At 46.5% G+C, this 56,865-nt stretch carries 60 protein-coding genes, 2 tRNA genes and 1 pseudogene (2 of these 63 only partly in view); 43 read left to right on the plus strand and 20 right to left on the minus strand.

The features are described 5' to 3' along the window. The 14 genes from C2740_RS02130 to nagZ form a co-directional block, all read left to right on the plus strand. Positions 1-977, plus strand: partial view of a beta-ketoacyl-ACP synthase III gene (locus tag C2740_RS02130; RefSeq protein ID WP_215293781.1) — the 3' portion only. 10 nt of this gene lie to the left of the window's left edge; only the last 977 of its 987 coding nucleotides appear in the window; its start codon lies off the left edge, out of view; it ends in the stop codon at positions 975-977. A gap of 72 nt (positions 978-1,049) precedes the next feature. Next, a complete protein-coding gene (gene fabD / locus C2740_RS02135; RefSeq protein WP_215293782.1) occupies positions 1,050-1,985 on the plus strand; it encodes an ACP S-malonyltransferase in 936 nt (311 codons plus the stop codon). A gap of 40 nt (positions 1,986-2,025) precedes the next feature. Next, complete coding sequence (gene fabG / locus C2740_RS02140) at positions 2,026-2,769, plus strand: 3-oxoacyl-ACP reductase FabG (RefSeq protein WP_215293783.1); 744 nt, start codon at positions 2,026-2,028, stop codon at positions 2,767-2,769. A 102-nt stretch (positions 2,770-2,871) separates the two neighbouring features. After that, on the plus strand, positions 2,872-3,111 hold the full coding sequence (gene acpP / locus C2740_RS02145; RefSeq protein ID WP_028819177.1) for an acyl carrier protein: 240 nt from the start codon (positions 2,872-2,874) through the stop codon (positions 3,109-3,111). A 21-nt stretch (positions 3,112-3,132) separates the two neighbouring features. Further along, positions 3,133-4,380 carry a beta-ketoacyl-ACP synthase II gene (gene fabF, locus C2740_RS02150; protein WP_215293784.1) on the plus strand — a complete coding sequence of 416 codons (1,248 nt, stop codon included), beginning with the start codon at positions 3,133-3,135 and terminating at the stop codon, positions 4,378-4,380. A gap of 50 nt (positions 4,381-4,430) precedes the next feature. After that, the gene (locus C2740_RS02155) at positions 4,431-5,879 is read left to right on the plus strand and encodes a DegQ family serine endoprotease (RefSeq protein WP_215293785.1); all 1,449 of its coding nucleotides are present in this window, start codon (positions 4,431-4,433) and stop codon (positions 5,877-5,879) included. A 136-nt stretch (positions 5,880-6,015) separates the two neighbouring features. After that, positions 6,016-7,821, plus strand: coding sequence for a translation elongation factor 4 (gene lepA, locus C2740_RS02160; protein ID WP_215293786.1), 1,806 nt, complete (start codon positions 6,016-6,018; stop codon positions 7,819-7,821). Then, complete coding sequence (lepB, locus tag C2740_RS02165; protein ID WP_215293787.1) at positions 7,821-8,627, plus strand: signal peptidase I; 807 nt, start codon at positions 7,821-7,823, stop codon at positions 8,625-8,627. The genes lepA and lepB overlap by 1 nt, the downstream gene beginning before the upstream one ends. 6 nt (positions 8,628-8,633) lie before the next feature. Next, the gene (gene rnc, locus C2740_RS02170; RefSeq protein WP_215293788.1) at positions 8,634-9,425 is read left to right on the plus strand and encodes a ribonuclease III; all 792 of its coding nucleotides are present in this window, start codon (positions 8,634-8,636) and stop codon (positions 9,423-9,425) included. Positions 9,426-9,469: 44 nt separating this feature from the next. Next, a complete protein-coding gene (era, locus tag C2740_RS02175; protein WP_251369708.1) occupies positions 9,470-10,363 on the plus strand; it encodes a GTPase Era in 894 nt (297 codons plus the stop codon). 6 nt (positions 10,364-10,369) lie between these two features. Continuing rightward, the gene (gene recO / locus C2740_RS02180) at positions 10,370-11,104 is read left to right on the plus strand and encodes a DNA repair protein RecO (protein ID WP_215293790.1); all 735 of its coding nucleotides are present in this window, start codon (positions 10,370-10,372) and stop codon (positions 11,102-11,104) included. Positions 11,105-11,116: 12 nt separating this feature from the next. Continuing rightward, the gene (pdxJ, locus tag C2740_RS02185; protein WP_215293791.1) at positions 11,117-11,854 is read left to right on the plus strand and encodes a pyridoxine 5'-phosphate synthase; all 738 of its coding nucleotides are present in this window, start codon (positions 11,117-11,119) and stop codon (positions 11,852-11,854) included. Between the two features lie 5 nt (positions 11,855-11,859). Next, positions 11,860-12,252: a holo-ACP synthase gene (acpS, locus tag C2740_RS02190; RefSeq protein WP_215293792.1), complete on the plus strand. Its 393-nt coding sequence runs from the start codon at positions 11,860-11,862 to the stop codon at positions 12,250-12,252. A gap of 18 nt (positions 12,253-12,270) precedes the next feature. After that, on the plus strand, positions 12,271-13,347 hold the full coding sequence (nagZ, locus tag C2740_RS02195) for a beta-N-acetylhexosaminidase (protein WP_215293793.1): 1,077 nt from the start codon (positions 12,271-12,273) through the stop codon (positions 13,345-13,347). Positions 13,348-13,425: 78 nt separating this feature from the next. Here nagZ and efp read toward each other — a convergent pair whose 3' ends face one another. Together efp and earP are read right to left on the minus strand one after the other, a co-directional pair. Further along, a complete protein-coding gene (gene efp / locus C2740_RS02200) occupies positions 13,426-13,986 on the minus strand; it encodes an elongation factor P (RefSeq protein WP_215293794.1) in 561 nt (186 codons plus the stop codon). Positions 13,987-14,071: 85 nt separating this feature from the next. Further along, complete coding sequence (earP, locus tag C2740_RS02205; protein WP_215293795.1) at positions 14,072-15,142, minus strand: elongation factor P maturation arginine rhamnosyltransferase EarP; 1,071 nt, start codon at positions 15,140-15,142, stop codon at positions 14,072-14,074. Here earP and uvrC point away from each other — a divergent pair. From uvrC to C2740_RS02230, 5 genes are all read left to right on the plus strand, one after another. Continuing rightward, entirely contained in the window at positions 15,141-17,063 is a 1,923-nt protein-coding gene (gene uvrC / locus C2740_RS02210; protein ID WP_215293796.1) for an excinuclease ABC subunit UvrC, read from the plus strand. The genes earP and uvrC overlap by 2 nt on opposite strands. Before the next feature lie 34 nt (positions 17,064-17,097). Further along, positions 17,098-17,673: a CDP-diacylglycerol--glycerol-3-phosphate 3-phosphatidyltransferase gene (gene pgsA / locus C2740_RS02215; protein ID WP_215293797.1), complete on the plus strand. Its 576-nt coding sequence runs from the start codon at positions 17,098-17,100 to the stop codon at positions 17,671-17,673. A 116-nt stretch (positions 17,674-17,789) separates the two neighbouring features. Further along, positions 17,790-17,865, plus strand: a tRNA-Gly gene (locus tag C2740_RS02220). A gap of 49 nt (positions 17,866-17,914) precedes the next feature. Then, positions 17,915-17,988: transfer RNA gene (locus tag C2740_RS02225), tRNA-Cys, on the plus strand. A gap of 86 nt (positions 17,989-18,074) precedes the next feature. Further along, positions 18,075-18,536 (plus strand): hypothetical protein, encoded by a 462-nt coding sequence (locus tag C2740_RS02230; protein WP_215293798.1) that lies wholly within the window; start codon positions 18,075-18,077, stop codon positions 18,534-18,536. 59 nt (positions 18,537-18,595) lie between these two features. Here C2740_RS02230 and lexA read toward each other — a convergent pair whose 3' ends face one another. Then, on the minus strand, positions 18,596-19,315 hold the full coding sequence (lexA, locus tag C2740_RS02235) for a transcriptional repressor LexA (protein ID WP_215293799.1): 720 nt from the start codon (positions 19,313-19,315) through the stop codon (positions 18,596-18,598). Between the two features lie 63 nt (positions 19,316-19,378). Between lexA and C2740_RS02240 the strand changes: the two genes are divergently transcribed. From C2740_RS02240 to dnaB, 6 genes are all read left to right on the plus strand, one after another. Next, complete coding sequence (locus tag C2740_RS02240; RefSeq protein WP_215293800.1) at positions 19,379-20,455, plus strand: asparaginase; 1,077 nt, start codon at positions 19,379-19,381, stop codon at positions 20,453-20,455. A 123-nt stretch (positions 20,456-20,578) separates the two neighbouring features. Beyond that, positions 20,579-20,953 carry a 30S ribosomal protein S6 gene (gene rpsF, locus C2740_RS02245; RefSeq protein ID WP_215293801.1) on the plus strand — a complete coding sequence of 125 codons (375 nt, stop codon included), beginning with the start codon at positions 20,579-20,581 and terminating at the stop codon, positions 20,951-20,953. A 53-nt stretch (positions 20,954-21,006) separates the two neighbouring features. After that, the gene (priB, locus tag C2740_RS02250; protein WP_251369670.1) at positions 21,007-21,306 is read left to right on the plus strand and encodes a primosomal replication protein N; all 300 of its coding nucleotides are present in this window, start codon (positions 21,007-21,009) and stop codon (positions 21,304-21,306) included. A 13-nt stretch (positions 21,307-21,319) separates the two neighbouring features. Next, entirely contained in the window at positions 21,320-21,592 is a 273-nt protein-coding gene (gene rpsR / locus C2740_RS02255) for a 30S ribosomal protein S18 (protein ID WP_028819198.1), read from the plus strand. A gap of 13 nt (positions 21,593-21,605) precedes the next feature. After that, positions 21,606-22,058, plus strand: a complete 453-nt coding sequence (rplI, locus tag C2740_RS02260) for a 50S ribosomal protein L9 (protein WP_215293802.1) — start codon at positions 21,606-21,608, stop codon at positions 22,056-22,058. A 37-nt stretch (positions 22,059-22,095) separates the two neighbouring features. Continuing rightward, a complete protein-coding gene (gene dnaB / locus C2740_RS02265; RefSeq protein ID WP_371816722.1) occupies positions 22,096-23,535 on the plus strand; it encodes a replicative DNA helicase in 1,440 nt (479 codons plus the stop codon). A gap of 88 nt (positions 23,536-23,623) precedes the next feature. Here dnaB and C2740_RS02270 read toward each other — a convergent pair whose 3' ends face one another. From C2740_RS02270 to C2740_RS02320, 11 genes and pseudogenes are all read right to left on the minus strand, one after another. Then, positions 23,624-23,890, minus strand: coding sequence for a hypothetical protein (locus C2740_RS02270; RefSeq protein ID WP_215293803.1), 267 nt, complete (start codon positions 23,888-23,890; stop codon positions 23,624-23,626). Positions 23,891-24,010: 120 nt separating this feature from the next. Further along, a pseudogene (locus tag C2740_RS02275) lies at positions 24,011-24,394 on the minus strand (C40 family peptidase); the annotation flags it as partial. A 121-nt stretch (positions 24,395-24,515) separates the two neighbouring features. Beyond that, a complete protein-coding gene (locus C2740_RS02280) occupies positions 24,516-26,162 on the minus strand; it encodes a PhoH family protein (RefSeq protein WP_215293805.1) in 1,647 nt (548 codons plus the stop codon). A gap of 233 nt (positions 26,163-26,395) precedes the next feature. Beyond that, positions 26,396-26,863, minus strand: coding sequence for a peroxiredoxin (locus C2740_RS02285; protein WP_215293806.1), 468 nt, complete (start codon positions 26,861-26,863; stop codon positions 26,396-26,398). A gap of 31 nt (positions 26,864-26,894) precedes the next feature. Continuing rightward, on the minus strand, positions 26,895-27,812 hold the full coding sequence (locus C2740_RS02290; RefSeq protein ID WP_215293807.1) for a polysaccharide deacetylase family protein: 918 nt from the start codon (positions 27,810-27,812) through the stop codon (positions 26,895-26,897). 20 nt (positions 27,813-27,832) lie between these two features. Beyond that, positions 27,833-28,879 (minus strand): bifunctional UDP-4-keto-pentose/UDP-xylose synthase, encoded by a 1,047-nt coding sequence (locus C2740_RS02295; RefSeq protein ID WP_215293808.1) that lies wholly within the window; start codon positions 28,877-28,879, stop codon positions 27,833-27,835. A gap of 47 nt (positions 28,880-28,926) precedes the next feature. Further along, positions 28,927-29,796, minus strand: a complete 870-nt coding sequence (locus C2740_RS02300; RefSeq protein ID WP_215293809.1) for a formyltransferase — start codon at positions 29,794-29,796, stop codon at positions 28,927-28,929. Further along, the gene (locus C2740_RS02305; protein ID WP_215293810.1) at positions 29,797-30,759 is read right to left on the minus strand and encodes a glycosyltransferase; all 963 of its coding nucleotides are present in this window, start codon (positions 30,757-30,759) and stop codon (positions 29,797-29,799) included. 41 nt (positions 30,760-30,800) lie between these two features. Next, the gene (locus C2740_RS02310; RefSeq protein ID WP_215293811.1) at positions 30,801-31,964 is read right to left on the minus strand and encodes a DegT/DnrJ/EryC1/StrS aminotransferase family protein; all 1,164 of its coding nucleotides are present in this window, start codon (positions 31,962-31,964) and stop codon (positions 30,801-30,803) included. A 24-nt stretch (positions 31,965-31,988) separates the two neighbouring features. Next, the gene (locus C2740_RS02315; RefSeq protein ID WP_215293812.1) at positions 31,989-33,680 is read right to left on the minus strand and encodes a glycosyltransferase family 39 protein; all 1,692 of its coding nucleotides are present in this window, start codon (positions 33,678-33,680) and stop codon (positions 31,989-31,991) included. Then, a complete protein-coding gene (locus C2740_RS02320) occupies positions 33,680-34,057 on the minus strand; it encodes an Mth938-like domain-containing protein (protein WP_215293813.1) in 378 nt (125 codons plus the stop codon). Before C2740_RS02320 ends, C2740_RS02315 begins: the two co-directional genes overlap by 1 nt. Before the next feature lie 79 nt (positions 34,058-34,136). On the opposite strand from C2740_RS02320, the gene C2740_RS02325 reads away from it, so the two are divergent. From C2740_RS02325 to moaE, 6 genes are read left to right on the plus strand one after another with little or no spacing between them, the layout of a single operon-like run. Beyond that, a complete protein-coding gene (locus tag C2740_RS02325) occupies positions 34,137-35,393 on the plus strand; it encodes a pyridoxal phosphate-dependent aminotransferase (protein WP_215293814.1) in 1,257 nt (418 codons plus the stop codon). Then, the gene (locus C2740_RS02330; RefSeq protein ID WP_215293815.1) at positions 35,390-36,700 is read left to right on the plus strand and encodes a homoserine dehydrogenase; all 1,311 of its coding nucleotides are present in this window, start codon (positions 35,390-35,392) and stop codon (positions 36,698-36,700) included. The genes C2740_RS02325 and C2740_RS02330 overlap by 4 nt, the downstream gene beginning before the upstream one ends. Positions 36,701-36,708: 8 nt before the next feature. After that, on the plus strand, positions 36,709-38,151 hold the full coding sequence (thrC, locus tag C2740_RS02335; RefSeq protein WP_215293816.1) for a threonine synthase: 1,443 nt from the start codon (positions 36,709-36,711) through the stop codon (positions 38,149-38,151). Between the two features lie 32 nt (positions 38,152-38,183). Further along, positions 38,184-39,410 carry a gephyrin-like molybdotransferase Glp gene (glp, locus tag C2740_RS02340; protein WP_215294272.1) on the plus strand — a complete coding sequence of 409 codons (1,227 nt, stop codon included), beginning with the start codon at positions 38,184-38,186 and terminating at the stop codon, positions 39,408-39,410. Between the two features lie 18 nt (positions 39,411-39,428). After that, entirely contained in the window at positions 39,429-39,686 is a 258-nt protein-coding gene (moaD, locus tag C2740_RS02345; protein WP_215293817.1) for a molybdopterin converting factor subunit 1, read from the plus strand. A 1-nt stretch (position 39,687) separates the two neighbouring features. Further along, positions 39,688-40,143, plus strand: coding sequence for a molybdopterin synthase catalytic subunit MoaE (moaE, locus tag C2740_RS02350; protein WP_215293818.1), 456 nt, complete (start codon positions 39,688-39,690; stop codon positions 40,141-40,143). 2 nt (positions 40,144-40,145) lie between these two features. On the opposite strand, the gene C2740_RS02355 is transcribed toward moaE, so the two are convergent. Further along, on the minus strand, positions 40,146-40,391 hold the full coding sequence (locus tag C2740_RS02355) for a GIY-YIG nuclease family protein (RefSeq protein WP_215293819.1): 246 nt from the start codon (positions 40,389-40,391) through the stop codon (positions 40,146-40,148). Positions 40,392-40,485: 94 nt separating this feature from the next. Here C2740_RS02355 and clpB point away from each other — a divergent pair, with 94 nt between their 5' ends. The 6 genes from clpB (at position 40,486) to C2740_RS02385 (ending at position 47,290) form a co-directional block, all read left to right on the plus strand. Continuing rightward, a complete protein-coding gene (gene clpB / locus C2740_RS02360) occupies positions 40,486-43,089 on the plus strand; it encodes an ATP-dependent chaperone ClpB (protein WP_215293820.1) in 2,604 nt (867 codons plus the stop codon). Positions 43,090-43,154: 65 nt separating this feature from the next. Further along, positions 43,155-44,393, plus strand: a complete 1,239-nt coding sequence (locus C2740_RS02365) for an MFS transporter (protein ID WP_215293821.1) — start codon at positions 43,155-43,157, stop codon at positions 44,391-44,393. Between the two features lie 278 nt (positions 44,394-44,671). Beyond that, entirely contained in the window at positions 44,672-45,970 is a 1,299-nt protein-coding gene (aceA, locus tag C2740_RS02370; protein ID WP_215293822.1) for an isocitrate lyase, read from the plus strand. A gap of 112 nt (positions 45,971-46,082) precedes the next feature. Further along, positions 46,083-46,523, plus strand: coding sequence for an HIT family protein (locus C2740_RS02375; RefSeq protein ID WP_215293823.1), 441 nt, complete (start codon positions 46,083-46,085; stop codon positions 46,521-46,523). Between the two features lie 120 nt (positions 46,524-46,643). Beyond that, positions 46,644-46,985: a hypothetical protein gene (locus C2740_RS02380; RefSeq protein WP_215293824.1), complete on the plus strand. Its 342-nt coding sequence runs from the start codon at positions 46,644-46,646 to the stop codon at positions 46,983-46,985. Further along, positions 46,982-47,290 carry a hypothetical protein gene (locus C2740_RS02385; RefSeq protein WP_215293825.1) on the plus strand — a complete coding sequence of 103 codons (309 nt, stop codon included), beginning with the start codon at positions 46,982-46,984 and terminating at the stop codon, positions 47,288-47,290. The genes C2740_RS02380 and C2740_RS02385 overlap by 4 nt, the downstream gene beginning before the upstream one ends. On the opposite strand, the gene C2740_RS02390 is transcribed toward C2740_RS02385, so the two are convergent. Genes C2740_RS02390 through C2740_RS02410 form a run of 5 tightly spaced genes read right to left on the minus strand, consistent with a single transcriptional unit; the run spans position 47,282 to position 51,633 of the window. Beyond that, positions 47,282-47,707: a DUF1841 family protein gene (locus tag C2740_RS02390; RefSeq protein ID WP_215294274.1), complete on the minus strand. Its 426-nt coding sequence runs from the start codon at positions 47,705-47,707 to the stop codon at positions 47,282-47,284. The genes C2740_RS02385 and C2740_RS02390 overlap by 9 nt on opposite strands. After that, positions 47,700-48,356, minus strand: a complete 657-nt coding sequence (nth, locus tag C2740_RS02395; protein ID WP_215294273.1) for an endonuclease III — start codon at positions 48,354-48,356, stop codon at positions 47,700-47,702. Before nth ends, C2740_RS02390 begins: the two co-directional genes overlap by 8 nt. Then, positions 48,356-49,048 (minus strand): electron transport complex subunit RsxB, encoded by a 693-nt coding sequence (rsxB, locus tag C2740_RS02400; RefSeq protein ID WP_215293826.1) that lies wholly within the window; start codon positions 49,046-49,048, stop codon positions 48,356-48,358. The genes nth and rsxB overlap by 1 nt, the downstream gene beginning before the upstream one ends. 52 nt (positions 49,049-49,100) lie before the next feature. Then, entirely contained in the window at positions 49,101-50,393 is a 1,293-nt protein-coding gene (locus tag C2740_RS02405; RefSeq protein WP_215293827.1) for a polyhydroxyalkanoate depolymerase, read from the minus strand. A gap of 40 nt (positions 50,394-50,433) precedes the next feature. Then, the gene (locus C2740_RS02410; RefSeq protein WP_215293828.1) at positions 50,434-51,633 is read right to left on the minus strand and encodes an amino acid aminotransferase; all 1,200 of its coding nucleotides are present in this window, start codon (positions 51,631-51,633) and stop codon (positions 50,434-50,436) included. A 159-nt stretch (positions 51,634-51,792) separates the two neighbouring features. Here C2740_RS02410 and uvrB point away from each other — a divergent pair, with 159 nt between their 5' ends. The 6 genes from uvrB to hscB all read left to right on the plus strand — a co-directional run. Then, complete coding sequence (gene uvrB, locus C2740_RS02415; RefSeq protein ID WP_251369672.1) at positions 51,793-53,949, plus strand: excinuclease ABC subunit UvrB; 2,157 nt, start codon at positions 51,793-51,795, stop codon at positions 53,947-53,949. Between the two features lie 138 nt (positions 53,950-54,087). Then, positions 54,088-54,657 carry a Fe-S cluster assembly transcription factor gene (locus C2740_RS02420; protein ID WP_215293829.1) on the plus strand — a complete coding sequence of 190 codons (570 nt, stop codon included), beginning with the start codon at positions 54,088-54,090 and terminating at the stop codon, positions 54,655-54,657. A 27-nt stretch (positions 54,658-54,684) separates the two neighbouring features. Beyond that, entirely contained in the window at positions 54,685-55,944 is a 1,260-nt protein-coding gene (locus C2740_RS02425) for an IscS subfamily cysteine desulfurase (RefSeq protein ID WP_371818577.1), read from the plus strand. A 28-nt stretch (positions 55,945-55,972) separates the two neighbouring features. Beyond that, entirely contained in the window at positions 55,973-56,359 is a 387-nt protein-coding gene (gene iscU / locus C2740_RS02430) for a Fe-S cluster assembly scaffold IscU (RefSeq protein ID WP_215293830.1), read from the plus strand. Between the two features lie 13 nt (positions 56,360-56,372). Further along, entirely contained in the window at positions 56,373-56,696 is a 324-nt protein-coding gene (iscA, locus tag C2740_RS02435; protein ID WP_072583082.1) for an iron-sulfur cluster assembly protein IscA, read from the plus strand. Beyond that, on the plus strand, positions 56,674-56,865 hold the 5' portion of the coding sequence (gene hscB / locus C2740_RS02440; RefSeq protein WP_371818578.1) for a Fe-S protein assembly co-chaperone HscB. Its footprint extends 336 nt past the window's final position; the window shows 192 of its 528 coding nt (coding positions 1-192); the start codon lies at positions 56,674-56,676; the stop codon falls past the right edge of the window. The genes iscA and hscB overlap by 23 nt, the downstream gene beginning before the upstream one ends.

Genomic DNA, 56,865 nt, shown 5'->3' on the forward strand with positions numbered 1-56,865 from the left:
TTGCAAGAGTGGCTGGAACTGGAAGCTACCTTCCTGAGCAACGTTTAACCAATCAGGATTTGGTGGAGCGCTTGGCAAAGACGGGCCTAGAGACTAGTGATGAGTGGATTAGGACTCGTAGCGGAATTTCTGCACGCCACTTTGCTGCTGAAAATGAGTTAACGAGTGACTTAGCAGTAAAGGCTGCTCAAGCTGCATTAATAAGTGCTGGCATGACTTCAGAAGATTTGGACCTCATCATCTTGGCTACCTCAACGCCGGATCATCTGGGCGGTTTCCCAAGTACAGCTTGCGTAGTGCAAGATAAATTAGGCGCTCATACAGCCTGTGCTGCTTTTGATGTACAAGCAGTCTGCGCTGGCTTTACTTACGCCCTAGCAATTGCAGATGCCTTTATTCGTTCTGGTTCATACAAGAAAGTATTGGTGATTGGTGCTGAAACTTTTTCGCGTATTCTGAATTTCCAAGATCGTGGTACTTGCGTCTTGTTTGGGGATGGCGCTGGTGCAGTTGTGCTAGAGGCTTCCAAAGAGCCTGGCATTCTCTCAACAGCTTTGCATGCTGACGGTAGCCAACGCGATATTTTGTGTGTGCCGGGCCGATCTGGTAATGGCGAGGTGCAGGGCTCTCCATTTATGACGATGGATGGTCCAGCAGTATTTAAATTGGCAGTGAAGGTTTTGGAGCAAGTTGCTCATGAGGCTCTTGAGAAAGCCAACCTTAAACCAGAACAAATCGACTGGCTAGTGCCGCACCAAGCCAATATCCGCATCATGGAGGGTACCGCTAAGAAGATGGGTATGTCTATGGATAAAGTGATTGTGACCGTGCATGAGCACGGCAATACTTCTGCTGCATCAATTCCTTTGGCATTAGATAGTGGTGTGCGCTCTGGTCAAATTCAACGAGGCCAATATCTTTTGTTAGAGGGTGTTGGGGGTGGTTTTGCTTGGGGCGCTGTCGCCCTGAAGTATTAATTCACTGTGATTCAATGTTCATGCGCGTTAATCCGTATTCACTCTCTTTTCATTATTTTATAAATTAAGCTCATGACATTTGCATTTGTATTCCCTGGCCAAGGCTCCCAATCAGTTGGGATGCTAAATTCAATTTCTGAGCGTCCTGAAGTACGGGCAATATTGCAAGAAGCTTCAGAAGCTTTGGGCGAAGACATTGCAAAGTTAATTGCTGAAGGCCCTGCGGAGGCCCTGTCCTTAACCACCAATACTCAACCGGTGATGTTGACTGCTGGTGTGGCTTTTTATCGCGCATGGCAAGCTGCTGGCGGTGCTGTGCCTAGAGTGATGGCTGGTCATAGTCTGGGCGAATATTCAGCTTTAGTAGCTGCCGGTGTAATTTCCTTTAAGGATGCAGTGCCCTTAGTGCGCTTTCGTGCAGAAGCTATGCAAACTGCAGTGCCAGTTGGCACGGGTGGGATGGCTGCCATTCTTGGCCTCGACGATGCTAGCGTAATTAAAGTGTGCGCTGAAGCAAGTGCTGCAGCTGGGGGTGTAGTTGAGGCCGTGAATTTCAATGCGCCTGGTCAAGTGGTCATCGCGGGTGCAAGTGATGCTGTCACTAAAGCTTGCGAGTTATTAAAAGCCGCTGGCGCTAAACGGGCATTACCTTTGCCTGTCTCTGCCCCCTTTCATTCTTCTTTATTACAACCCGCTTCTGAAAAGCTCAAAGCTTATCTTGCGAATATTGAATTCAAGGCGCCAACAATTGCTGTAATTAATAACGTCGATGTTGAAATCCTGAGTGACCCAGCAGCAATCAAAGATGCCCTAGTGCGCCAAGCTGCTAAGCCAGTTCGTTGGGCGGAAACTATCCAAGCAATGGCTGGACAAGGAATTACCCAAGTAGTGGAGTGTGGCCCTGGCAAGGTATTGGCAGGTTTAAGCAAGCGAATTAACGATCAGCTTACTGGTGTGCCAGTATTTGATGAAGCTAGCTTGAATGAAGTGCTAGCCACTCTAAAATAAACGCCAATAGATAAATTAAAAAATATAGCGGAAGACATATATGAATCTCGATCTCAGTGGACAAATTGCCTTAGTAACTGGTGCATCGCGTGGCATTGGTCAAGCGATTGCAGAAGAGCTAGCTAGGTGTGGCGCTAAAGTCATTGGTACCGCTACATCGAGCGATGGCGCCAAAGCAATTGATGCGCGCTTAAAGCCCTCAGGCGGTTGCGGTTTGGTATTGAATGTCACCGCACCCAATGCCTGCGAAGAAATGATTGATCAAATTGTCAAGGATCATGGGGGCATCAATATTTTAGTGAATAACGCTGGGATCACACGCGATAACCTAGCAATGCGTATGAAATCTGAGGAATGGACTGATGTGATCGATACCAATTTAAGTTCGGTATTTCGTTTATCTCAGGCCGTTTTGCGTCCGATGATGAAAGCGCGCGGTGGTCGCATTATTAACATAACCTCTATCGTTGGCCACATGGGTAATGCAGGCCAGGCAAATTACGCCGCTGCAAAAGCAGGGGTTTCTGGTATGACTCGTGCCCTGGCCCGTGAAATTGGCAGTCGAAATATCACTGTCAATTGCGTCGCCCCTGGATTTATCGATACCGATATGACCCGGGCCCTGAGCGAAGAACAACAAAATGCCCTAAAAGTGAACATTCCTTTGGCCCGTTTAGGTAGCCCCGAGGATGTGGCTCAGGCAGTGGCATTTTTAGCCTCTCCAGCGGCTGGGTACATTACGGGTAATACCCTACACGTCAATGGCGGCCTATATCTAGCCTAAGGGCAAATCAAGGATTTAGTCATTTTTGGGCGAATTTGCTAATTCGGTCCGCCAAACTGATAAAATCCTTTTCATCGTTTTTTACAACCCCTGGGGAAATTAATGGACAACATCGAACAACGCGTTAAGAAAATCGTCGCTGAGCAATTGGGCGTCGCTGAAGGAGACATCAAAAATGAATCTTCTTTTGTGAATGACCTGGGCGCTGACTCTCTTGACACTGTTGAGCTGGTAATGGCTTTGGAAGATGAATTTGGTATCGAAATTCCTGATGAGGAAGCCGAAAAAATCACCACAGTTCAGCTCGCGATCGACTTCGCTAAATCAAAAGCTCAGGGTTAATTCCCGAGCCTAGGTATTACTGTGTCAGCATCAAATGGCCGACGCCGGGTAGTAGTTACCGGCCTTGGCCTCATCTCACCTGTTGGTAATTCAGTTGATGTAGCTTGGCCTAATTTGCTTGCGGGCAAATCAGGCATCGCTACCATCACCAAATTTGACCACGCTCCACTTAGTGTTCATTTCGCTGGAGAGGTAAAAGATTTTAATGTCGAAGAATATGTTTCCGCTAAAGAAGCGCGCCACATGGATACCTTTATCCATTACGGCATTGCTGCGGGTACGCAAGCGATTCGCGACAGCGGTCTAGAGATTAATGAGCAAAACGCCGAGCGCGTAGGCGTCATGGTGGGCTCGGGTATTGGTGGTTTGCCAATGATTGAGGAAACTGGGGCTGAGTTGTTAGCCCGCGGCCCTCGTCGCATCTCACCATTCTTTGTTCCTGGCTCAATCATTAATATGATTTCTGGCCACCTCAGTATTTTGTTTGGCCTCAAAGGTCCAAACGTTGCTGCGGTGACTGCATGTACTACTGGTTTGCACAGTATCGGGTTGGCTACACGTTTAATTCAGTATGGTGATGCCGATGTGATGGTAGCCGGTGGTGCTGAGTCCACTATTTCTGCATTAGGTGTAGGTGGCTTTGCTTCAGCAAGGGCGCTTTCAACACGCAACGATGATCCAGCAACTGCTTCACGTCCTTGGGATAAAGACCGTGATGGTTTTGTTCTTGGCGAAGGGGCTGGCGTGATAGTGCTGGAAGAATATGAGCATGCAAAAGCACGCGGCGCCAAAATCTATTGTGAACTACTTGGCTTTGGTATGAGTGGCGATGCATATCACATGACTGCGCCAAATATGGATGGTCCACGTCGTTGTATGGTGAACGCCATGCGTGATGCAAAACTCAATCCGGATCAAATTCAGTATCTTAATGCGCACGGTACTTCTACGCCGCTGGGTGATAAGAATGAAACTGAGGCAATCAAAGCCGCGTTGGGCGACCACGCTAAAAAGACTTTAATTAATTCAACCAAATCGATGACTGGCCACCTTTTGGGCGGCGCAGGTGGTTTAGAGTCTGTTTTCACCATTCTGGCGCTTCATCACCAGAAATCCCCTCCCACCATCAATATCTTTAATCAAGACCCTGAGTGCGACTTGGACTACTGCGCTAATACCGCCAGGGATGTGAAGATTGAGCACGCAGTTAAAAACAACTTTGGCTTTGGTGGTACTAACGGCACCTTGATTTTTGGTAAGCTGACCTAATATTCCTTTTATCTCCATTTTTGGTTTTTACCAAGTAGGTCCATAGCATTATGAAAAAGTATTTAATTGCGTTCTCGGCTTTTTTGAGTCTTGGGCAAACTGCATTCATTCCGATTGCCTCTGCAGAAAACCCTCGAGTAGCGATCCCGGATTTTGCAGATTTAGTTGAGCGCGCAAGTCCAGCAGTTGTGAATATTCGGACCACAGAAAAAGTGCTAACTCAGCAAACTCCAGGTGGCATTCCTGGTATGCCAGAAGATCAGGCAGAGTTCTTTCGTCGTTTCTTTGGTGTCCCTATTCCCGGTATTCCGAATGGATCAAAACAAGCGCAACCAAATCCAAGCAAACCTCAAGAAGCGGATCGTGGAGTTGGCTCAGGTTTCATTATTGAATCTAATGGTTTGATTTTGACTAATGCGCATGTTGTTGAGGGCGCAACAACGATTTATGTGACCTTAACTGACAAACGTGAGTTCAAAGCCAAGTTATTAGGGATGGATAAACGTACTGATGTCGCGGTTGTGAAAATCGAAGCACGTGACTTACCGAGATTGCCACTAGGGGATTCCTCTAAAGTGAGAGTGGGCGAGTGGGTTCTGGCGATTGGCTCACCCTTTGGGCTTGAGAATACGGTCACGGCGGGTATCGTTTCAGCAAAGAGCCGCGATACTGGGGACTACTTACCTTTTATTCAGACTGATGTTGCAGTCAACCCCGGTAACTCTGGCGGCCCACTGTTAAACACTGCTGGCCAGGTCATCGGCATTAACTCCCAAATCTTTAGTCGCTCTGGCGGCTACATGGGCATTTCATTTGCGATTCCAATTGATGAAGCGATGCGTGTAGCAGATCAATTGCGCACTAATGGCAAGATGACTCGTGGTCGCATTGGTGTTGCCTTGGGTGAGATGACAAAAGAAGTGGCTGAGAGTTTAGGTTTGGGTAAACCTCGGGGTGCTTATGTTCGTAATGTAGAGCCTAACGGCCCTGCAGCAGCGGGTGGCATTGAAGCGGGGGATGTGATCCTGACTTTTAATGGACGTGAGATTAATAAGTCGACAGATTTGCCGCGCGTCGTTGGCGAAGCTAAGCCGGGAACTTCAGCTACTGTGCAAGTTTGGCGTAAGGGTAGCGCTCGTGATTTAAGTGTCACCGTTGCGGATACTGATTCTGCGCAAACGGCTACTAAAAAGCCGGATACTCCCGCTAGCAATGGCAATAGCGTGAATGCATTCGGAGTGGCGGTGACAGATCTGTCAGATGCCAAAAAGAAGGATTTGAATATCAAGGGTGGGGTTGAAGTTACTGGCCTAGGTGATGGCCCCTTGGCAAGGGCGGGGGTACGCCCTGGCGATGTGATTATTCGGATTGCTGATGCTGATGTTAGCGGAGTGAAACAGTTTGAAGTCTTGCTTAAAAGCCTTGATGTCAATAAGGCTGTTCCGGTCTTTATTCGCCGTTCTGATAGCACTTTGGTTATCCCCGTAAGGCCAAAATAAGCCCTTTTTAGGCTAGAAAATGGGGTTTGCTGCCTTTTAGGCGCCACCCATTACAATCCCCTTAAGACGACTTTTTGCAGCGCATCATTGTGGTGCGTTCTGACAAGGCGTTTTTTGAATGACCTATTAAGACGCTATGGATTTAATCCGCAATTTTTCTATCATCGCCCACATTGATCACGGCAAATCCACGCTCGCGGATCGCATTATTCAGCTGTGTGGTGGTCTTTCTGATCGCGAAATGGAAGCCCAAGTTCTCGATTCGATGGATATCGAACGTGAGCGCGGCATCACTATTAAAGCCCAAACTGCTGCACTCAATTACAAAGCCAAAGATGGGAAGATTTATAACCTTAACCTGATCGATACCCCGGGGCATGTGGATTTCTCTTATGAGGTCAGTCGCTCTTTATCCGCTTGTGAGGGTGCATTGTTGGTGGTGGATGCAAGCCAAGGGGTTGAGGCTCAAACGGTTGCTAACTGTTACATGGCTCTTGAGTTGGGCGTTGAAGTTGTACCAGTACTCAATAAGATTGATTTACCCCAAGCCGATCCTGAGCGTGCCAAAAAAGAAATTGAAGACGTCATTGGCATTGATGCCTCCGACGCTGTCACATGCTCAGCTAAAACGGGCTTAGGTGTTGCGGATGTCATCGAGGAAATGATTGCCAGGGTACCTTCGCCAAAAGGAAGCGCAGCAGATCCATTGCAGGCCTTGATTATTGATTCCTGGTTTGATAACTACGTAGGTGTTGTCATGTTGGTGCGTGTTGTGAACGGCACCTTAAAACCAAAAGAAAAAATTACCTTAATGGCCAATGGATCAAGCCATTTGGTCGAGCACGTAGGTGTTTTTAGTCCGAAGTCAGTAGACCGCCCAGAGTTATCTGCCGGTCAGGTGGGTTTTGTGATTGCCGGCATTAAAGAATTAAAAGCTGCCAAGGTTGGAGATACCGTTACGCATTCTCCAGGGCAGCAAGGTCGAGTTCCCGCTGCTGAACCATTGCCTGGTTTTAAAGAGGTGAAACCTCAAGTGTTTGCTGGTTTATATCCAGTTGAAGCGAGTGAGTACGATCAATTGCGTGAGTCACTTGAGAAGTTAAAGCTCAATGACGCATCTCTATTATATGAGCCAGAGGTATCTCAAGCTTTAGGTTTTGGATTTCGCTGTGGCTTCCTAGGCTTGCTCCATATGGAGATCGTGCAGGAACGTTTAGAGCGCCAGTACGGCATGAATCTTATTACCACCGCTCCAACAGTAGTGTATCAAGTGCAGCAATCAGATGGCACGATCTTAATGGTAGATAACCCATCCAAGATGCCGGAGACCAGTAAGGTCGATATCATCATGGAGCCAATTGTGACGGTCAATCTCTATATGCCGCAAGAGTATGTGGGCTCAGTGATTACATTATGTGTTGGTAAGAGAGGTATTCAGACGGGGATGAACTATTTGGGTCGCCAAGTACAGCTCACCTATGAATTGCCGATGGCTGAAATTGTGTTGGATTTCTTTGACAGACTGAAATCCATCTCTCGTGGATACGCCTCCATGGATTATGAATTTAAGGAATATCGCCCAGCAGACGTCGTTAAAGTAGACATCTTGATCAACGGTGATCGGGTTGATGCCCTGTCGGTTATTGTCCACAGAAGTAATAGTCAGCACCGTGGCCGTGAGGTGGTCTCTAAGATGCGTGGGATTATTCCGCGTCAAATGTTTGATGTAGCTATTCAGGCTGCAATCGGTAGCAATATCGTTGCGCGTGAAAACGTCAAAGCTTTACGTAAAAACGTATTGGCTAAATGTTACGGCGGTGATATCTCTCGTAAGCGTAAACTTTTAGAAAAGCAAAAAGAAGGTAAGAAACGCATGAAACAAGTGGGGAATGTGGAAATTCCACAGGAAGCTTTCTTGGCCATTTTGCAGGTGGAGGATTAATGAACTTCGCTTTCATTCTTTTGATCTTGGTGGTTCTTACAGGCATTGCCTGGGTTGCTGACAAGATTTACTTTGCACCCCAAAGGCGTTTAGCTGGTAGCGATCGTATGCCTTTGTGGTTGGAATACACTGCCGGCTTTTTCCCGGTGATTTGCGCAGTATTTGTTTTGCGTTCTTTCATTGTTGAGCCCTTCAAGATTCCTTCGGGCTCCATGATCCCAACCTTACAAATCGGTGATTTCATTTTGGTAAATAAATTTACCTACGGAATTCGTTTGCCAGTGATCAATCAAAAAGTAATTGATCTTAACTCTCCAAAGCGTGGGGATGTAGTGGTGTTTCGTTATCCGCGTGATGAGTCGGTTGATTACATCAAGCGCATAGTCGCCTTGCCTGGTGATGTTATTTCTTATCAAGATAAGCGTCTGACGATTAATGGCCAACCGTTGCAATACAGTGGTGGCGAGTCTTATCTTGATCCTGAAAATATGCGCTATGCCAAGCGCTACGCTGAAACTTTTCCTGCAGACCTAGGTGGTAATCGCCACGAGATCTTGAACGACCCGGATCGTCCTGCAACGATGTTCCCAACGGAGCGCTTCCCAGGGGCAGAATTTTGTCAATATCAGCAATCTGGCTTGACCTGTAAAGTCCCACCCGGTCATTATTTTGCGATGGGTGATAACCGGGATAACAGTGCCGATTCTCGTTATTGGGGCTTTGTGCCCGATAAAAATATTGTAGGTAAAGCCTTCTTTGTATGGCTAAACCTGGGTAATTTAGGTCGCATTGGCGGCTTTGAGTAATAGATCATGAACGCGCGCGCTGTTATCGAAACTGGACCCTTACAAGAGCGTCTTGGCTATGTCTTTAAGAAGCCTGAGCTCTTAAATCAAGCTTTAACTCACCGCAGTCATAGCAAGAAAAATAATGAGCGCTTAGAGTTCTTAGGTGACTCTATTCTCAATTGTGTGGTCGCTGATTTGCTTTATGAGCGTTATTCAGACTTGGATGAGGGCGATCTCTCACGTGTACGCGCGAATTTAGTGAAGCAACAGGCTTTGTATGAGATTGCACAAACTTTATCCCTATCCGACTATCTTCGTTTGGGTGAGGGTGAGCTGAAGAGCGGTGGATTTCGTCGTCCTTCAATTTTGGCAGATACTTTAGAGGCGGTTACTGGCGCAATCTTCTTGGATGGCGGCTTTGATGCTGCTAAAGGGTGCTTGCGTAAACTGTATTCTGTGATCCTGGCTCAGGTGGACCCTAAGACCTTGGGTAAGGATGACAAAACCCTTTTGCAAGAATGCTTACAAAGCTATCAATTACCGTTACCAGCCTACAACGTGACTGGCACTACTGGCGCTGCTCATAACCAACAATTTGAAGTGGAATGTTTAATTCCGAGCCTGAAGGTAGCAGTAAAAGGTGATGGAGCTTCACGCCGAGCCGCTGAACAGTCAGCCGCTAAGACTGCTTTGTTAGCAGTTCTCAAAGCATTGCCACAGGAGTCTCGAAAACCCAAGAAAACTCGGTCGGCTAAGAAAAAAGCAGCCAAAAAAGAAGTGGCCGAAGAGCAGTTAAATCTTAAGCTGAAGGGCTAATCGTGTTTAGATGCGGCACTATCGCCATTGTTGGGCGTCCCAATATGGGCAAATCAACACTCCTAAATGCATTGGTTGGTCAAAAGATCAGCATTACCTCGCGCAAGGCTCAAACGACGCGTCATCGTATTTTGGGCATTCAAAATAGAGAAGAGGCGCAGTTTATCTTTATTGATACACCAGGCTTTCAGACGCGTCTGATGAATACCCTCAACAAGGCATTGAACCGCACCGTAACAACTGCTCTGCAAGATGTGAACGTTGCTTGTTTTGTAGTTGAGGCGGGTTACTTTGGCGAAGATGACAAGAAAGTTTTAAAGCTTCTGCCTGAGGATTTGCCGGTAGTGTTAGTTCTGAATAAGCTTGATCTTTTCAATAGTCGTTTTCAGACGCCTTCTGAACGCGATCAAGCTTTGTTGAACTTTATGAAAGAGATGTCTAAGCCTTGGTCTGAATTGGGTGGTCACGAAGATCAAAAGTGTGAGTTTTCAGAAATTGTGCCGATGAGTGCTAAAAGTCCCGGTGATATTGAGAGACTCTTAGACGTGTTGGAGGGATACCTTCCAGAGGCTGAAGCTGTATACGATGGCGACACCATTACTGATCGTAGCGAACGCTTCCTAGCTGCTGAAATTCTGCGTGAGAAAGTCTTCCGTTTTACGGGCGAAGAGTTGCCGTACACCTCTACAGTAGTGATCGATCAATTCAAGATGGATGGCAAGATGCGTCGCATTGCTGCTACCATTTTGGTCGATCGCGATAGTCATAAAGCTATGATCATTGGGCAAAAGGGCGAACGTTTGAAAAAGATCTCAACTGACGCACGCATCGATATGGAAAAACTTTTTGATGGCAAGGTTTTTTTGGAGACTTGGGTCAAAGTGAAACGTGGTTGGGCTGATGATCGCGCTGAATTACGGGCACAGGGCCTGGAATAAGTCCACATGGCCTCGATTCGCGTTGCTGACGAGCCTGCTTTTGTATTGCATAGCATTCCCTATAAAGAAACCAGCTTAATTCTTGATGTCTTTACAAGACAGTATGGCCGAATGGCTTTGATTGCCAAAGGGGCAAAGCGTCCTCACTCCACGCTGCGTCCTGTATTGCAACGCTTTCAACCGCTACTCGTATCTTGGAGCGGTAAGTCGGAGCTTCGAACCCTAACCAAGTCTGAGTGGGTGGGCGGTACGCCCTCATTGGTCGGTGATGCTCTGCTTTGCGGCTTCTATCTCAATGAGCTGCTCGTCAAGTTCTTGGCCCGTGAAGACGACTATGAAAAACTCTACGATCGCTATACAGAAACCATTAATGCTTTATCTAATCTCGAGTTTGAGTCTAAGGGTCTAGAAGAAATTCTGCGCCCATTTGAGTTGTCACTCTTGCAAGAGACTGGTTATGCAGCAGCCTTAGATCGCTGCGTAGAAACCAATGACTTACCAGATGCCAAGACCCAGTATGTCTATCAGCCGGAGCGCGGTGTTCGTCCAGTTCAAGGTGATGATCCTGGACATTGGCCGGTATTGACTGGCAAGTCCTTGCTGGCAATTGCAGTTGGGGATTTCTCTGATCCAGAAACTCTGTCTGAAAGTAAGCAGCTGATGCGTTTCTTGCTTGGCTTGCACCTACAGGATCAGGTATTGACTACTCGCCAGATTTTGATTGATTTAAAGAAAATCTAGTAATCTACAGTCATGACAACCCAAGCCTTAGAACTCGGCATCAATATCGATCACGTAGCTACGCTACGCAATGCTCGAGGGACAGTTTATCCGGACCCTATTCAGGCAGCGCAACTGGCTGAAGAGGCTGGCGCAGATTTAATTACCCTGCATTTACGGGAAGATCGACGTCACATTAAGGATGCTGATTTGCTGGCATTGCGCCCACTCATCAAGACGCGTATGAACCTTGAATGTGCGGTGACCCCTGAAATGCTGAGCATTGCTTGTAAAGTAAAGCCACACGATGTGTGCTTAGTGCCTGAGAAGCGTGAAGAGGTGACGACTGAAGGCGGTTTAGATGTTCTTGGCCATTTCGAATCAGTGAAAGCAGCGACCAAGCAATTACAAGATGCAGGTATTCGGGTGTCATTGTTTATTGATCCAGAAGAAAGGCAAATCCAGGCCGCTAAAGATCTTGGTGCCACCGTAGTGGAATTGCATACTGGTCGTTATGCAGATTTATCAGGTGTAGGGCAAGCGACGGAATTGGAGCGTATTCGCAAAGCAGCACAGTTTGGTAAAAGCATTGGTTTGAGAGTTAATGCTGGCCATGGTCTCCATGAAGGCAATGTCGTATCGATAGCCGCCATTGCAGAGCTTTCCGAGCTCAATATTGGCCATGCGATTGTGGCTGAAGCATTATTTAAAGGTTGGCAAAAAGCGATCAAAGATATGAAGGTCTTGATGCTTCAAGGTAGAAAAAAGTAATTCAAATGGTCATCGGCATCGGCACGGACATCCTTCAGATCGAGCGCTTACAAGCTGCTTACGATCGCACCAATGGTCGTTTGGCAGAGAGAATTTTGGGTCCTGATGAGATGTTGGTCTTCAAGCACCGCCTTGCTAGAAATCACAAGCGAGGGATTGCCTTCTTGGCGACTCGCTTTGCTGCTAAAGAAGCATTCTCCAAAGCCATTGGTTTAGGTATGCGAATGCCCATGACATGGCGCTCATTACAAACCTTAAATGAGCCTAGCGGAAAGCCGGTCACTTCGTATCTAGGTGCGCTAGCTAAATTTATGGAAGAAAAGAATTGGGAAGCTCATGTGACTGTGAGTGATGAGCAAGATATGGCGATTGCCCATGTCATTGTTACGCAGAAGTAAAAATTGGAAGAGGAAGAGATGAGTGTATTCACTATGAACCCAGGTCCAGTGACCTTAGACGTAGTTGGTCAGGAATTAAATGCCGAAGACCGCCGCCGCATCTTGCATCCCTTGACCGGTGGAGTGATTTTATTTGGTAGAAATTTTGTCAACCGTCAGCAGCTCACTAAACTCACCTCCGAAATTAAAAAGTTGCGCCCCGATGCATTAATTTCAATTGATCACGAAGGTGGCAGAGTGCAGCGCTGCAAAACGGATGGTTTTACCCATCTTCCAGCAATGCGGAAACTTGGTGAGCTTTGGGGCGCGCAAAGTAAATCAAGCCACACTGCCGAGTCAGCGGTGCTTGCTATGGCAGCAGCTACTGCTTGCGGCTATGTTTTAGCTGCTGAGTTACGCGCTTGCGGTGTGGACTTCAGCTTTACACCTGTTCTGGATTTAGATTTTGGTCGAAGTGGTGTGATCGGGGACCGTTCCTTTAGTCGTGATCCACAAATTGTGTTTGCCTTGGCAAAGAGCCTCAATGAAGGGTTGCGTTTAGGTGGCATGGCGAACTGCGGCAAACATTTTCCGGGGCATGGTTGGGCAGAGGCGGATTCGCATGTAGCTATTCCAGTGGATGAGCGTTCCTTGCCAGAGATTTTGAATGACGATGCAAAGCCCTACGAATGGTTAGATCTAAGCTTGGCAGCAGTAATGCCAGCGCATGTGATTTATCCTAAAGTTGATAAACATCCAGCAGGATTTTCTAAGATTTGGTTGCACTCTATCTTGCGTCAAGAATTAGGCTTTGAAGGAGTGATCTTCAGTGATGATCTATCAATGGAGGGTGCGAGTGTTGCGGGTTCGGTAGTGCACGGTGCTGAAATGGCGCTAGATGCAGGTTGTGATGCAGTCTTAATCTGCAATCGACCAGACCTAGCTGACCAATTGCTTGCAAAGTTGAAAGTCAAGAAAGCCAAGCAGTCTGAATCTGCTACTCGCCTTAATCGCCTTATGCCAAAAACTACTACCTTATCCTGGGATGAGTTGCAAAAAGAAGCGGAGTATCAGCATGCTAAAGGTTTGCTAAAGCAAATGAAGTTGATTGTTTAAGACTTCACTGACTTTGGAGGTAAGAAAAAGCCCGGCAAGCCGGGCTTTTGAACAACAGTAGTTTGCTACTTTTTTTACTTAGTTAGCGCGGCTACGGTATTCACCAGTACGAGTATCGATCTCAATCTTGTCACCAGTATTGCAGAACAAAGGTACTTGCAATTCATAGCCAGTAGCCAATTTTGCATTCTTCAATACCTTGCCTGAGCTAGTGTCGCCTTTAACAGCTGGCTCGGTGTAGATGATTTCGCGAACAAGTGAGTTAGGCATTGCTACGGAGAGTGCCTTACCTTCGTAGAACACTACTTCACATGGCATGCTTTCTTCGAGGTAGTTCAATGCATCACCCATGAACTCGGCTTCAACTTCATATTGGTTGTAATCACTATCCATAAAGACATACATTGGATCTGCGAAATAAGAGTAAGTGCACTCTTTCTTGTCGAGGATTACAACATCAAACTTATCATCGGCTTTGTAAACACCTTCATTTGGTGCACCAGTTAATAAATTCTTAAATTTCATTTTCACAACTGAGGAGTTGCGACCGGAGCGGCTATATTCGGCCTTTAAAACGACCTGGGCATCAGTGCCAATCATAACTACGTTACCAACGCGGAGTTCTTGTGCTGTTTTCATCTTGCTATTCCTGGGTGCAGAGCTAATTTTCTGCGGTTTTTATCAAAAACAAGATTGTAACCGCCCGCAAGTCTTTATTGCAGGCCTAGGCTATAAAGCGCACTAGGCGTGCTGCTAGACCGCCATCCCCTTGCTTTTTGAGTAAGTGGGTGCGCCAGGCTTTTGAGTGGGCGCTCCAGGCATCTAAGGATTTAAGCCACTCACTGGGCATGGCCCAGGTCATCGCAGCAATGGCGGCTAATCTCAGTTCTTGACTGGCATTTTCTAGGTACAAGTCTAAGAAGGCGGCTAATTTCACCTCATGAGCGCGATCTTCTTGAGGGTAGATGTGCCAAATAAATGGCTTGCCAGCCAATTGAGCGCGGATGAATGAATCCTCGCCTCGAACAATGTTGAAGTCACATTGTGAAAGCACCCAGTCATATTCATCTTGCGATACGAATGGCATTGATAGTAGCTGTATATTTTCAGGCAAAGCAATTGCTTTGCCACCATAGTGATTTAACAGCTCGGCATGACCAGGGGTTAGCAGTACATCGATATTCTCTCCATGGGTGGCCAAGTCTTCAAGCCATTTGCGCAAGGGCGCTCCGGGGTAGCAAAAAATACTGATGCGTTTTGCTCCAGGTCGAAGTTTTAACCAAATGGATTTCAACCTGATAGGAGTGAGATGGCTAACTTGCTCCCCTTCTGTGGGGATAGGGTCGAGAAGTAGGCCGCCAACATCATCTTGAAACCCTGGGAAGAAAAAATACTTCGGAATACCGTGAGATTGTGGCGATGCCTTCCTATGAAATTCAGCAATCCATGGTTCAGCACTGAGATACTCTAAATTGATGATGATTGGCTTTGCGGGAGCGATGAAGAGTCCCGCAAGATAGCGTTCTGGCAAATGACAGCCAAAGGCTTCAATCACCACATCTGGGGTTTGTACGGTATGGCGTGCGTTGCTATGGCTGGCTTCCCATGGTTGGATATCAATTTGATGGGTCAAAGCTTCATCACTTCCAGAAGCGAGTAAATTAAGGGTTGGCAGGTCATCGCAGAATATGCGTACTTCCTGACCATGAATACTTGATAAGCTGCGGGCTAGACGCCAGCAAATACCGGCATCACCATAGTTATCTACGATTTGGCAGAAAATATCCCAACGCATGAGCAATTCTTCTTTTGAAAACCTTCAGCAGGACGTTAAACGGCTACCCGGATTGCCGGGGGTATATCGCTTCTTTGATGAAGCGGGGCAGATTTTATATGTGGGCAAAGCTCGCAACCTTAAAAAACGCGTTTCTAGTTATTTTCAAAGTAAACAACTGTCACCGCGCATAGCGCTGATGGTGGGCAAAATTTCCCGCTACGAAACAACAGTAACACGGACCGAAACTGAAGCCCTCATTCTAGAGAACAACCTCATCAAAGAGTTGGCGCCACCATTCAATATTCTATTTAGAGATGATAAGTCTTATCCCTATGTGATGTTGACGGGTCACCAGTTTCCAAGATTGGCATCGTATCGTGGCAAGATCGACAAGCGTAACCACTACTTTGGACCATTCCCAAATTCTTGGGCGGTACGTAATAGCGTGCAGATATTGCAAAAAGTATTTCGCCTGAGAACCTGTGAAGACTCTGTATTTAAGAACCGTAGCCGCCCTTGTTTACTTCATCAAATTCATCGTTGTAGTGCTCCTTGTGTTGGTAGATTGAGCGTTGAACAGTATGGTCAGGATGTGGCCCAAGCAACTCGCTTTCTGGAGGGTGATCACAGTCGAGTGTTGTTAGAGCTTGAAAAAGAAATGCATGCGCATAGCGAAGCTATGGAATTTGAAATGGCTGCAGTATTGCGTGATCGTATTGCTGACCTTTCAAGTGTGCTGCAGCAACAGTCGATGGATACTGTCGCCGAAGGCGAGGGTGATGTGGACGTGATTGCTGTTGCGCAAATGGAAGGAATGGTTTGTGTGAACTTGGCAATGGTCCGTGGCGGTCGTCACCTCGGTGATAGGGCTTATTTCCCCAAAGGTTTGCGAACGACTTCTGGCGAGTTGCCATCTCCCTCAGAAATTCTGGAAGCTTTCATTGCGCAACATTATTTGGAGGAGAATATTGATGGGGTGGCTTCGGGAGCAACGACCAATTTAATTCCGCCGGTATTGGTTTTGAATCACGCTTTGCAATCTATTAGTGATGATGTATCCAAGCTCAGCGATATACCTCCCGAAGATTTGCATGAGCTATTAAATGCGCAGGCTGGCAGAAAGATTACCTTCTTGCATCAACCACAAGGACAAAGACGTCACTGGCTTGCAATGGCTGAAGGGAATGCCAAAATTGCTTTGACTAAGCGCTTGGTTGAGACTGGCGGCCAATTAGCTAGGGCGCGTGCGTTGGCGGATATTCTGGCGCTGGATTTAGAGAGTCTTGAGCAATTACGTATTGAGTGTTTTGATGTTAGCCACACCTCTGGTGAGGCAACTCAAGCCTCTTGTGTGGTTTATGCAAAGAACGCGATGCAATCAAGTGAATATCGCCGTTTTAATATCGCTGACATTACCCCGGGTGACGACTACGCTGCTATGCGTCAGGTGCTCCAAAGGCGCTACGCAAATTTTCAAGAACTTCCAGTAGACAAAATCCCGCAAGTCATTTTGATTGATGGCGGTAAAGGTCAGGTTGAGATGGCAAGGCAAGTCTTTTCTGAATTTGGTATGGATGTTGGTTTGATTGTTGGGGTGGCCAAAGGGGAGGGGCGTAAGGTCGGCTTAGAAACATTAATTTTTGCTGATGGACGCCCGGCCTTAGAGCTTGGTATTGATAGTGCGGCTTTGTTATTGGTAGCTCAGATCCGTGATGAGGCCCACCGCTTTGCAATCACTGGCATGCGTGCCAAGCGAGCTAAGGCGAGAACGGTCTCCCGTTTGGAAGAAATCGAGGGTATTGGCGCTAAAAGACGCCAAAAGCTATTGGCCCGTTTTGGTGGTTTAAAAGGGGTTGCCAATGCAAGTATTGAAGAGATTGCCAGCGTAGAGGGGGTCTCACTCACTCTTGCCGAGCAAATTTATCGCCAGCTCCACTAGTAGATTATTCATTCAATTGGTTTATGCTTAATGCATGCCATTTAATCTCCCCATTGCTCTAACCTGGTTGCGTGTCGCAGCAATTCCGTTGCTGGTAGCAATCTTTTATCTCCCTGGCGCTTGGTTGAGTCCTTTTGAAAAGAATGTCATCGCAACTATCATCTTTGTATTTGCTGCGCTCACAGATTGGTTGGATGGATTTTTGGCGAGACGGATGAAGCAAGAGTCCGCCTTTGGACAGTTTTTAGATCCTGTTGCAGATAAATTAATTGTGGCTGCAGCATTATTGGTTTTACTGAATATGGATCGCGTTCAAGTGTGGGTCGCTCTCATCATTATTGGTCGCGAAATTACTATCTCTGCTTTACGAGAGTGGATGGCTTTGCTAGGGGCTGGTAAAAGTGTGGCCGTGCATATGGTCGGAAAACTAAAGACAACGGTGCAATTGGTGGCAATTCCGTTTTTGTTGCTGAATGACACTTTATTTGGATGGTTAGATTGCGCCAGAGTGGGCACCTGGTTAATTTGGGCAGCTTCATTTTTAACGCTCTGGTCCATGTTCTATTACATGAAAAAGGCGTTGCCACAGTTGGTTGGCAAAATCGATTAAATCTTATAAACCCCAGCTAGATAGGGTTCAAAGGCTTTTTTTATTCGGGTAATTTTTAGCTTTCTATGGGAATAATGCTTTCTCTTTGATTGTTTGTTAAACTATCGCCCTGTTATGCGGGAATAGCTCAGCTGGTAGAGCGATACCTTGCCAAGGTATAGGTCGGGAGTTCGAACCTCCTTTCCCGCTCCAAGTTCGATGGGAAGCCCTCAAAAGCTTCCCATTTTTGATTTCGGTATTTGGCGCGTTGGCCGAGTGGTTAGGCAGGAGCCTGCAAAGCTTCGTACGGGGGTTCGATTCCCTCACGCGCCTCCAGTAATTTCGCTTGACGAAATGGGGGCATCCCCTAAAATACTTTTGTGCAATGTAAGTAAAGAAGCCTTCATTACCTAGAGCAAAAAATGATCAAAACCCATACTCTTAAAATCAGTGCGCTTGCATTGTTTATGTCTGTCTTAGTGGGTGGCTGCGCCTCTTCTGGAGACTCAGCTACTGGCACTCCTAGTGAGGTCCAGGAGGTGCAAACTCAACTTCTTGGCGATATGCCGTTGCCAGCCGCCTCAAAAATTATTGGCTCAGATTCCTTGATTATTGGCCGTGGCGATAGTTGGGTTGGTCGTGTTGTGTTGTCTGGTGTGCAAACACCAACAGATATTTATGCGTTCTTCCAGTCTGAGTATCCGAGAGCGGGTTGGACAACCATTAGTGCGGTGAAATCAAAAACAAGCATTTTGGTTTTCACTAAAGGTGATCGCACTGCTACGGTTGAGCTCAATGAGGGTTCTTTAGCTGGACCTAAAACGATGATCACTATTACCTCGTCACCAAAGAATGCAAACGTAATCGCGCCAAGCCGTAAGTAATTCGGATTAATGAATAAAAAAGGCCTCCATTGGAGGCCTTTTGCTTTGGAGTGATTGGCTTATAGACCTTCAGCCCTAATCAGGCCAACAGCTTGACCCTCAATTGCGAAGTTGGGTTGACGACCATCTACTAATATATTTTTGAAGTCAGGGTTTTCTGCTTGTAATTCAATCACCATGCCGTTGGCTGTTTTCTTTTGTTGCCAGCGTTTTACAGTCACCTCATCATCAAGACGTGCAACCACAATATCTCCATTGCGAACTTCGGTAGTTTTTCTCACGGCTAAATAGTCGCCATCCAAAATTCCAGCATCACGCATACTCATGCCAACCACTTTTAGAAGGTAGTCTGCACCTTTGCTAAATAAGCTTGGATCAATTGGAACGTGTTTTTCAATATGCTCTACAGCCATGATCGGTGAGCCAGCGGCAACACGTCCGATTAATGGCAGAGTGAGTTGTTGTAATGCGCCGGATGGCAATGACATCTGGCGATATTGATTGGTGTGCTGCATTTGATTGAAACGTTGTGGAATGCGAATGCCGCGCGAAGTGCCAGGCGTTAATTCGATATACCCTTTTTTTGCTAGTGCGCGAAGATGTTCTTCAGCAGCATTGGCAGATGCAAATCCCAGTTGGGTAGCGATTTCCGCGCGAGTGGGCGGGGAGCCACTCTCATCGATGGCCTTAGTAATTAATTCCAAAATCTCATTCTGGCGGGAAGTGAGTTTGGGGAGGGCAGTCAGCTCCTCTGGAAAATCGACTGTATTTATGTCCATACTGGGATTGTATACAGCACTATTTGATATTTCAAGCACTTTTGCAAGGGGGATAATGGGGAGATGAGCCCAAATCCAATGCCCCCTGAAAAAACATCCCATATCTTGGTTCTGGGAATGGGTGGCACTATTGCCGGTTTAGCCTCAAATCCTGGGAAAGATCCACTTTCTTACAAGGCCGGCGAATTGGGTATTGAGGCCCTTTTGGAGAAGATCCAAGAGGATATTCCAGGCGAATTAAAGCTCGTCTCCCGTCAAGTTGCCAATATTAATAGCCGCAATTTAACCGAGCCCTTATTGAGCTTATTGGGTCAGACTGTCATGGAGTCCCTAGCTAATACCATGGTGAGGGGGATAGTGATTACTCACGGAACCGATACAATGGAAGAAACAGGTGTGTTTTTACAGTTGACCTGTGGAAAATATGCTCAAAATTTAGGCAAAAGAATCATCATCACTGGCGCCATGCTGCCAGCCAATGCCCCAGAAGCTGATGGTCCATCGAATTTATTGGATGCCATTCGATGGGCCTCTACCCCCTTAGATAATTGCCCGGGAGGTGTCTATGCAGTGATGGCAGGAAGAGCTTGCCTGGCAATGGATTTATCCAAGCGTCATGCCACTGCGCTCAATGCCCCATTGCAAGCCTCACCCAGTAGTTCAGCCGGCTTAATTAATCCATCCTGGCTATTCGGCGTGAAAGCGGTTCAGGGTGCTTGGAGCGAAGATTTACCTATTCCGAAAGGGGAAGAGTGGCCTTGGGTTGAGATTTTGACTAGTCATGCGGGAAGTCGCCCAGAAACAATTGCTCGGTGGTTTGGGGGTGGGGTAGAGGGCCTAGTATTAGCGGGTTCTGGTATTGGGGGTTTTCATGACGCCTGGTTAACCCCTTTGGGTGAGGCAGCTAAACAAGGTATTGCCTTAGTAAGGACCAGTAGGACGGGTGGCGGCCTAACTTATCCTGATATTCCCGAAAAGGATCTTGCTGGATGCATGGCTTCTGGCTCGCTTTCTGCTCCTAGGGCTAGGATTGCGCTTCAGCTGGCAATAAATGCCGCAAAACAGGCAAACTTAGTTGGTAAATCCCTGACTTGGCAGGATTTTTTTGCTAGAATAGCGGTCTTGCCCGTAATTGGGTAGGTGATTTAAAAGTGTTGTAGCAGTACTTACAATTTGTTACTACCTTGTCACACTGGCGCTAACTTCAAAAACCATCGGAAGTTAGCAAGACGCCCAGGTGACTTTATCCTTAAGGAGTGTTAGATGCGTCATTATGAAATCGTTTTTATCGTCCATCCGGACCAAAGCGAGCAAGTGCCTGCGATGATCGATCGCTACAAAGCTACATTAGCAGCTGCGGGCGGCAAAATCCATCGCATGGAAGACTGGGGTCGTCGTCAGATGGCTTACATGATCGACAAGCTTGCTAAAGCCCATTACGTTTGCATGAACATTGAGTGCGACCAGAAAACCCTGGAAGAGCTTGAGCATGCGTTCAAATTTAACGATGCTGTTTTGCGTCACCTCATCATCAAGACCAAGAAAGCTGAAACAGAGCCTTCCATCATGATGAAAGAAGTGCAACGTGAAGAAGCCCGCAAATCAGCCCAAGCTGACGCTCCTGTAGCGCTAGCCTAAGTTTGAAATTTGAAGAGGAATACACAGACTAGAAAACGTATGAGAGAAGCGGAGTGGCGTTGAATCATTTCACCCTCACTGCAATCTTGGTATCTAAAGACGCGATTCGATTTACACCAGCAGGAATACCGGTGATGCATTGCCAGCTAGAACATAGTGGCCAAGCAAACGAGGTAGGAGTGGCTAGGAAAATTCAGATGAGTGTTGAAGCTATAGCAATTGGTCCGATACAACAGGATCTAGAGCAAATGGATTTAGGAACTGAGGCAGTGTTTGAGGGATTCTTAGCACCCAAGGCTCTACGTAATCAAAGACTTGTTTTCCATATTAACCATATTCAATTGAAAAATTAAAGAGGAAATCATCATGGCGTTTGGAAAGAAACCCGATTTCAAAAAGAAACCAGCTCAGAACCCATTGTTCAAGCGTAAACGTTATTGCCGTTTTACAGTTGGTGGCGTTGAGCAAATCGACTACAAAGATGTAGATACATTGAAGGACTTCATTGGCGAGAACGCCAAGATCACTCCTGCTCGTTTGACAGGCACAAAAGCTAAATATCAGCGTCAGTTAGACACTGCTATTAAGCGTGCCCGTTTCTTGGCTTTATTGCCATTCTCCGATCAACATAAGAAATAATTGGGAGCCCTCAATGCAAATTATTCTTTTAGAAAAAGTAACAAACTTGGGCAATCTCGGCGACGTAGTTCGCGTTAAAGACGGTTTCGCTCGTAATTTCTTAATTCCACAACGTAAAGCGCGTCGTGCGACTGAAGCAGCAATTGCTGACTTTGCAGTTCGTCGTGCTGAGTTGGAAAAATTGGCTGCTGAGAAATTGGCTGCAGCTGAAGCGGTTGGCACAAAGCTGAAAGACTTGGTTCTCGAAATCGGTCAAAAAGCGGGTGTTGACGGTCGTTTGTTTGGTTCTGTAACCAACCACGATATCGCTGATGCCTTGAAAGCTAAAGGATTTACGATCGAGAAGGCTTCGATTCGTATGCCTACTGGCCCATTGAAAATGGTTGGTGATCACCCTGTAGCGGTTGCCGTTCATACCGATGTGGTGGCTGACATCACTATTCGTGTAGTTGGTGAGCAAGCTTAAGTTTTAAACCTTAGGTTCTAGGAACTTCGCTAGCCTCATGGCTGAATCCCGTTCACGTTCCGTGACGCTGAATCCCAGCATGATGGGTTCTGGGGATGCAGTCGTGCAGGCCTTAAAAGTTCCGCCGCATTCTGTAGAAGCCGAGCAATCATTGCTCGGCGGTCTACTGATCGATAACACTGCCTGGGATCGCCTAGGTGGAGTGTTAACTGATAAAGATTTCTACCGTCCTGAACATGCCTTGATCTACAAAGTCATTGCGCGTTTGGTAGGTGACAATCATCCCGCTGACGTGATTACCGTTCATGATGCAATTAAATCTGAGCAAGGTGGCGATTTAGTCAGTGTTGATTACCTCAACTCTCTGGCACAAAACACCCCTAGTGCTGCAAATATCAAAGGTTACGGCGACATCGTTCGTGACCGCAGCATTCTGCGTCGCTTAATTGAAGTTTCGGACAGTATTGTGAACTCTGCTTTTGTTACAGAGGGCCGTCCAGTGAGGACGCTGTTGGATGAGGCAGAGGCCCGTATTTTGCAAATCGGTGAAGAAGGTAGTCGCAAGGCAGACTACCTCGAGATCGAACCACTCTTACGCTCGGTTGTGGCACGTATTGACGAGCTATACAACCGCCAAGGTGGTAGCGATATCACTGGTATTGCCACAGGCTTTATTGATTTGGATAAGCAAACTAGTGGTTTACAAAAAGGGGACTTAGTCATTGTTGCCGGAAGGCCTTCGATGGGCAAGACGGCTTTTGCATTGAATATTGCTGAGAACGTTGCTCTCGCAGAAGGTTTACCTGTTGTCGTGTTCTCGATGGAGATGTCAGGCGAACAATTGGCATCACGCCTCCTTGGTTCAGTAGGGCGTGTTGATCAAGGTCGTATGCGTACCGGTAAGCTGCAAGATGATGAGTGGCCACGCGTTACCGATGCGATTGCCCGGTTAAGTAATACCCAAATTTTGATTGATGAGACAGGCTCCTTATCAAGTCTAGAGTTGCGCACGCGCGCGCGCCGAATTGCCAGAAACTTTGGTGGCACTCTTGGTTTAGTAGTGATTGACTACTTGCAGTTGATGAGTGGCTCAGGTTCAGAGAACCGCGCAACTGAGATCTCAGAAATCTCACGCTCCCTTAAATCGCTTGCAAAAGAATTGCAGTGCCCAGTAGTGGCGCTCTCACAGTTAAATCGTGGTTTGGAGCAACGTCCTAACAAGCGCCCAATCATGTCCGACCTGCGTGAGTCAGGCGCGATCGAGCAAGATGCTGACTTGATTATGTTTATTTATCGTGATGAGGTGTATCACCCTGATACTACGACCGATAAAGGTATGGCCGAGATCATTATTGGCAAGCAGCGTAACGGGCCAATCGGTACAGTCAGATTGAGCTGGCAGGGCCCGTATACTAAGTTTGATAACTTAGCGATGGGATCAGTTGGATATTCTTCTGGTGGTTATGAGCCGTTTTAAAGGCAGCTCAAAATAACATCATTGATGATGCATAAATAAAAAGCCTCGCATTGCGAGGCTTTTTTACTCAAACAATGTATTCAAAAATTTATTTTCCACCCTCACATTTTTTGATAGAGGCAGCTTTAGCTGCGCCATACAAAGGTTTGCCGTCCTTGCTAACCGCTTTAGCTTCGCAATCGTTCGGTTTTGCATCACCCATACACTTTTTGATTGAAGCATCCTTTGCTGCGCCATATAGCGGCTTACCATCTTTGCTAATGGCTTTTGCTTCACAGGCTGCTTGATCGGCGAATGCAAAACTAGGAAGTGCAAAACTTAATACAACACTTAAAGCGATGATGATTTTGTTCATATTGCCCCTTTTTTCATAAAACACGGAATTAAATTGACTGCTTATAAAACACTGTAATAAAAAATAGTTTATTTGTGAATATAGGGCAAATGCTATGCGCCCAAGGGGCAAGTGGCATCAGGGCGCGACGCGACGCGCTTCAGTAAATTTAGCGGCCCAATAAGGGGAGGTAATGTTATCCAAGCGTACGGTCCCACCTGCGCTGGGCGCATGTACAAATCGACCTTGCCCCACATAGATTCCTGCGTGTGAATACTTTTCGCCAGTGGTGTTAAAGAAAACTAGGTCACCCGGAGCGGGTGGCTGACCCTCAATGCTTTGACCTTTAGTGCTCATTAACTGAATGGTGCGCGGCAACTTAATACCAGCAGCTTTGTTATAAACGTAGACGATCAGTCCGCTGCAATCAAAGCCACCTTTGGGGGTATTGCCACCATAGCGATAGGGCACGTCTACCAAGCCAACTGCCGCAATTGAAATATCTTCTGTGCCAACGCTCGTATCTTCCTTGAATTGCGAAACCTTAGAGGAGCTTACTTTGGGGCCAAAGGTGCTGCACCCACTGATTGCGAGGGCGCAAATAAAAATGCCGCACCCCATCAGAGTGCGGCACGAGAGAGTTTGCTTAGAGTGCGTCTGCAGCATGATCCGCTAAACGTGAGCGCTCACCGCGCGCAAGGGTGACATGGCCACCATGACGCCAACCCTTAAAGCGATCGACTACATAGGTTAGGCCGGATGAGCCTTCAGTTAAGTAGGGCGTATCAATCTGCGCAATATTGCCTAGACAAATAATCTTGGTTCCTGGGCCCGCGCGGGTGACTAGGGTTTTCATTTGCTTAGGCGTTAAGTTCTGCGCTTCATCAATGATGACAAACTTGCTAACGAAGGTTCTGCCGCGCATGAAGTTCATGCTCTTTACCTTGATGCGTGAGCGGATCAATTCTTGAGTTGCAGCCCGACCCCATTCACCGGCATCATCGTTGCGTTGGAGAACTTCTAAATTGTCGTCAAATGCACCCATCCATGGCTGCATTTTTTCTTCTTCGGTTCCTGGTAGGAAGCCAATGTCTTCGCCAACGGGAACGGTAGCGCGAGTAATGATGATCTCGTTATAGCGCTTACTATCCAATACCTGCTCAAGGCCTGCCGCCAATGCCAGCAAGGTTTTGCCTGTACCCGCTTGACCTAATAAGGTCACAAAATCTACGTCTGGATTCATGAGCAAGTTCATTGCAAAGTTTTGCTCGCGGTTTCGAGCGGTCACCCCCCAGACATTGTTTTTCTGGTGCGAGAAGTCTCTGAGAGTTTGCAAGAGGGCAGTTTTGCCATTGATTTCCCTGACGTGTGCATAGAAAGGTGTGGAGCCATCGGGATTCTCTTGGTACACAAATTGATTTACCAGCATACTTGGTACAGCAGGACCAGTCACCCTATAGAACATCGTGCCAGACTTGGAGTCTGACCAACTTTCCATATCTTTGCCATGCTTTGGCCAGAAGTCTGCTGATAGAGCCATGACTCCGGAGTACATCAAGTCACGATCTTCTAATACCTGGTCATTGAAATAATCTTCGGCAGGTAGACCAAGTGCACGCGCTTTAATGCGCATGTTGATGTCTTTGGACACCAGCACCACTTCTTGGCCATTACGAGTCTTTTGCAACTCACTCACTACCGCCAAGATCATGTTGTCGCCTTTGCCTTCAGGAAGTCCTTCAGGCAATGCTTGAGTAGATAGTTTTGTTTGGAAGAAGAGACGACCTGAAACATCTTGGTTGCCAAGCTTGTTCAGTGGAATCCCTTCGTCCAATGTGCCGCTGGTGCCGGCAACCAGTTGATCTAGGGAGCGACTGACGGTACGAGCGTTTCGGGCTACTTCGGTCATGCCTTTTTTATGGTTATCCAACTCTTCGAGAGTGGTCATAGGCAAGAATAGGTCGTGCTCTGAGAAGCGGAACAATGAGCTAGGGTCATGCATTAAGACGTTAGTGTCTAAAACGAATAGGCTTGGAGGCCCTGTACGAACAACGCGTTTCGGTTTGGCAGGCGTCGTTACCTTATTCTCATTGCGAGTAGGTGTGCGGTCTGCTTTAATTTTCTCGAGAGCGACTTCTGCTGCAGATAAATCTTCCTCTGCATCATTGATCCAGTCTGAGGTTTCCATCACTACTGGTTTTGCTGGCGCAGGACGTTTCTTTAAGTCTGGAGTGTCTTTACGACTAAGTCTCACTTGATCAGCAATTTGAGTTGGGATGGGTGGCAGTGGCATGGACTCTCCTAAAAGAAAAAACCGCCAAGCAATGTGCGTTGACGGTTTATTACGAAACTAGTTGCATTAAGATCTAGAAAACGGAGGGGGTTGCTCCCCGAACCTGTTTTGAAATATTCAGGTTTCTGATTCAAACGGATTGTCAGACTTTCCCGCCGTGTACGGTGCATATGACTTTACTTTACCCCAAATTTTGGGGTTTGCAAGCGCCCCAGAGAAAATTATTGTAAAAATTATTCAGTAGCTTGGGCTGCTTGTAATACCTCTGTCACATGGCCTGGAACCTTAAGGCCGCGCCACTCTTTTACCAGCTTGCCAGAGGAGTCAAAGAGGAAGGTGCTCCGCTCAACGCCGCGGACCTGCTTGCCGTACATATTCTTCATTTTCATGACACCAAAGATTTGGCAGAGTTTTTCTTCGGTATCAGCAACAAGCTCAAAGGGTAGGCCCAATTTACTGCGAAAGTTATCGTGAGACTTGAGGCTGTCTCGGGAAACTCCAACTACTAGCGTGTTGGTTTTGGTGAAGGCGTCAATGTTGTCGCGAAATTCACCAGACTCTGCTGTGCAGCCAGGAGTCATATCTTTTGGATAAAAGTAAAGAACCAGTTTTTTACCTTTGGCCGAAGCTGGAGAAAAAGTCAGTCCCGATGTTGCTGGGATGGCGCACTCTGGCATAGTTTGACCGATTGCTACTGTCATGATGATCCTTTGTTATTAATGTCTCTTAGTGTTAATTATTCTGAATAATCAGTTCGCCACTACGATTGGGTATTTCACCCCAGGTCAGCGGTAACACAGCTATTTTATCGAGTTGATTGGTGTCTTTCCAGGATTGATGTAACTCACCCATAGTGACAAGGTCGTGCCCTTGATTTAGCCATCCAGCCAATAGTTGTTCAAATGCAGGCAGTAGCTTTTGACCCTCAAGCTCGGCATGCAAGGTGAAGACTTGATCATTGGGATTGCTCTGGGTGATTTCCAAGAGTTTTTTGACTGCGCCAAACTCATCTGCGCCATCAATGCCAATGAGCTCATCAAAGGTTGGCAGCGTGGTTGGGTATTGCACATGCTTTGCTTTGCCATTGGGTAAGGCCAATCGATAAGGCATCAGATTAGGTTTGGCTCTGCCATCGGAAGAATGGGTAATGCCCCATTGATCGAGTTGCTCAAAAGCAGCTTCATTCATTTGCCAACCAGCTGCGCCATAAGTCACGGGTGCATGACCAAAGATTTCTACAAAGCGATCCCAGCTTTTTTGCATCATCGCTTTAGTCCATTTAGAGTCTTGAGTGCGAACTGCGTCTTGCCACGCAACATGGTCCCAAGTGTGGATGCCGGTTTCATGACCGGCTTTGTCAATCGCACGCATTTCTGCAGCAGCTTTTTTGCCAATGTCTGGTCCGGGGATAAGTACACCATAGAGCAAAGTTTTGATACCGTAGTGTTCTACGACAGAAGTACGACTAACTTTTTTTAGAAAGCCTGGACGAAAAACTCGCTTTAAAGCCCAGCCGGTATGGTCAGGGCCTAGGCTAAATAAGAAGGTTGCCTGAAGTCCAAAGCGCCCAAGGGTGCGAGCGAGATTGGGTACGCCTTCTTTGGTGCCGCGTAGGGTGTCAACATCTACCTTGAGAGCGATCTTAGCCATGAACCCCTGCGCCCGTTAACTTATTCTTTATCAACTAAAGAGCGTGCTTTTTCTACATCCTGGCGATAGGCTTCGAAAATATTCTTGAGAGCATCAGTCATCGTAGTCGTTGGTTTCCAATCTAATTCACTCATAGTGTTATCGATTGCAGGCACGCGGTTTTGTACGTCTTGGTAGCCTTCTCCGTAGTACGCGCCAGAAGTAGTTTCAACAATCTTGACTTCGTTTGCAGTCTTGGCATATTCAGGAATGCTACGGGCAATCTCGAGCATTTGATTCGCTAGTTCACGAACGGAGTGATTGTTTTTCGGGTTACCAATGTTATAAATCTTGCCGTTAGCAACACCATCTTTGTTATCGATGATGCACATCAATGCATCAATACCATCATCTACGTAAGTGAAGGCGCGTTTCTGCGCGCCACCATCGACTAAATTGATTGGTTCGCCACGAACAATGTGGCCTAAGAACTGGGTTACCACGCGGGATGAGCCCTCTTTGGGTGTGTAGATACTGTCAAGACCAGGGCCGATCCAGTTAAACGGGCGGAAGAGGGTGAAGCGCAAGCCTTCCATGCCATAACCCCAGATCACACGATCCATAAGCTGTTTAGAGCAGGCATAGATCCAACGTGGCTTATTGATCGGACCGTAAACCATATTTGATTTAGCGGGATCGAATTCGGCATCCTCACACATGCCATAAACTTCAGAGGTGGACGGGAATACTAAATGTTTTTTGTATTTAACGGCAGAGCGAACGATGGGAAGATTAGCCTCAAAGTCGAGTTCAAATACTTTTAATGGCTGCTGAACATAAGTTGCTGGAGTGGCAATCGCAACCAAAGGCAAGATAACGTCGCATTTACGAATGTGATATTCAACCCATTCTTTATTGATGGTGATATCACCTTCAAAAAAGTGCATACGTGGATGGTTGATGAGATCACCTAAGCGATCATTTTGCATATCCATGCCATAGACATCCCAATCGGTTGTCTCAAGAATGCGCTTGGAAAGGTGGTGGCCAATAAAACCGTTAACACCAAGAATGAGTACTTTTTTCATCTTTACTGCCTCGTTTTAATCTAATTTGGGAATACTAAATACAGTGCTTATTTGTTGGCTGGGAACCATTCCAGGATTTCAACTGCCTGGCCGTCACCGCAAATGCCGAATACCCGATTATCAACCACTTGGATGCCCTGAACGCCAAGATCCAGATTGCTTGGGAATAGCCCCTTCAAGCTTGTGCGGGCCACAATCATTGTCTGCCCCTGGTGATACGTAAAGGCGCCTGGATAAGGGGGTGCAACGGCTCTCACTAGATTGTGGACCTGAATTGCCTTCTGATGCCAATGAATTTGCCCGTCAGAGGGCTTCCTGCCACCAAAATAACTGCCTTTTTGGAGCTCATTGGGCTTGCGGGGTACTTTGCCCTGAATGAGCTTCGGCAGCGCTTCGGTGATGACTTTTACTGCTGCTTGACTTACCTTGCCAAATACATCAGTAGCCGTCTCATCCGGGCCAATGCTAACTGAAGCTTGCCCAACAATATCGCCGGCATCTGGTTTGGTTTCCATGATGTGCAAGGTGGCGCCTGTTTCAGTTTCTCCATGCAAGATTGCCCAGTTTACTGGCGCGCGGCCACGGTACTTTGGTAGAAGTGAGCCGTGCATATTTAGCGCAGTAATCTTCGCGCAAGCCAAAATTTGCGCGGGGATCATATGGCGATAGTAAAAAGAAAAAATGTAATCCGGTGCCAGTGCTTGTAATTTTGGAATCAGGGCGTCTAAATCATTCGCACTAGGCGTAATGTATGGAATATGTTGATCAGCACACAGTTTGGCAACACTAGCAAACCAAACATTCTCATGAGGATCATCTTGATGGGTAACAACTAGATCAACTTGGATGCCTGCAGCTAATAAGGCTTTAAGGCAATTGACACCAACATCGTGATAAGCGAAGACGACTGCGTGCAATTATTTTTTCTCTAAAACAGTTTGCACAACGTAACGTGGGCGATTGCGGATTTGTTGATAGATGCGGCCGATGTATTCACCGAGGAGACCAAGGCCAAAGAGCATAACGCCAATCAGGAAGAAAGTCAGCGCAAAGAGGGTGAATACTCCCTCAACCTCGGCGCCCAGTACAAACCGGCGTACCAGTAAGTAGATGAATAGGCTGCCTGCAGCGAGCGATAGCAACATACCTAGAATTGAGAAGATCTGTAAAGGCATGATGGAGAATCCAGTCACTAAATCAAAGTTCAAGCGAATCAGTTGATAGAGGCTATATTTAGACTCGCCAGCAAAACGCTCTTCGTGTTTGACGGTGATTTCAATGGGGTTAGCAGCAAAGGTATAAGCCAGCGCGGGAATAAAGGTGTTGTTCTCATCGCATTGGCGTACTAAGTCAACGATGCGGCGGTTATAGCCCCGTAACATGCAACCTTGATCAGTCATCGTGATTCGAGTAATGTTTTCGCGTAAACCGTTCATAGCGCGTGAAGCAAATTTTCTGAAGAAGCTGTCACGACGATCCGCACGAATGGTGCCAACGTAATCATGGCCCTTTAATAACTGCTCCGTCAGGGCATCAATCTCTTCGGGGGGATTTTGTAAATCTGCATCCAAAGTAATAACAAATTCACCCTTGGCGTATTCAAATCCAGCCATGATGGCCATATGTTGACCAAAGTTGCTGTGAAATAAAACGGCGCGCGTCACGTCAGGACGTTGCTCAACTTGTTTAGCCAAAATACCAGCAGAACGATCTTTGCTGCCGTCATTTACAAAAACGACTTCATAGGAAATATTGCGTTTAGCCGCCAGCCCATCTAAGGATGGATAGAGGCGATCAAAGAGGGCTTGAAGACCGTCTTCCTCGTTATAGACGGGAATAACAATGCTGAGCTTTGGGTTGGCAACTAAATTTGCAGTCATGCTGCAATTTTGCCTGATTCTTGGGGTTTAGCCCAAGAAGGCTAGTTTTTGGAGTGTTTCTTGAGGATTCCGACCAATCCACTGGCTATGCGGCCAATATCTTCGTCTGCCATGCTGGGGAAGAGTGGGAGGGTCAAAATAGAGCGACCAATACGCGCAGCAATTGGGGTATCACTTATTTTGTAGCCTTGATTTTTGTAAAGACTAAAGCCGGTAATAGCAGGGTAGTGCACTCCTGTACCAATGCCAAGATCTTTTAATTCGGTCATCACTAGAGCGCGATCACAAGCCAATTGCTCCAGTGGCAGCACTACCTGAAACATATGCCAATTACTATCAGTGAAGTTTTCAACCGGCAGTTCTAATTTGAGCGCCTCCAATTCGGCAGATTTGAGTTCCGCACGAATGGCATCAAAATATTGACGAGCGAGTACTGCGCGACGTGTTTGATATGCAGGCAATTGTTTTAGCTGTTGCAAGCCAATGACCGCATTCACATCGGTCAAATTATCTTTGCCACCGAGTACATCAACATCCATTCCATCGATGCCTTGGCGAGTTAATCCTTGAAGGCGAAATTTTTCAGCAAGTTTGGCTTCGCAGTCATCATTTAAAACTAGGCAGCCACCCTCTACAGTCGTGAGATTCTTATTGGCTTGAAAGCTAAAGCTTACGAGGTCGCCGAAGCTTCCAATCTTCTGACCCTTCCACTGAGAGCCGAAGGCTTGAGCTGCATCTTCAATCACACGCAGATGATGTTGCTTCGCGATTGCATAGAGTCGATCCATGTCTACGGGTAAGCCAGCCAAATACACCGGCATGATGGCGCGAGTCTTGGATGTGATTGCAGCAGTGACTTTATGAAGATCTATATTGCGTGTAACAGGATCAATATCCACAAAGACAGGTTTAGCGCCAACTCCCAAAATAACATTGGATGTTGCCACCCAAGAAATCGGTGTGGTGATGACTTCATCACCTGGGCCAATACCAGCAACTTGTAATGCAATCTTCATCGTTGCTGTGCCATTGGCAAAACAACGCACAGGACGACCACCAAAGTATTCACTGAGAGTTGCTTCAAACTCTGCCAACTTCGGTCCTGAGGTCACCCAACCAGAACGCAAGACATCTGCAACAGCATCAATGGTTTCTTGATTAAAGCTTGGGCGCGTGAAGGGTATAAATGAAGGGTTATTTGACATGATGTCTTATATTACTTTACTGCCTTACCGTGCCGCGTTTGGTGTATCAGGATGCTTCACAATCACTCTACGGGAGTCGCGGTCTACTTCCTGCATTGGTAGCTTTTGCTCTCGGAGCGCACTGAACTGCTCTGGAACCATTAGGGCATAAGCGGCTTGATCCTCTTGCCAGCGAGCAATGAAGGCATCAAGAGTGGGCATCCAGAGCTCAGGTTCTTGATGAACGCCAAACTCTAGTTCATCGGGAGACTCGACCATGATCATGGTTCTGCCAAGATAAAACGGCACAGTGTGATCTAAGAGTCGAATGGAGTAGAAGTTCACTTTTTCTGGGATAGATACTTTGACTCGGTTGACAAGATCAATACCAGAAACGGCCCGACCCAATGTCTCATGGCCTGTACCGGCAATGATGGCGCAGAGAAAAAATCCGCCAGCAAAGCTCACAATACTTTGAATACCGTTTCGTTTACTTTGCCATGCTGCAAATAGGCTAAAGGTGATAAGTGCAATTAATGCGGCAACAATCCAATAAGTGTATTGAGCGTAGGCTGCGATCTCATCTGGCCTTGCTTGTTTGCCAATGTCGGATAAGAAGAAAAATCCAATGCATCCCAAGACTGCAAATCCAATAGTTTGTAGTTTCCAAGAGAGTTCCATCGAATTGGTGTGCGCTAACAGTTGGTCCAGGCGATTACCGATTAACAATGCGAGCGCAGGAAAAATAGGGATGATGTAGCCCGGAAGTTTGGAGCGCGAAACGCTAAAGAAAATAAAGATTACTGCGAACCAGCACACTAATAACCAGCCGCTTGAGAAATCCCGACGACGCTCGCCCCATGCTTGCACAATCGAACCAGGAATTTGTAGCACCCAGGGCAATAAGCCAATGAATAGCAAGGGTACGAAGTAATAGATTGGACCTGTTCTGCTGTGGGCATCTTGAGTAAAGCGTTGCAAATGCTCATGAATAAAGAAGAATTCCAAGAACTCAGGATTACGCTGTGCAACCAAGAAAAACCATGGCGCTGTAATTGCTAGAAATAAAATCGTGCCGCTGAATAAGCGTAAACGTGCCCAGATTTTCCAATCCCAAGAAGTGATGGAGTAAGCAACAAAGACCATTGCTGGAATGGCAGCACCAATCACTCCTTTGGAAAGTGTTGCAAGCGCCATGAAGATCCAGCAAGCCCACATCCAATTTCGGCAGGGGATTTTGTTGCGCGAAGTTTGGGCTAGCAATAGGCTACACAACGCCGCCACTAAAAAAGATGACAGCCCCATGTCTAAAGAATTGAAATGGCCGCTAATGACCCACATCGGACTTGATGCGAGTACGACAGCAGCTAACCATCCCGCTCTAGCGCTGAAAATGCGAGCACCAGTAAAGCCAATGAGTAAAATAGTGAGAAAGCCAGTGAGCCCAGTCCACAGACGTGCTTGCCAATCACCGATACCGAAAACTTGAAATGCAGCAGCAGTTGCCCAAGCTTGTAATGGTGGTTTCTCAAAATACTTGTAGCCGTTGTAACGTGGCGTAACCCAATCGCCTGTGACCAACATCTCCCTTGCTATTTCTGCATAACGTCCCTCATCAGATGGGATGAGATGGCGATAGTTCAGCGTGCCAAACCAGATCAAGCTATAAATAATGGCAAGCAATAAAATTTTGCCGGGATGAAGCGCAGAGGATTGCCGAATTTCTCCAAATTGCATTAGCTTGGCTCCACAATTAACGCTAGAAGAACTTGACGTCCTTCTCCTACCAAAATGTTGTAGGTGCGACAGGCGGCTTGAGAATCCATGATTTCAAAGCCAATTTTTGCCAAAATGAGGGATTTGAGGAGCTCTGGCTTGGGAAAGCGCTGTTTAGCGCCTGTGCCAATCAGAATTAATTCAGGCTTGAGATCGACCATTTGGAGAAAATGGGATGAATCTAGGCCGTCGAATGATTTAACTGGCCATTCAGAGATTGCCCCATCAGAGCTCAATAAGACAGCATAGGCATATGGGGTCTGGTTGATCTCGACGTAGCCATCTCCATAGCCGGTGATCGTGTTGGCTCCGGAATGGGGGTCAGATTGAAGCTTCAAGTGGACTCTCTGTCATAATTATGTGGATTATAGCTAGCTGTTTTTTCCAAGATTTCAAGAACTTACCCTTTAATTTATTGTGAAACCCATCCTAAAGTCCCAAAAACTCAATCACGTCTGTTATGACATTCGTGGGCCAGTGCTTGAGCTCGCTCAGCGCATGGAGGAAGAGGGTCACAAAATCATCAAATTAAACATCGGAAACGTAGGGGTTTTCGGTTTTGATCCTCCTGAAGAGATTCAGTTGGACATGATCCGCAATTTGAGTAATGCTTCTGCCTATTCTGATTCCAAGGGCATCTTTGCTGCTCGCAAAGCCATCATGCAGTATTGCCAAGAAAAAGGTATACAAGGGGTCACGCTGGATGATGTTTATACCGGCAACGGCGTTTCTGAACTGATCGTACTTTCAATGAATGCATTGCTCAATGATGGCGATGAAGTATTGGTTCCAGCGCCTGACTATCCACTGTGGACTGCTGCGGTGAGTTTGTCGAGCGGTACCCCAGTTCATTATTTATGTGATGAGTCTAAAGATTGGGCACCAGACTTAAATGATCTGCGCAAAAAAATCACACCACGTACCAAAGCAATTGTGGTGATTAATCCTAACAATCCAACTGGTGCAATTTATTCCCAAGAAGTATTGCTCGAGATGGTAAAAATTGCTCGTGAGCATGGTTTGATTTTGTTTGCTGATGAGATTTACGACAAGATGTTATACGACACTGAGAAGCATATTTCTCTTGCATCTTTATCCACTGATGTAGTCACAATCACTTTTAATGGCTTATCCAAGAACTACCGCTCATGCGGCTACCGCGCTGGCTGGATGGTGGTTTCAGGGGATAAAGAGATGGTGCGTGACTATATCGAGGGCCTGAATATGTTGGCCTCGATGCGCTTGTGCGCAAACGTGCCAGGTCAATATGCAATTCAAACTGCACTTGGTGGTTACCAAAGTATTAACGACTTAGTGGCTGAGGGTGGCCGCTTAGCAAAGCAACGTGATCTCGCCTGGAAACTGATTACCGATATTCCTGGTGTCACTTGCGTTAAACCAAAATCTGCCTTGTATTTATTTCCAAAGTTAGATCCCGAGGTTTATCCAATTGAAGATGATCAACAGTTTGTTGCTGATCTCTTAAAAGAGGAAAAAGTATTGTTGGTCCAAGGTTCTGGTTTTAACTGGGGTAAGCCTGATCATTTCCGTGTCGTGTTCTTACCTCATGAAGATGTGCTCAAGGAAGCAATTGGCCGCCTTGCACGTTTTCTGGAGCGATATCGTAATAAGCATAGCCGCAAGGCTTCTACAACCGCAGCAAAGGCATCATGAAACCGATTCAAGTGGGTCTATTAGGTATTGGCACTGTTGGTGGTGGCGTATTCACAGTTCTTGAGCGCAACCAAGATGAAATTACCCGTCGTGCTGGTCGCGGCATTCGTATTAATACCGTTGCCGATCTTAATGTAGAGCGTGCTAAAGAAGTTGTTCAAGATCGTGCACAGATTGTGAATGATGCTCGTGCTGTGATCAATAATCCCGAAATCGACATCGTGGTTGAGCTCATTGGTGGATATGGCATTGCTAAAGACTTGGTTTTAGAGGCAATTGCTGCCGGCAAGCATGTGGTGACTGCAAATAAGGCCTTGATCGCCGTACATGGGAACGAGATTTTTAAAGCAGCTCACGCTAAGGGCGTGATGGTCGTATTTGAAGCGGCAGTTGCTGGCGGCATCCCTATTATTAAAGCTCTGCGTGAGGGCTTAACTGCTAACCGCATTGAGTGGATCGCCGGCATCATCAATGGGACCACCAATTTCATTCTCTCTGAGATGCGTGATAAAGGCCTAGACTTTGCAACGGTTCTCAAAGAGGCGCAACGCTTAGGTTACGCAGAAGCAGATCCAACGTTTGATATTGAAGGTGTTGATGCTGCGCATAAGGCGACCATCATGAGCGCGATTGCATTTGGTATTCCAATGCAGTTTGATAAAGCGCACATCGAAGGCATCACCAAATTGGATGCTATTGATATTAAATATGCAGAGCAATTGGGCTATCGCATCAAGTTGCTAGGTATTGCCAAGAAAACGCCAACGGGTGTTGAGTTGCGCGTACATCCAACCCTAATTCCTGCTAAACGTTTAATTGCAAACGTTGAGGGCGCTATGAATGCTGTGCAGGTATTTGGTGATGCAGTAGGTACTACCTTGTATTACGGAAAAGGTGCGGGATCTGAACCAACTGCCTCAGCTGTGATTGCTGATTTGGTAGATATCACTCGTTTGCTGAGCGCTGATCCTGAGCATCGCGTTCCTTACTTGGCCTTTCAGCCAGATGCTGTGCAAAATACCCCTGTATTGCCGATTGGCGAGATTACGACTAGTTACTACTTGCGTTTGCGTGTAGCTGACCAAGCTGGTGTGTTGGCTGACATTACTAAGATCTTGGCCGCGCACGGCGTTTCGATTGATGCACTCTTGCAAAAAGAGGCAGACGAAGGTGAAAGTCAAACTGATTTGGTTGCCTTAACGCACGAAACTAAAGAGAAGAACATGCTTGCGGCAATCACAGAGATCCAGAATCTCAAAACCGTCGCTGGTGAAGTGGTGAAGATTCGTTTAGAAAATCTGTCTTAAGCAAAACAATGCGTTACCAATCCACTCGCGGCAATAGCCCGCAACAATCCTTCTTAGAAATTCTCTTGGGCGGTTTAGCGCCGGATGGCGGTTTATATTTGCCGACTCAGTATCCACAGGTCACCTCAGCACAATTGGATTCATGGCGTGGCTTGTCTTATGCTGATCTGGCTTATGAGATTCTAAGTCTCTATTGCGATGACGTTCCTGAGGCTGATTTACGTGCGCTGTTGCGCAAGACATATACCGAGCGGGTTTACTGCAACGGTCGCCCTCAAGACAATGCCAAAGACATTACACCTTTACACTGGTTAGGCGAAGAGCAGGGTACTCGCATTGGGCTCTTGAGCTTATCAAATGGTCCAACCTTGGCTTTCAAGGATATGGCAATGCAGTTGCTGGGCAATCTTTTTGAGTATGCTCTTAAGAAGAAAGGTCAGCAGCTTAATATTTTGGGCGCCACATCAGGTGATACGGGCAGTGCTGCTGAATATGCGATGCGTGGCAAAGAGGGTGTAAAAGTATTTATGCTTTCGCCGCGTGGCAAGATGAGCTCCTTTCAGTCTGCGCAGATGTATTCCTTGCAAGACCCCAACATTTTCAACTTAGCAGTAGCTGGTGTGTTTGATGATTGTCAAGATATTGTTAAAGCAGTCAGCAATGATCATGCCTTTAAGGCTAAGAGCCAAATTGGTACTGTGAACTCCATTAACTGGGGTCGGGTAGTTGCACAAGTAGTGTATTACTTTCAGGGCTATCTCTTGGCCACCAAGTCAAGCAATGAGAGGGTGTCATTTACTGTGCCATCTGGTAATTTCGGTAACGTCTGTGCTGGTCATATCGCCCGCATGATGGGCCTGCCAATTGCACACTTGGTTGTGGCAACCAATGAAAACGATGTACTCGATGAGTTTTTCCGCACTGGTGTATATCGTGCGCGCAAATCTGCTGAGACATTGCATACCTCAAGCCCATCGATGGATATTTCCAAGGCAAGTAACTTTGAGCGTTTTGTATTTGACTTCATGGGTCAAGATGGGAACGCTACTGCCGCCATGTTTAAGCAAGTGGATACGACTGGTGGCTTTGATATTTCTAAGGACACTGTCTTCAAAGAGCTTGGTCAGTATGGCTTCCAGTCTGGCCGCAGCACTCATGAAAATCGCCTAGAAACAATTCGCGATATCGACAAACGTTATGGTGTCATGGTCGATACCCATACTGCTGATGGCATCAAAGTAGCGCGTGAGCATTTGCAGGCTGGCATTCCAATGCTCGTGCTCGAGACTGCGCTTCCCATTAAGTTTGAAGAAACGATTCAAGAAGCTTTGGGGCGACCTGCTGAGTGCCCGTCTGCATTCAAAGACATTAAATCTAAGCCCCAGCGTGTAGAGAATATTGATGCTGATGTCCATCAGGTCAAAGCATTCATTACAACGCATCTTAGTTAAAACATAAGCTAATCACCATGAATAAGCCTCCAATGTTGACTGCACAGCAGGCCTTGGATCACTTGCTTTCTCATGCCAAGCCAGTTGCCGAGACTGAGAGCATTCCAATGCAGGCCACCTTAGGTCGCGTTCTTGCTGAGAACGTAAACAGCCTAGTCGACGTGCCCCCACTGGATAACACCTCAATGGATGGTTATGCAGTCCGCGCAGCAGACATCCAGAATCCTGGAAGCATTCTAAAAATTGCACAACGCATTCCAGCGGGCTCTGTTGGAACCACACTCGAACCCGGTACCGCAGCCAGAATTTTTACAGGTGCACCAGTTCCCTTGGGGGCAGATGCAGTGGTGATGCAAGAGGATTGCGCTATTCCCGAAGGCTCGGCAGATCATGTACAAGTCAATATTGCGCCAGTGTTAGGCCAATGGATTCGCCGTAGAGGTGAAGATTTAACGGCAGGTAAAACGGCGTTAACTGCAGGAACCTTCTTGCGCCCTCAAGAGTTAGGCGTTGCAGCATCTGCTGGCTTGACTCACTTAAGTGTTAAGCGTCGCGTTAAGGTGGCAGCATTCTTTACTGGTGATGAGCTATCTCTTCCTGGCGAGCCACTTAAGCCGGGTGGAATTTATAACTCCAACCGTGACACCCTATTGGCCTGTCTTAAATCACTGGGTTGTGATGCCACTGATTTAGGTATTGTGCCGGATCGACTTGAGGCAACTAAAGCAGCATTACGTAAGGCCAGCAAAGATCATGATCTGATTATTACGTCCGGTGGTGTATCGGTTGGCGAAGAGGATCACATCAAGCCAGCAGTAACTGCTGAAGGACGATTGGATTTATGGCAGATTGCTATTAAGCCTGGAAAGCCACTGGCATTTGGTGCAGTTCGCAAATCAGATAAGCCTGAAGATGGTGAGGCCTGGTTTATTGGTTTGCCGGGCAATCCAGTATCCAGCTTTGTAACTTTCCTGTTATTTGTAAGACCATTCATTCTCAAGCTTCAGGGAAGAAGTAGTAGCCCACCACAGTCTTATTCGATGCGCGCTGATTTTGATTGGTTAAAAGCTGATCGACGCAATGAATTCTTGCGCGTCAAACTCAATAGTAATGGCGGCTTGGATTTATTCCCCAATCAAAGTTCCGGGGTGCTTACAAGTGCATCTTGGGGTGATGGTCTTGTAGATTGCCCGCCAAACCATTCAATCAAAGCTGGCGATCAAGTGAAATATATTCCTTTTGATGCTTTGCTTAAATAATCGGTTTACGATTGCCTCATGAAACTCGAATTACGATTCTTTGCCTCTTTGCGTGAAGCTCTTGGAGTTTCTCAAGAGAGTATTGTCACGCCTGATAGCGTCAAAACGATTGCCGATCTCAGGGTTCACTTAATAGAGCGTGGCAATCCTTGGGCTGAAGTATTAGCACAGAGCAAAGTATTACGCTGTGCTCTGAATCAGGTTATGGTTGATGCAAGCACGCCTCTCATAGACAATGCAGAAGTTGCGTTCTTTCCGCCAGTGACTGGGGGCTAATATGCCAATCCGAATTCAAGAGGCAGATTTTGATGTTAGCGCTGAAATAGCAGCGCTACGTAAAGGTGATCCAAGAGTTGGTGCAGTGGTAACTTTTTTGGGCGCCGTGCGTGATATGAATGACGGTAGTCATGTAAAGGAGATGACTCTCGAGCATTATCCCGGCATGACTGAGAAAGCTTTGCAAGAAATTCTAGATCAAGCAAAGGCTCGTTGGGATATCTACCAGACTTTGGTGATTCATAGAGTTGGCCCATTGCTACCTGAAGATCAAATTGTTTTAGTGGTGGTAACCAGCGCTCATAGAGGCGAAGCATTCGCAGCGTGTGAGTTCATCATGGACTATCTCAAAACTGCAGCCCCATTCTGGAAAAAAGAAAACACCTCTGATGGCGCTCGCTGGGTTGATGCCCGCGTGACTGACGATGCTGCAATGGCGCGTTGGGCAAAGAAGTAAATTTAACTACTTTTAAAAAATCCCAACTTCGCAGATCTGGGTAGCTGCTTTAATTTTGCTTCTGCTTTGGATGCCTCTGATCGATCTGGGTGCTCTTGGCTTGCTAAAAGGACAACTGGTCTTCGAGATCTCGTATAGCGAGCACCTTGCCCTGAATTATGGGCTTCTAGGCGATGTTCTAGTCGGTTAGTAATGCCGGCATAGTAAGTGCCATCAGCGCATTCGAGGAGGTAAACAAGCCAGGACAAAGTGGGGGTAAATTCGCTTAAAAAGAGGGTGTAAAAGCCTTGAAATCTGTCATATTGCCCTTATATTCTATAGATAGATATATGGAGTGCAAAAATGAGAATAGATAAGTTAACAACTAAATTTCAAGAGGCCTTAAGTGAGGCCCAAAGTATCGCTTTAGCCAAAGACAATCAGTATATTGAGCCGGCCCATGTATTGCTGGCGATGTTGCGTGATTCTGACGGCGCTGCTAAGAGTTTATTAACCCGCGCCGGCGTGAATGTCTTGGGCCTCGAAAAAGGTCTTGAGAAGATCATTGGTAATTTGCCTGAAGTGCAGGGCACGAGTGGTGAGGTTCAGGTTGGCCGTGATCTCAGTAACTGGCTTAACCTATGTGAAAAAGAAGCCAACAAACGTAACGATCAATTTATCGCTGGCGAGTTATTTCTGCTGGTGGTGGCTGATGACAAAGGCGAGCTTGGGAAGCTAGCTCGTGAAAATGGTTTAAATCGTAAATCGTTAGAAGCGGCTATTGATTTAGTGCGTGGAGGGGAATCAGTGAATACTGCAGATGCCGAGGGTCAACGTGAAGCCCTTAAGAAATACACCATCGATTTAACTGAGCGCGCTCGTATGGGTAAGCTAGATCCGGTGATTGGTCGTGACGATGAGATTCGTCGCACCATTCAGATCTTGCAGCGTCGCGGCAAGAATAACCCTGTCTTGATTGGTGAGCCAGGCGTCGGCAAGACCGCTATTGTTGAAGGTTTAGCTCAGCGCATTGTGAATGGTGAAGTCCCTGAGACTCTCAAGAACAAGCGTGTCCTGGTCTTGGATATGGCATTGCTATTGGCCGGCGCCAAGTATCGCGGCGAGTTTGAAGAGCGCTTGAAAGCTGTTCTGAGTGATGTTGCTAAAGATGAAGGTCAAACCATCATCTTTATCGATGAAATTCATACAATGGTGGGTGCTGGCAAAGGTGATGGCGCGATGGATGCTGGCAATATGCTAAAGCCAGCCTTGGCTCGCGGAGAATTGCATTGTATCGGCGCAACCACTCTAGATGAATATCGCAAGTACATTGAAAAAGATGCTGCACTAGAGCGCCGCTTCCAAAAAGTGATGGTCGAAGAGCCAAGCGTTGAAGCAACAATTGCTATCTTGCGCGGTTTGCAAGAGCGCTATGAGCTTCACCATGGTATTGAGATTACCGATCCAGCGATTGTGGCTGCAGCGGAGCTATCACACCGTTACATTACTGACCGCTTCTTGCCAGACAAGGCAATCGACTTAATTGACGAGGCTGGTTCACGTATCCGGATGGAGATTGATTCCAAGCCAGAGGTAATGGATAAATTAGAGCGTCGCCTCATCCAACTCAAGATTGAGCGTGAAGCAGTGAAGAAAGAAAAAGACGAGGCTTCTCAAAAACGGCTTGGCCTCATTGAAGATGAGATCAAGCGTCTTGGCGCCGAATATGCTGACTTAGAGGAAATCTGGAAGGCTGAGAAGGGTGCCGTATTGGGTGCTGCCAATCTGAAAGAAGAGATTGAAAAAGTTCGTGCTGATATCGCTAAGCTGCAACGCGAGGGTAAGTTGGAGAAAGTTGCTGAATTGCAGTATGGAAAATTGCCAGAACTTGAAGCTAAGCTCAAATCTGCTGCTGCAGCTGAAGCTAAAGGCAATAAAGATGGCGTTGTAAAGAATAAGCTTTTACGTACCCAAGTTGGCGCAGAGGAAATCGCTGAAGTGGTATCTCGCGCTACTGGTATTCCGGTATCGAAGATGATGCAGGGCGAACGCGACAAACTTCTCAAGATGGAAGAGTTGTTGCATAAGCGTGTGGTTGGTCAGGAAGAAGCTATTCGTGCAGTATCAGATGCCATCCGTCGCTCCCGTGCTGGTTTGGCTGAAGAGAATCGTCCTTATGGATCCTTCTTATTCCTGGGGCCTACAGGTGTCGGTAAAACTGAGCTGTGCAAAGCATTGGCTGGTTTCTTGTTTGATAGTGAAGACCATCTGATTCGCATTGATATGAGTGAGTTCATGGAAAAGCATAGCGTTGCGCGTTTGATTGGTGCGCCTCCGGGTTATGTGGGTTATGAAGAGGGCGGTTACTTAACCGAGCAAGTTCGTCGCCACCCTTACAGCGTGATTCTCTTTGACGAAATCGAAAAGGCGCACCCTGATGTCTTTAACGTCCTCTTGCAAGTGTTGGATGATGGTCGCTTAACCGATGGTCAAGGTCGAACTGTGGACTTTAAAAACACCGTGATTGTGATGACTAGTAATATTGGCTCGCATTTGATTCAGTCGATGACTGATAAGAAGCAGTCTGAAATCAAAGACGCTGTATTTGAAGAGTTGAAGAATCACTTCCGTCCAGAGTTCTTAAATCGTATCGATGAGATTGTGGTATTCCATGGCTTAGATAAGGGCAATATCGCCAATATTGCGAAGATCTTGCTGAAAAACCTCTCCGATCGTTTGGCAAAAGTGGATATGCAGCTTGAGGTAAGCGATGCAGCCTTGAGTAAGATTGCTGAAGTCGGCTTTGATCCTGTTTTTGGGGCAAGGCCGCTCAAGCGCGCTATCCAGCAGCACATCGAGAACCCAGTCTCCAAGATGATTTTGGAGGGTAAGTTCGGACCTAAGGATGTAGTGCCTGTTGACGTGGATAAAAAAGGTGACTTTAGTTTCACACGTCAGGTTCACTAGTTAGCAGCTAAGTAGTAATAAAAGGTAGTTCAGCAGGAATATTCCTGCACCAGTAAACTCGGAACATGACTGTTGCGCTCACTAGTAGGCGTGCCAGTGATGTCCGGGTTATTGGTCTCATTAGCCTAGCTCACGGTAGCTCCCACTTCTTTCACTTAATTCTGCCACCCATGTTTCCATGGTTAAAGGCGGAGTTTGGCTTTAATTACGCTGAGCTCGGTTTACTCATGACCATCTTCTTTGTGGTCTCTTGCCTTGTGCAGGCAGGCTCTGGATTTTTGGTTGATCGGATTGGTGCTCGCCCTGTTTTGTTTGCTGGAGTTGGTTTGCTTGCCTTGGCAGCTCTGACTTATTCTCAAAGTAATGGGTATGCCATGCTAGTTTTGGGTGCCATGATTGCCGGTTGCGGCAACGGAGTTTTTCATCCAGTAGATTACACGCTCATTAACCACAAAATTTCTCCAGCTAATTTGCCTTATGCCTATTCCATTCATGGGGTAACAGGCTATTTGGGTTGGGCAGCAGCGCCAGCCTTTATGGTTGCCATCACCACCTTATTTGATTGGCGTTTTGCTTTCTTGGCTGCAGCAATACTCGAAGCCCTCATTCTCTTGACGCTTTGGATTGGTCGAGCACGCTTGGTGGATGACGTTCAAGCAAGACGAAAAGAGACAGAAACCCATCATGCTGCCAACAATCCAAGCGGCACACCGATGAGTACTTTTGGGTTTATGAAATTACCAGCAGTTTGGCTTTGCTGGATTTTCTTTTTCTTCAGCATGGCGGCAACTACTGGATTGCAGTCATTTGCACCGACTGCACTCTTCAAAATTTATGACCTTGCTGTGAGTTCAGGTAACTACTATTTAACTTTAATGTCTATGGGTGGAGCAGGAGGGATGTTGCTCGGGGGTTATCTTGCTACGCGCCTGAAGGTGCCGGAGCGCATCATTACCATCTGCTTTACCGTCAATATTGTGATGGGGCTTCTCTTGGCAACGGGCTTAGTGCCAGTCGAGATTATTGTGCTGGCCTTTATTGTGATTGGATTGGGCTTGGGGATTGCCGCACCATCACGCGATTTGATAATTCGCACTGCAACTCCTTCAGGCTCATCAGGAAGGGTCTACGGCATTGTGTATTCAGGTATTGATTTAGGTGCCGCCCTGAGCCCTTTAGTGTTTGGTATCTTCTTAGATATCGGCTTGCCAAAACTTTTATTTGTGGGCGTTGCTATGCTGCAGCTCATGATTATTTTGTGTGGGTTCAAGGTTTCCACTTTGGGCCAGGCTAAATCTGCTTGATCCCCCATTTCTTTTCATAATATGAAAAGTCATTACACTGCGTAAAATGCAGTGCAGTACCCTTCGCTCGATCTCATTCCATTTAATGATTCAATATTTCACATGATAAAAATTATTACTTAAGTCATTGTTTTTGAATAACTAATTATTTTTATAAATTCCTGTAATTGGCCTTGCTCGCATTCACTAATTGTCTAAACTCTTATATAAGACATAAGACTTTACGAGTCTTAAGAGTCTAAAAATTTGAAGTACTTGTTTAACTTAGGGAGAAAAACATGGCAGACCGCAAAGCAGAAATCGCAGCACTACAAAAAGATTGGGATAGCAATCCACGTTGGAAAGGTATTACGCGTGGATACACGGCAGAAGATGTTGTCCGTTTGCGCGGCTCATTAAAGATTGAGCACACTCTAGCGAAGCATGGTGCGGAGCGTCTCTGGGAATTGGTAAACAATGAAGCTTACGTTAATTGCTTAGGCGCCTTGACCGGCGGTCAGGCAATGCAGCAAGTGAAGGCTGGCATTCAGGCAATCTACTTGTCTGGATGGCAAGTGGCGGCAGACGGCAACTCTTACGCAGCTATGTATCCAGATCAATCTTTGTACCCTGTGGATTCAGTTCCAAAAATGGTTGAGCGTATCAACAACTCTTTCCAGCGCGCTGATGAAATTCAGACTGCTAAGGGTATTAACAAGGGTGACGCGGGTCACATCGAATACTTCGCTCCAATCGTTGCTGATGCTGAAGCTGGTTTCGGTGGCGTATTGAACGCATTCGAATTAAGTAAGGCATTGATTAAGCAGGGTGCTGCAGGCGTTCACTTCGAAGACCAGCTGTCTTCAGTGAAGAAGTGTGGTCACTTGGGTGGCAAGGTATTGTTGCCGACTACTGAGTCTGTGCAAAAATTAATCTCTGCACGTTTAGCTGCTGACGTCATGGGCGTTCCAACCATCATCTTGGCTCGTACCGATGCTGAAGCTGCTGACTTATTGACTTCTGACTACGATGAAAATGACAAGCCATTCTTGACAGGCGAGCGAACTCCAGAAGGCTTTTACAAAACCCGTAAGGGCTTGGATCAAGCAATTTCGCGTGGCTTGGCATACGCAGCTTACGCTGATATGGTTTGGTGCGAAACAGGTACGCCTGATCTCGACTTTGCTCGTAAATTTGCTGAAGCAATTCGTGCGAAATTCCCAGGCAAGATGTTGGCTTACAACTGCTCACCATCTTTTAACTGGAAGAAAAACTTGGATGATGCAACGATTGCGAAGTTCCAGCGTGAATTGGGTGCGATGGGTTACAAATATCAATTTATTACCCTCGCTGGTATTCACTCTATGTGGTACAACATGTTCGACTTGGCGCAAGACTACTCTCAGCGTGGCATGACTGCATACGTTGAGAAAGTTCAAGAGCCGGAGTTTGCTGCGCGTGATCGTGGCTACACTTTTGTTTCACATCAGCAAGAAGTTGGTACTGGTTACTTCGATGACGTTACTACGGTAATTCAAGGTGGAAAGTCTTCTGTAACCGCATTGACTGGTTCAACTGAAGAAGAGCAGTTCCACTAATTTTTGGTAGATCCCTAAGTAGTGCGTAGTAGCAGTAGATTTCATTGCTGCCACGGCATCTAAATTACCTCACAAGGGTGACTTAGATGCCGTTTTCGTATACATTGTTCCCATGGCAAATTGCACACTTTGTAAAGAAGATATTAAGCCCGAAGAGGGCCAGTTAATTTGGCGTGGAGACGACTGCAGAATCATGCTTGTAAATGATTCTGACCTACCTGGTTTTTGTAGAGTCATTTGGAATCAGCATGTCGTCGAAATGACTGATTTGACTTACAGTGAGCGTGAGCACCTGATGACTCTCGTATTTGCTGTCGAAGAAACCATGCGTCACGTTATGCATCCCGACAAAATCAATGTAGCTTCTTTAGGCAACATGGTTTCCCACATTCACTGGCATATTATTCCGAGGTATAAGGATGATGCTTTTTTCCCAGGAACTGCTTGGTCTAAGAGAACTCAAGAAACCCCTGAAGCCGTATTAGTGTTCCGCAAGCAAAAAATGACTGAGTTATCGAGTGCCATCAAAGCTGCAATCGCAGGGCTGGCCTAGCCAAGGCAGATAATCACATTTAAATAAATGTTTATTTTTTGAAATAAATATATTTTTTCGATATAAAAGTTATTTTTGAAAGTATTCGCTTATTAGCCCTGAGGCGAATATAGTCGAGAGATGTCTCCATCTTGCTTCAAATTTCTACAGTTTTCCACCTCTAGACGGCGCATTAATAAGCGCTACAAGCTTGCCGACCAGAAAGAGGTAATGGTCTTAGAGGCCGTCCTGGCGGCCCATTCTGAAAAGGTGGACTTCTCAGTACTGGACTTAATCCTACTTAATGAGATTGCATCTCAGGCTACTTTGCATTCGGTCATGAATCACCTCATTACAAAAAAGTTGATTAAGTCTGAAGTATCAAAAGAGGACCGCAGACGAAAGTATGTCGTTCCAACAAAGTTAGCCCTTGAATGGCTGCAAGACTCTGCTGATTTACTGTGTTCGGCCGCTAAGAAATGAATCTCTCTACTCTCCTCAGGACTACATTTGCTATCTCATTGGTGCTTACCTATTGCCCGGTCGTTGATGCTCAAGCAAACAAAGAAAAATCTGTTGCCTGCTACCAGATTGTCATTAAAGAACCGTTGACGTTTTATGGCAATCCAGGAGATGTATTCACTTTATACGATGGTTCACGCTGGAAGGTTCTGGCCGGCACTCAATTTGAGTATGTCCCATTACCCTATAAAGATGGACTAATTTGTCCGGAATCTGAAAAACTCACCATTGACCGCAAGGTAATGCGCGTTGCAAAACTAAACTAGTTTTTTTAATGCCTCGAGATATTTTTCGGGGCTAAGTTGGCCGCCTTCACGTTGCGCCTCCCACATCACTTGTCCTAAGCATTCCATCATCAGGTGTTGAGCTTCGTGCTCTGAACCCATTTTCTGATTTAGTTTTTCAGCGACTTCTTTAATGCCGGGTGGCTGATTGATTGAGATCTGCTCGCTAATTGATAGATGCATTGAGAGATGAAGAAAGGGGTTGGTTTCTCCGCGCTCTGGTGTGTAATCTTGGGCTAGCGCTCCTTCGGGGTCTGCCAATAGCGTGTGGTACTCGGGATGTTCTGCCATCCAATCACCTGCAAGGATTTCCATGGAATCTAAGATATGACCTTCAGTTTTCTTCTTCCAGGCGTCACAGAAAAAGCGACGCACTTCTTCACGGGTTGGATTAAATATCGCCACGAACTTTTCCTTTGCCAGTTTTTTGTTTAAAGCCGCACAAAGGCTCAACAATGCATTGGGCGCACTCTGGGTTACGCGCCTTACAAGTATATCTACCGTGCAATATAAGCCAATGATGCGCGTCTAGTAAATACTCTTTGGGAACGCGCTTGAGTAGTTGCTCTTCAACCTTAAGTACATCCTTGCCAGGCGCTAAGCCAGTGCGATTCGATACTCTAAAGATATGTGTGTCAACAGCAATAGTGGGTTGCCCAAAAGCAGTATTGAGAATCACGTTAGCGGTTTTTCTGCCAACGCCTGGTAAGGCCTCTAATTCCTCGCGTGTCTGGGGAACCATGCCACCATGTTTGTCTAGTAACAAACGACAGGTTTCCTGTACGTGCCTACCTTTAGAGTTAAATAAACCAATATGCTGAATGAATGGTCTAACCCCTTCTTCACCAAGATCTAATAAGGCTTGAGGGGTATTTGCTGTCTTAAAAAGATTGCGGGTGCCTTTGTTGACTGACACATCAGTTGCTTGTGCCGATAATAGTACCGCAATGAGCAACTCAAATGGTGAGCTGTACTCTAGTTCGGTTATCGGTTTTGGGTTATTAGCTTTGAGTTGCTCAAAGAAAGCGCGCCGCTTTTCAGGGTTCATCATTGCTTTTGCTGAGCGCGCGCAATCGCAGCAGCAATAATGGCGCGTTTGCGTTCTTGCTCTTTCTTCTGCTCATCTGATGTCGGGTTATCCGCATTAACCGCTATTAATTTGGCTGCGGCTTTTTTGGCCAAGCGTTCATCATTATCTTTTTGTTCTCTATCAAGGCGCTGTCCTCGATTGTGATAGCGCTGACGTGAGATATCGGCCAGTTCTGGCGACCAGGCATTCCAGCCTGTTTCGGCTTCAGTCACATCAATCATGCTGATGCAATCGACAGGGCAGGGAGGAATGCAAAGATCGCAACCGGTACACCACTCAGATAAAACCACGTGCATTTGCTTTGATGCCCCCACAATAGCATCTACAGGGCATGCCTGAATGCAGAGCGTACAGCCAATACATTTTTGTGGATCGATGAAGGCCACTGGTCTAGGGCGCTCTATGCCACATTCAGAATCAATGGTGCTATGAAGTTCGAAAGCATCTTGGGGGTAAATCGGCGCGAGAATTTTGCTGAGCCGTTCAATACCTTCAATGCCGCCTGGCGGGCAACGATTAGGTAATGCCTCGCCACTCGCCATCGCCTCTGCATACCCTCGGCAATCAGGGTAGCCACATTTTGTACATTGGGTTTGAGGAAGTAAATCCTCCAAGCGATCAGTCAGTTCGTTCGCTTGTGTAATGTTCATTGCTAAGTACTGACATAAAAAGGTGAGGGCCTCAGCCCTCACTCGTTGATGTCTAGTTAGAGCCTTCTAATTTAGGGGGCCTTGCTTTACTTCTTTTATGTACACCTTGATGTTCACGAATGAAGTTTTTGATCTTTGGATAGACCTTGTCGCGCCAACGGCGACCAGAAAAAATACCATAGTGACCTGCGCCAGCCACTTCGTAGTGATCTTTATTTTCCTTAGAGATTCCTGCACATAAACCATGCGCTGAGCGGGTTTGACCGCTTCCAGAAATATCATCTAACTCACCTTCAACCGTAAGAAGTGCAGTTTCTTTAATATCTTGTGGTTTCACCAGATCGCCGGCTACAGTCCAAGTGCCATTCGGTAGGGCGTAGTCTTGGAAAACTGTCTTAATAGTATCTAGATAGAACTTTGCGTCTAAGTCTAGAACGGCGTTGTACTCATCATAGAAGCGAATGTGTGCATCGGTATCTTGTTCATCACCGCGTACCAGGTTCTGGAAATAATCCCAATGAGATTGCAAATGATTTTGTGGGTTCATGGCCATAAATCCAGCGTGTTGCAAAAAGCCTGGATAAACCTTACGACCAGCGCCGGGATAGGTTGGTGGCACTTTATAAATCACATGACTTTCAAACCAATCAAATGACTTTTGCTCAGCCAAATTATTAACAGCGGTAGGTGACTTACGCGCATCAATTGGGCCACCCATCATGATCATGGAAGATGGAGTCGCTTCACCGGCCGAGGCCATGAGTGAGATTGCACCTAAAGTCGGAACGGTAGGCTGGCAAACAGAGATGACATGCAAATCTTCTGCCCCAATTGCGCGGATGAATTCTTGAATGTAGTGAACGTAGTCATCAAGACCAAAGTTACCATCTTCCAACGGGACATTGCGCGCATCGATCCAGTCGGTAATGTAAACCTTGTGATCTTGCAATAAGGTGCGAACAGTGTCACGCAGCAAAGTAGCATGGTGCCCAGACATAGGGGCCACCACCAAAACAACAGGATCTTCTTTAAGCTTCTTGATGGTTTCTACATCATCCGAAAAGCGCTTAAAGCGAACTAAATTGCAAAATGGCTTAGAAACTTTAGTGATCTCATGAATAGCAACCTCATGACCATGCGCTACAACAGAGCGAATACCAAACTCTGGTTTTTTATAGTTTTTACCTAAACGGTGAAGGAGTTCGTAGCTGGCAGCTAAACGCTCAGAGCCTGGAACCATTGATGCAGGGTTAGACGCATTAATAAATGCCTCCGAAGCTGCACGTGCCCAAGAGCTCATTGGTTGAAGTAAGGCTTTTTGAAATTCGTGTAACTGATATAGCATGCTACCCCCTGTAATTCAGTGAATCCGCTGATTGTGCTTTTTAGGCCAATACGCGGGCAATTGCTTTGGCTACTTTATCAATATTTTTGGTATTGAGGGCCGCCACACAAATGCGTCCAGTAGAAAGGGCATAAATGCCATCTTCTTTCTGTAAGCGCTCAACTTGCTCAGCTGTTAAACCTGAGTAAGAAAACATTCCACGTTGCTGTTCGATAAAAGCAAAGTCTTGCTTCACACCAGCAGCAGCGAGTTTTTCAACAAGACCATGACGCATTGCTTTAATGCGATCACGCATTTCAGCCAACTCATCCTCCCAGAGCTGACGCAATTCTGGAGAGTTCAAAACAGCAGCAGCAATTGCAGCGCCGTGAGTAGGAGGATTTGAGTAATTAGTGCGAATTACACGTTTGAGCTGTGAGAGCACACGAGTAGACTCATCTTTGCTCTGTGTCACGATCGACAATGCGCCAACACGCTCACCATACAGCGAGAATGATTTAGAAAATGAGCTGGATACAAAGAATGACATGCCGGATTGTGCGAAGAGGCGAACTGCAATACCATCCTGCTCAATGCCAGCCGCAAAGCCTTGATAGGCCATGTCCAAGAAAGGAATCAAACTCTTGTTCTTGCAGATCTCAATCACCTGATGCCACTGGGCTTCGGTGATATCTGCACCTGTTGGGTTATGGCAGCAAGCGTGCAAGAGAACGGTTGTGTTCTTTGGAAAAGACTCCAAGGACTTCACCATGCCATCAAAATCAACACCACGTGTCTTGCCATCGAAGTAGGTGTATTCAACTACTTCGAAACCTGCAGATTCAAAAATACCGCGATGGTTTTCCCAGGTTGGGTTGCTAATAGCGCAAGGCGCATCTAAATTCAGACGCTTAATAAAGTCAGCGCCCACACGCAATGCACCAGTGCCACCTAAGCACTCGGCAGTGACAACACGGCCATCTTTAATGAGTGCAGAGTCAGCCCCGAATAATAAATTTTGCACAGCGCTGTTGTATGGGTTTGGACCCTCGATTGGAATGTAGCTGCGTGGAGAGTGCTTTGCAACAATGGCCTCTTCTGCTTTGATCACTGCTTTTAAGAGGGGTACCTTGCCTTCGTCTGTGTAATACACGCCAACACCAAGGTTTACTTTGTCAGAACGTTGATCTGCAACGTAGGCTTCTGTGAGGCCAAAAATAGGATCTTTAGGGGCTAGCTGGACTGAGGCAAACAGGGTCATTTGAGGTCGAGAATGGTGGTTTAAGGATAGTTTTACTTTGCATTGACGTTAAATTGAGTTTAATTGTCGGTTTTTGAAGCCAGAACCAACTATTTCTAAATAAAAACGGCAAAATCATTGTTTGTACAAAATTCGCTGTGAAGAAAACTCACAGATGAAATGATAGCCGAGATGCCCCCTAAGCCCCCCAAAACTGGTTCCAATTCTGCAGCTAAAGAAGATATCAAAAAGCCTGTTGCCGATCCATTAGGCGAGGCTGGCCACGATCTAGATCCAGCTAAATTTGTTCGCTTTCCAGACTCCCCATATGAGCTATATCAGCCATTTGCCCCGGCTGGGGACCAGCCACAGGCTATTGAGGCCTTGGTTGAGGGTATTGAGGACGGATTGAGCTTTCAGACCTTGTTGGGGGTTACGGGATCTGGAAAAACCTTCACCATGGCTAATGTGATTGCTAGAACAGGGCGTCCAGCGATCATTTTTGCCCCTAATAAGACCTTGGCTGCTCAGCTCTATAGTGAATTTAGGGAGTTTTTCCCAAAAAATGCTGTTGAGTATTTTGTCAGTTACTACGACTATTACCAGCCTGAGGCTTATGTTCCTCAGCGTGACCTCTTTATTGAAAAAGACTCCTCGATTAATGAGCACATCGAGCAGATGCGCTTATCTGCAACGAAGAGCTTGTTAGAGCGCCGCGATGTCATCATCGTGGCGACTGTTTCTGCAATTTATGGAATTGGTAATCCTGGCGATTATCACAGCATGGTGATGACGCTACGTCCTGGTGATAAGATGAGTCAGCGCGATATCTTAATGCGACTGATTGCCATGCAATACGATCGCAACGAAACGGATTTTAAGCGCGGTGTATTTCGAGTGCGCGGCGACACGATTGATATTTTCCCAGCTGAACATAATGAGTTGGCAGTACGCGTTGAATTGTTTGATGATGTGGTAGAGAGTTTGCAATTCTTTGATCCACTGACAGGCAAGATTCGTCAAAAGATTCCGCGTTTTACGGTATACCCAAGTTCACACTATGTGACCCCGCGCGAAACTGTTCTTAAAGCAATTGAAACCATCAAAATCGAGTTACGCACTCGTTTAGATGAATTTGTAAAAGATGGAAAACTCGTTGAGGCACAACGCCTAGAGCAGCGTACCCGTTTCGATCTAGAGATGCTGAACGAGCTAGGATTTTGTAAGGGCATTGAGAACTACTCCCGCCACCTATCGGGCGCGGCCCCAGGGGAGGCGCCTCCTACCCTGGTGGACTACCTGCCGAATGATGCACTCATGTTCTTAGACGAAAGCCACGTCCTAATTGGGCAGCTCAATGCGATGTATAACGGCGATAAATCGCGCAAACATACCTTAGTTGAGTTTGGCTTTCGCTTACCCTCTGCAATGGATAATCGCCCGCTCAAATTTACTGAGTTTGAAACCAAGATGCGTCAAACCATTTTTGTTTCTGCAACCCCGGCCGATTATGAAAACACGCATCAGGGGAAAGTGGTTGAGCAGGTAGCTAGACCTACTGGATTGGTTGACCCAGAAATCGAAGTATTGCCAGCCAGTACTCAAGTTGATAACTTGCTTGATCAGATTCATGAACGCGTCAAAGTGGGTGAACGTGTTTTAGTAACGGTGCTAACTAAACGCATGGCGGAGCAACTCACTGATTACCTTTCCGATAATGGTGTGAAAGTGCGTTATGTGCACTCTGATATTGATACGGTAGAGCGTGTCGAAATTTTGCGTGATCTTCGCTTAGGCGTCTTCGATGTCTTGGTGGGTATCAATTTGCTACGCGAAGGTTTGGACATTCCTGAAGTGTCATTAGTGGCAATTTTGGATGCGGATAAAGAAGGCTTCTTACGTTCTGAGAGAAGTTTGATTCAGACTATCGGCCGGGCAGCCCGCAACGTCCGAGGCAAGGCGATTCTGTACGCCGATAGGGTGACCGATTCAATGAAGCGCGCCATGGGGGAGACCGAAAGACGTCGCACCAAGCAAGTTGCCTTTAATAAGCTCCATGGCATTGAGCCTAAGGGTGTTCAAAAGCGGATCAAGGACATCATTGATGGTGTCTATGATGTCAAGGAGAAGCGCCAGGAGATGCAGGTTGAGCAGGAGCGGGCTCGCTATGAAGATATGAGCGAGAAAGACCTGGCAAGCGAAATCAAACTCCTAGAGAAGCAAATGAATGCCGAAGCCAAGAATTTGGAGTTTGAGAAGGCTGCTGGCACTCGGGACCGTCTTACCAAGGTCAAAGAAATGGCTTTTGGAGCCAGCTCTAGAGACTCTATTGGCTAGATAGGCAGGCTTGCCAAAGGGTTTTTTGGGATAATTCCCGAGCAGATTGCTGGGTCATATGGTAAAGTTGAGTGGAATGGTCGGGTATTACCCGCCTGATCATTAGCTGTCCATAACAATCCATTACCAAGGTGACATATGAGACTTACCACTAAAGGCCGTTTTGCAGTAACCGCAATGATTGATTTAGCCCTGCGCGAAGCGCATGGCCCTGTAACTTTGGCTGGAATTAGCCAAAGACAAAAGATCTCCCTTTCTTATTTAGAGCAATTGTTCGGCAAATTACGCCGCTTCAATATTGTTGAGAGCACTCGTGGACCCGGAGGCGGATATACCCTCGCACGCAAGGCTGATGAAATTAGTGTTGCTGACATCATCGTCGCAGTGGATGAGCCATTGGATGCAACTCAATGTGGCGGTAAAGGTAACTGTCATAGCGACGAAGATGAGCATGGTCATTGTATGACGCATGATCTGTGGAGCAATCTTAATCTCAAAATGGTTGAGTACCTCAGCTCAGTAAGCTTGCGTAACTTGGTGCAGCAGCAAGAAGGACGTGGTGTTGTGATTCAAGACATGCGTCAAAAGAAAATTAAAGTTGAAAGCACTAAGGTTGAAAAACCAGCCCTAGCGCTTGCGGCGAAAAAAGAAGTTGCCCCTAAAGCCCCATTAGTAAATTCTGTTTTTAATTTGGCGCGGCAAAGTTAATTGAAGTAATCCAAAAATAAGTAAATCATGAACGCACCACAAGACCTTCCAACGCAGCCGGTTCCGATGTTTAGTCCTAAGCACTTTCCGGTATATATGGACTACTCGGCCACCACGCCAATTGATCCGCGTGTGGTCGACAAAATGCTGCCTTACCTGCGCGAGCAATTTGGTAATGCCGCATCGCGGAGTCATGCCTATGGCTGGGCTGCCGAAGAGGCGGTTGAGTGGGCGCGTTCAGAAGTTGCGCAACTGGTACATGCAGATCCACGAGAGATTGTGTTTACTAGCGGCGCTACTGAAAGTATTAATTTGGCACTAAAGGGTGCCGCGCATTTTTATAAAGATCGCGGTAATCACATCATTACCGTCAAAACTGAGCACAAAGCAACTTTAGACACTTGTCGTGAGCTAGAGCGTGAAGGTTTTGAAGTGACTTACTTGGATGTTTTGCCCAGTGGCTTGATTGAGTTTAAGCAGTTAGAGGCTGCCATGAAGCCAGGCACGATTTTGGCGTCGGTGATGTATGTCAACAATGAAATCGGTGTTGTACAAGATATCCCCGCGATTGGCGAGCTGTGTCGTTCCCGTGGCGTGATTTTTCATGTCGATGCTGCGCAAGCTACCGGCAAGGTAGAGATTGATTTGGAAAAGATCAAGGTCGACTTGATGAGTTTTTCTGCTCACAAGACTTATGGTCCAAAAGGGATTGGCGCATTGTTTGTGCGTCGTAAGCCTCGTATTCGTATTGAAGCCCAAATTCATGGTGGCGGCCATGAGCGCGGTATGCGCTCAGGTACCTTAGCAGTTCACCAAATTGTGGGAATGGGCGAGGCATTTCGCATCGCTCGTATTGAGATGGTCGAGGGAAATAAGCGTATTCGTGGATTGCGTGACCGCTTACTCAATGGCTTGAAAGATATTGAAGAGGTTTATGTCAACGGCGACATGGAGCATCGTGTGCCGCATAACCTGAACATCAGCTTTAACTACGTTGAAGGCGAATCGATGTTGATGGCCCTTAAGGATTTGGCTATCTCATCAGGTTCTGCTTGTACATCAGCATCACTAGAACCTTCTTATGTGTTGCGTGCCTTGGGTCGTAATGATGAATTGGCTCATAGCTCGATTCGTTTTACTCTGGGTCGCTTTACGACAGAAGAAGAAGTGGATTTTACAATTAAGTTAGTGAAAGAAAAGATCGCAAAATTGCGTGAGCTTTCACCATTGTGGGAAATGTTTAAAGACGGAATCGACTTAAGTACGATTCAGTGGGCTGCACATTAAGAATCTGAAGGATTAAAGAGGAAATATCATGGCATATAGTGAAAAAGTAATCGACCATTATGAGAACCCGCGTAACGTAGGTTCTTTTGAGAAGGGCGACGAAAGCGTAGGTACCGGCATGGTTGGTGCGCCAGCTTGCGGCGACGTAATGAAGTTACAGATTCGTGTAAACGATCAAGGTGTGATTGAAGACGCTAAGTTCAAGACATATGGCTGTGGCTCAGCAATTGCGTCTTCCTCATTAGTAACTGAGTGGGTTAAAGGCAAGACTTTGGATCAAGCTTTGGAGATCAAGAACTCTCTGATCGCTGAAGAGTTGGCTTTGCCGCCAGTAAAGATTCACTGCTCTATCTTGGCTGAAGACGCTATTAAGGCAGCAGTTGCTGATTACAAAGAAAAGCATCTAGCCAAATAAACAAAGTAAAACTATGGCCATTACCTTAACCGACAAAGCAGCTGCACACGTTAACCGCAATTTAGAAAAGCGCGGTAAGGGGTGTGGTTTGCGTTTGGGCGTTCGTACCACAGGTTGTTCTGGCTTGGCGTATCAGCTTGAATATGTTGATGAGCCTGCCGCTGAAGATCAGGTATTTGAATCTAATGGCGTAAAAGTATTTATTGATCCGAAGAGCTTGGCGTATTTGGATGGAACAGAGCTAGACTTTGTACGTGAGGGTTTGAACGAAGGGTTTAAGTTTCAAAATCCAAACGTAAAAGATGAGTGTGGTTGTGGCGAATCCTTCCGCGTCTGACGATTACTTTCGCTTTTTTGGTTTAAATCAGCAATTCAAGATCGATTTGCCTGCCTTAGATCAGGCTTACCTTGCAATTCAAAAAGAAGTGCATCCCGACCGACATGCGCGTGGCAGCGATTCTGAGCAGCGCCTTGCGATGCAGATGGCTACATTGGCTAATACTGCT

The sequence above is a fragment of the Polynucleobacter sp. MG-5-Ahmo-C2 genome (assembly GCF_018687735.1).
Lineage (GTDB): Bacteria > Pseudomonadota > Gammaproteobacteria > Burkholderiales > Burkholderiaceae > Polynucleobacter.

Bases quoted from the DNA above. Each gene is read 5' to 3' on its own strand.
- fabD (WP_215293782.1), top strand. From the start codon at position 1,050: ATGACATTTGCATTTGTATTCCCTGGCCAAGGCTCCCAATCAGTTGGG.
- fabG (WP_215293783.1), top strand. From the start codon at position 2,026: ATGAATCTCGATCTCAGTGGACAAATTGCCTTAGTAACTGGTGCATCG.
- acpP (WP_028819177.1), top strand. From the start codon at position 2,872: ATGGACAACATCGAACAACGCGTTAAGAAAATCGTCGCTGAGCAATTG.
- C2740_RS02155 (WP_215293785.1), top strand. From the start codon at position 4,431: ATGAAAAAGTATTTAATTGCGTTCTCGGCTTTTTTGAGTCTTGGGCAA.
- lepA (WP_215293786.1), top strand. From the start codon at position 6,016: ATGGATTTAATCCGCAATTTTTCTATCATCGCCCACATTGATCACGGC.
- lepB (WP_215293787.1), top strand. From the start codon at position 7,821: ATGAACTTCGCTTTCATTCTTTTGATCTTGGTGGTTCTTACAGGCATT.
- rnc (WP_215293788.1), top strand. From the start codon at position 8,634: ATGAACGCGCGCGCTGTTATCGAAACTGGACCCTTACAAGAGCGTCTT.
- era (WP_251369708.1), top strand. From the start codon at position 9,470: ATGGGCAAATCAACACTCCTAAATGCATTGGTTGGTCAAAAGATCAGC.
- recO (WP_215293790.1), top strand. From the start codon at position 10,370: ATGGCCTCGATTCGCGTTGCTGACGAGCCTGCTTTTGTATTGCATAGC.
- pdxJ (WP_215293791.1), top strand. From the start codon at position 11,117: ATGACAACCCAAGCCTTAGAACTCGGCATCAATATCGATCACGTAGCT.
- acpS (WP_215293792.1), top strand. From the start codon at position 11,860: ATGGTCATCGGCATCGGCACGGACATCCTTCAGATCGAGCGCTTACAA.
- nagZ (WP_215293793.1), top strand. From the start codon at position 12,271: ATGAGTGTATTCACTATGAACCCAGGTCCAGTGACCTTAGACGTAGTT.
- efp (WP_215293794.1), bottom strand. From the start codon at position 13,986: ATGAAAACAGCACAAGAACTCCGCGTTGGTAACGTAGTTATGATTGGC.
- uvrC (WP_215293796.1), top strand. From the start codon at position 15,141: ATGAGCAATTCTTCTTTTGAAAACCTTCAGCAGGACGTTAAACGGCTA.
- earP (WP_215293795.1), bottom strand. From the start codon at position 15,142: ATGCGTTGGGATATTTTCTGCCAAATCGTAGATAACTATGGTGATGCC.
- pgsA (WP_215293797.1), top strand. From the start codon at position 17,098: ATGCCATTTAATCTCCCCATTGCTCTAACCTGGTTGCGTGTCGCAGCA.
- C2740_RS02230 (WP_215293798.1), top strand. From the start codon at position 18,075: ATGATCAAAACCCATACTCTTAAAATCAGTGCGCTTGCATTGTTTATG.
- lexA (WP_215293799.1), bottom strand. From the start codon at position 19,315: ATGGACATAAATACAGTCGATTTTCCAGAGGAGCTGACTGCCCTCCCC.
- C2740_RS02240 (WP_215293800.1), top strand. From the start codon at position 19,379: ATGAGCCCAAATCCAATGCCCCCTGAAAAAACATCCCATATCTTGGTT.
- rpsF (WP_215293801.1), top strand. From the start codon at position 20,579: ATGCGTCATTATGAAATCGTTTTTATCGTCCATCCGGACCAAAGCGAG.
- rpsR (WP_028819198.1), top strand. From the start codon at position 21,320: ATGGCGTTTGGAAAGAAACCCGATTTCAAAAAGAAACCAGCTCAGAAC.
- rplI (WP_215293802.1), top strand. From the start codon at position 21,606: ATGCAAATTATTCTTTTAGAAAAAGTAACAAACTTGGGCAATCTCGGC.
- dnaB (WP_371816722.1), top strand. From the start codon at position 22,096: ATGGCTGAATCCCGTTCACGTTCCGTGACGCTGAATCCCAGCATGATG.
- C2740_RS02270 (WP_215293803.1), bottom strand. From the start codon at position 23,890: ATGAACAAAATCATCATCGCTTTAAGTGTTGTATTAAGTTTTGCACTT.
- C2740_RS02280 (WP_215293805.1), bottom strand. From the start codon at position 26,162: ATGCCACTGCCACCCATCCCAACTCAAATTGCTGATCAAGTGAGACTT.
- C2740_RS02285 (WP_215293806.1), bottom strand. From the start codon at position 26,863: ATGACAGTAGCAATCGGTCAAACTATGCCAGAGTGCGCCATCCCAGCA.
- C2740_RS02290 (WP_215293807.1), bottom strand. From the start codon at position 27,812: ATGGCTAAGATCGCTCTCAAGGTAGATGTTGACACCCTACGCGGCACC.
- C2740_RS02295 (WP_215293808.1), bottom strand. From the start codon at position 28,879: ATGAAAAAAGTACTCATTCTTGGTGTTAACGGTTTTATTGGCCACCAC.
- C2740_RS02305 (WP_215293810.1), bottom strand. From the start codon at position 30,759: ATGACTGCAAATTTAGTTGCCAACCCAAAGCTCAGCATTGTTATTCCC.
- C2740_RS02310 (WP_215293811.1), bottom strand. From the start codon at position 31,964: ATGTCAAATAACCCTTCATTTATACCCTTCACGCGCCCAAGCTTTAAT.
- C2740_RS02315 (WP_215293812.1), bottom strand. From the start codon at position 33,680: ATGCAATTTGGAGAAATTCGGCAATCCTCTGCGCTTCATCCCGGCAAA.
- C2740_RS02330 (WP_215293815.1), top strand. From the start codon at position 35,390: ATGAAACCGATTCAAGTGGGTCTATTAGGTATTGGCACTGTTGGTGGT.
- thrC (WP_215293816.1), top strand. From the start codon at position 36,709: ATGCGTTACCAATCCACTCGCGGCAATAGCCCGCAACAATCCTTCTTA.
- glp (WP_215294272.1), top strand. From the start codon at position 38,184: ATGTTGACTGCACAGCAGGCCTTGGATCACTTGCTTTCTCATGCCAAG.
- moaD (WP_215293817.1), top strand. From the start codon at position 39,429: ATGAAACTCGAATTACGATTCTTTGCCTCTTTGCGTGAAGCTCTTGGA.
- moaE (WP_215293818.1), top strand. From the start codon at position 39,688: ATGCCAATCCGAATTCAAGAGGCAGATTTTGATGTTAGCGCTGAAATA.
- clpB (WP_215293820.1), top strand. From the start codon at position 40,486: ATGAGAATAGATAAGTTAACAACTAAATTTCAAGAGGCCTTAAGTGAG.
- C2740_RS02365 (WP_215293821.1), top strand. From the start codon at position 43,155: ATGACTGTTGCGCTCACTAGTAGGCGTGCCAGTGATGTCCGGGTTATT.
- aceA (WP_215293822.1), top strand. From the start codon at position 44,672: ATGGCAGACCGCAAAGCAGAAATCGCAGCACTACAAAAAGATTGGGAT.
- C2740_RS02375 (WP_215293823.1), top strand. From the start codon at position 46,083: ATGGCAAATTGCACACTTTGTAAAGAAGATATTAAGCCCGAAGAGGGC.
- C2740_RS02380 (WP_215293824.1), top strand. From the start codon at position 46,644: ATGTCTCCATCTTGCTTCAAATTTCTACAGTTTTCCACCTCTAGACGG.
- C2740_RS02385 (WP_215293825.1), top strand. From the start codon at position 46,982: ATGAATCTCTCTACTCTCCTCAGGACTACATTTGCTATCTCATTGGTG.
- nth (WP_215294273.1), bottom strand. From the start codon at position 48,356: ATGAACCCTGAAAAGCGGCGCGCTTTCTTTGAGCAACTCAAAGCTAAT.
- rsxB (WP_215293826.1), bottom strand. From the start codon at position 49,048: ATGAACATTACACAAGCGAACGAACTGACTGATCGCTTGGAGGATTTA.
- C2740_RS02405 (WP_215293827.1), bottom strand. From the start codon at position 50,393: ATGCTATATCAGTTACACGAATTTCAAAAAGCCTTACTTCAACCAATG.
- C2740_RS02410 (WP_215293828.1), bottom strand. From the start codon at position 51,633: ATGACCCTGTTTGCCTCAGTCCAGCTAGCCCCTAAAGATCCTATTTTT.
- uvrB (WP_251369672.1), top strand. From the start codon at position 51,793: ATGATAGCCGAGATGCCCCCTAAGCCCCCCAAAACTGGTTCCAATTCT.
- C2740_RS02420 (WP_215293829.1), top strand. From the start codon at position 54,088: ATGAGACTTACCACTAAAGGCCGTTTTGCAGTAACCGCAATGATTGAT.
- C2740_RS02425 (WP_371818577.1), top strand. From the start codon at position 54,685: ATGAACGCACCACAAGACCTTCCAACGCAGCCGGTTCCGATGTTTAGT.
- iscU (WP_215293830.1), top strand. From the start codon at position 55,973: ATGGCATATAGTGAAAAAGTAATCGACCATTATGAGAACCCGCGTAAC.
- iscA (WP_072583082.1), top strand. From the start codon at position 56,373: ATGGCCATTACCTTAACCGACAAAGCAGCTGCACACGTTAACCGCAAT.